Genomic DNA, 56730 nt, shown 5'->3' with positions numbered 1-56730 from the left:
GACCCTGCACCCGAAAATCCACGGCGGCATCCTCGGCCGTCGCGGCATCGACGATGACATCATGAGCGAGCACGGCATCCGCCCGATCGACCTGGTCGCGGTCAACCTCTACCCGTTCGAAGCCACCATCAGCAAGCCGGGCTGCGACCTGCCGACCGCCATCGAGAACATCGACATCGGCGGGCCGACCATGGTCCGCTCGGCGGCCAAGAACCACAAGGACGTCGCCATCGTGGTCAATGCCGGCGACTACGCCCAGGTCCTGGAAAACCTCAAGGCCGGCGGCCTGACCTACGCCCAGCGTTTCGACCTGATGCTCAAGGCCTTCGAACACACCGCCGCCTACGACGGCATGATCGCCAACTACATGGGCACCGTGAACCAGGCCGCCGAAGTACTGAGCACCGAAGGTCGTAGCGAATTCCCGCGCACTTTCAACAGCCAGTTCATCAAGGCCCAGGAAATGCGCTACGGCGAGAACCCGCACCAGAGCGCGGCGTTCTACGTGGAAGCCAGACCGGCCGAAGTCGGCATTGCCACCGCGACCCAGCTGCAAGGCAAGGAACTGTCGTACAACAACGTGGCCGATACCGACGCCGCGCTGGAATGCGTGAAGAGCTTCGTCAAGCCTGCGTGCGTCATCGTCAAGCACGCCAACCCGTGCGGCGTGGCCGTGAGCCCGGACGCCGAGGGCGGTATCCGCCAGGCCTACGAACTGGCCTACGCCACCGACAGCGAATCGGCCTTCGGCGGCATCATCGCCTTCAACCGCGAACTGGATGCCGAAACCGCCAAGGCCATCGTCGAGCGTCAGTTCGTCGAGGTGATCATCGCCCCGTCCGTCAGTGCAGAAGCCCGCGCCATCGTCGCCGCCAAGGCCAACGTGCGCCTGCTGGCCTGCGGCCAGTGGGATACCAACCGTGCCCCGGCCTGGGACTACAAGCGCGTCAACGGCGGCCTGCTGGTACAGAGCCGCGATATCGGCATGATCGGCAGCGAAGACCTGAAGGTCGTGACCCGGCGCGCACCGACCGAGCAGGAAATCCACGACCTGATCTTCGCCTGGAAGGTCGCCAAGTACGTCAAGTCGAACGCCATCGTCTACGCCAAGAACCGCCAGACCATCGGTGTCGGCGCCGGCCAGATGAGCCGCGTCAACTCCGCCCGCATTGCTGCAATCAAGGCCGAGCATGCTGGCCTGCAGGTACAGGGTTCGGTCATGGCCTCGGACGCGTTCTTCCCGTTCCGCGACGGCCTCGACAACGCGGCCAAGGTCGGTATCACCGCGGTGATCCAACCGGGCGGTTCGATGCGTGACAATGAAGTGATCGCGGCTGCCGATGAAGCCGGTATCGCGATGGTATTCACCGGCATGCGCCACTTCCGTCACTAATACGACGACGGCCGCACTGAAGCCGGCATCTGCTGCGTTGGAGCCAACCTCGATGATGCTCATTGCCAAAAGGCAACTCCGCTCATCGAGGCCGACTCCGCCTTGCATCTACCGACTTCATTGCGACCTCCTACAGCGTCAAGCGCTTTAGGTTTCAATAGAATTCAGCGTCATCGAGGTTTTTGAAATGAATGTTTTGATCATCGGCAGCGGTGGCCGTGAACACGCCCTGGCCTGGAAAGTGGCACAGGACCCGCGCGTCGAGAAAGTCTTCGTCGCCCCGGGCAACGCCGGCACCGCCATCGAAGCCAAGTGCGAGAACGTCGCCATCGACGTCTTGGCCCTTGAGCAGTTGGCCGACTTCGCCGCGAAAAACGTCTCCCTGACCATCGTCGGCCCGGAAGTGCCGCTGGTGGCCGGTGTCGTCGATCTGTTCCGTGCCCGCGGCCTGGACTGCTTCGGCCCGACTGCCGGTGCCGCCCAGCTGGAAGGTTCCAAGGCGTTCACCAAGGACTTCCTGGCCCGCCACAAGATCCCGACCGCCGATTACCAGAACTTCACCGAGATCGAGCCGGCCCTGGCCTATCTGCGTGAGAAAGGCGCGCCGATCGTGATCAAGGCCGATGGCCTGGCCGCCGGCAAAGGCGTGATCGTCGCCATGACCCTGGGCGAAGCCGAAGACGCCGTCCGCGACATGCTCGCCGGCAACGCCTTCGGCGAAGCCGGTTCGCGGGTGGTGATCGAAGAATTCCTCGATGGCGAAGAAGCCAGCTTCATTGTCATGGTCGACGGCAAGAACGTCCTGCCCATGGCCACCAGCCAGGACCACAAGCGCGTCGGCGACGGCGACAGCGGCCCGAACACCGGCGGCATGGGCGCCTACTCCCCGGCCCCGGTGGTCACCGCCGAGGTGCACCAGCGCGTCATGGACCTGGTGATCTGGCCGACCGTGCGCGGCATGGCCGAGGAAGGCAACGTCTACACCGGCTTCCTGTACGCCGGGCTGATGATCGACAAGGCCGGCAATCCGAAAGTCATCGAGTTCAACTGCCGCTTCGGCGATCCGGAAACCCAACCGGTCATGCTGCGCCTGCAATCGAGCCTGGTGCTGCTGGTCGAGGCCGCGCTGGCCCAGGCCCTGGACAAGGTTGAAGCACAGTGGGACCCGCGTCCGAGCCTGGGCATCGTCCTGGCCGCCGGCGGTTACCCGGGCGATTACGCCAAGGGCGCAGCGATCAACGGCCTGGAAGAGGCCGCTGGTCTGGAAGGCAAGGTCTTCCACGCCGGTACCGCGTTGAAGGATGGCCAGGTCGTGACCTCCGGTGGCCGGGTGCTCTGCGCCACGGCGCTGGGCAACAGTGTCGACGCGGCACAACAGCAGGCTTACCGGTTGGCAGCTAAAATCAATTGGGAAGGCTGCTTCTACCGCAGCGATATCGGCTATCGTGCAATTGCACGCGAACGCGCAGAAAGCCAGGAATAAGCTATCCGATCGGATAGGCAAGGGCGTCAAGCCCTTGCCGTATTATTCCCGCCCCGCGCATAGTTATGACTCAGGCATCAACCTACGAAGGGATTTCGCCGTGCGCTGGCTCAGGATTGCCATAAGTTTCACCGTCAGCCTGCTGACCCTGCTTTGCCTCGCATCGGCCGCCCACGCCTCGCAAGGCAGTGGCTGGGCGATATTGTTCGACGATCAGGCCGACCTGCAACTCAGCGATATCCGCTCCTCGCGTTACATCAACCAATTCAGCCCCGTCGAACTCGACCGCCTGACCGCTGCCGAGCCCGATGGCGCACTGTGGCTGCGCTTCCGTCTGCAGCCGGGCAAACACGAACAGTTGCTGCGGGTCTTCGCCCCTGACCTCGCACGCCTGGACCTGTACACCCTCGACGGCGACACGCTGATCGACCAGGTCCGCAGCGGCAATGACCTGTCGAAAGCCGAACGGCCGTTGCCCAGCAGCGATTTCATGCTGCCCCTGACACAAAGCACCAACCCCCTCGATATCTACCTCAGATTGGTTTCGAAGCACGAACTGCGACCGCATATCACCCTCGAATCGGCGGTGACAAGCGCCGCCGACCAGGGCCAGACACTACTTTACGGCCTGCTGTTCGGCTGCCTGTCGATGCTGATCCTGCACAACCTGACCCGCTTCGCCTACACCCGCTCGCGCAGCAGCCTGTGGCTGGCCTCCTGTGAAGCCCTGCTGCTGCTCAGCGCCCTGTTCCTGCTGAACCTGGCCGGGCCGTGGCTGCCCGACTGGCACGGCGCGCAGACGCCCGGCGCTTACCTGGCCCTGTTGCTCACCGCGCCCTGCGGCCTGATGTTCACCTACAGCTTCTTCTCGCCCCTGGGCCCGCACCCGCTGAACAAGCTGTTGCTGGGCGATATCCTGGTGATCTGCCTGGGCGGGCTGTTGTTGCTGTTCGTCGACACCCTGCCGCTGAACGTGATGACCTACGGCCTGGTCGGGCTGGCGAGCCTGAGTATCCTGCTGGTCGCCGCCTATCACTGGCAGAAGGGCTATCGCCCGGCGCGACTGTTCGTCGTCGCGATGGTCATCTTCAATATCGGCACCCTGGTCATCCTGCCCGCCCTCCTGGGCCTGACCCTGGTGCCGCCGCAAGGCCTGATCGTCGCCCTGCTGATCTTCATCTGCATCAGCGGCCTGTTGATGAGCATCGCCCTCGGCGAACGTCGCCGCAGCATCACCGAAGACCAGTTCAGCGTCAGCCGCGACCTGGCCGCGAGCAATGCCGAAATCGCCGCCAAGGCCGAGTTCCTGGCGAAGATCAGCCACGAAATCCGCACCCCGATGAACGGCGTGCTGGGTATGACCGAACTGCTGCTGGGCACCCCGCTGTCGGTCAAACAGCGTGACTACGTGCAGACCATCCACAGCGCCGGCAACGAACTGCTGACGCTGATCAACGAGATTCTCGACATCTCCAAGCTGGAGTCCGGGCAGATCGAGCTCGACGATGTGCAATTCGACCTCAATGCCCTGATCGAAGACTGCCTGAGTATTTTCCGCGCCAAGGCCGAACAGCAGAACGTCGAACTGATCAGTTTTATCCAGCCGCAGGTCCCGCGGGTGATCAGCGGCGACCCGACGCGCCTGCGCCAGGCCCTGCTCAGCCTGCTGGAAAACGCCCTGAAAAAGACCGACGAGGGCGAAATCCTCATCGTTGTCGCCCTCGACGAACGCAGCGGCCAGCCGCGCCTGCGCATTGCGGTGCAGGACAGCGGCATGCCGATGGATGACGAAGAGCGTGACGCCCTGCTCCACGCCGAGTTGCAGAGCAAGAACTTCCTGGCCGCGACCCGCCTGGGCGGCCATCTGGGCCTGGTGATCGCCCGTCAACTGATCCTGCTGATGCACGGCGAGTTCGGCATCAAGAACAGCCCCAACCAGGGCAGTACCCTGTGGCTGACACTGCCGCTGGACCCGCTGCACCTGGAGCACCCGACCTCCGACCTCGACGGCCCGCTCAAGGGTGCCCGGGTCCTGGTGGTCGACGACAACGACACCTGCCGCAAGGTCCTGGTGCAGCAATGCAGCGCCTGGGGCCTGAATGTCAGCGCCGTGCCTTCGGGCAAGGAGGCCCTGGCCCTGTTGCGCACCAAGGCGCACCTGCGTGACTACTTCGACGTGGTCCTGCTCGACCAGAACATGCCTGGCATGACCGGCATGCAACTGGCGGCGAAGATCAAGGAAGACCCGAGCCTCAACCACGACATCCTGCTGATCATGCTCACCGGCATCAGCAACGCGCCGAGCAAGATCATCGCGCGCAACGCCGGGATCAAGCGCATCCTCGCCAAGCCGGTGGCCGGCTACACCCTCAAGACCACCCTGGCGGACGAACTGACCCAACGCAGCAAAGGCCCGGCCGCGGTACCCACCCCGAGCACGCCCGCCGTGGCGCCCGTCACGGTGCCGAGCGATTTCCGCATCCTCGTGGCCGAAGACAACAGCATCTCCACCAAGGTGATTCGTGGCATGCTGGGCAAGCTCAACCTGCAGCCCGACACTGCCAGCAACGGCGAAGAAGCCTTGCGCGCGATGAAAGCCCAGCGCTACGACCTGGTGCTGATGGACTGCGAGATGCCGATCCTCGACGGCTTCTCCGCGACCCAGCAACTGCGGGCCTGGGAAGTCGGCAACCAGCGCGTGCGCACGCCGGTGGTGGCGCTGACCGCGCACATCCTCAGCGAGCACAAGGAGCGGGCCCGCCAGGCCGGCATGGACGGCCATATGGCCAAGCCCGTGGAACTCTCGCAGCTACGCGAGCTGGTGGAACACTGGGTCGCCCAGCGCGACAGCCAGCAAGTCCAGGCACCCACCACCTCCTGAGCCGACAGACCGCGCAGCGCCTGATAGACTGCGTGCGCCCTCCTCCGTTCGAGCTCAAGCCATGCTCCACGTGTTGTTCAGCGTTTACCTGAAGATGCTGGTGCTCTACAGCCCGTTCTTCGTCCTGTCCTGCTTTATCAGCCTGACCCGTGGCTACTCCAGCAAGGAGCGCCGTCGCCTGGCCTGGAAAGTGGCGCTCGCCACCCTGGTCTCCAGCGTGCTGTTGTATCTGTTCGGCAGAGTGATCTTCAGCGTGTTCGGCATCACCGTGGATGCCTTCCGCATTGGCGCGGGGAGCGTGCTGTTCATCTCGGCGCTGGGCATGGCCCAGGGCAAGTCGGCCGTACAGACCGACAACGTGCAGCAGGACGTGACCATCGTCCCGCTGACCATACCGTTGACCGTCGGCCCCGGCACCATCGGCGCCCTGCTGGTCATGGGCGTGAGCCAACCCCATTGGGACGACAAGCTCACCGCGATTGTCAGTATCGCCCTGGCGAGCTTTACCGTCGGCGTGGTGCTGTACCTGTCGAACCGGATCGAACGGATCCTCGGCGACCAGGGCCTGCAGATCGTCAGTCGCCTGATGGGGCTGTTCGTCTGTGCCCTGGCGGCGCAGATCATCTTTACCGGGGTGCGCGGCTATCTGGTGCCGTGAAATCAGGGTTCGATGCGGTCGCCCTTGAGTCCCCGGAGCAATCCTTCGCCGTCCAATGCGGCGACGACGCTTTGCTCCTCGACAGCGTAGACACCTCGTGCCGCCCGCCACACCAGCTTCTTCTCCTGCAGGGCCACGAGCGCCTGCTGTACCCCGGGGATATCGGCTTTCGCCACATCAGGCGTGATACCGGCAGCCCGTAGCGCAACACCGTAAAGCGCCACGGTCTGGCTCTCGAAAGGAGCATAGTCCGCTCCCGCAGCCGCCATCACCCGCAGCACCGCGGATTGAATGGGGGTGAGACTGTGCACCACACGCATCAACTCCTGGTTCATGCCCCGTGCCTGAATGAGCACTTCCTCGGCAAAGCGCGCAGGTCCGGTCTCATCGGTCAGGTCGAATTCGTACTGTAAAACCCCTGCCGCCGCCGCAAGCACCTCAGGACGGCTTGAAGCCTGCCTGAACAACTCGAGAACCGCCTCGGGCGCAAGTGCGAAGGGCAACGCCACATTGGCACAGAACCATTGGATGTAATCGGCACCCAAGGGTGGAAAATTGATCAGGGGAGCGCCAAAGAAGGCCTGATCCTTGCTGTTGCGCAGCATCGCCAGCTTGTCACTGTTGGATCCGGTACAGACCACGCGCAAGCCAAAATGCCGGCTGCTGTTGAGCTCGTCGCGGGCAGCCTTGAGGGCAAACATCGTCGCCACGCCGGCCTCGGTGGTGATCGCATGCTGGGCTTCATCGATAATCAGAACGATCATCTTGCGCGTCTCATCCGAGAGTGCGGCCAATGCGGCGCTCAAGGAAATATCCTTGCCCAGGCCGATGCGATCAAGATCGAACGACAGCCCTCCAACCTTGAGCTTGTCCATTCCGGCCCCTTTGGCCAAACGCTGGATAACCCCTTCATTTTTTGCCAGCTCGCCGCGAATGGCACTGAGGATGACGGTGCCCGGATCGGCCGACATGTTTTCCCAGAGGTCGGCGTACACCACCAGCGTCCCGGCCGCTTCCAGCGCCGGGCGCAAGTCTTCACGCATGAAGGTGGACTTGCCGGTGCGGCGAGGCGCGGCAAAAAACAGACCGGAGCTGGCAGCGCTACCGATAGCCGTGCTGAGGATATTTCTGGTGTAGGCCTGCGCTTGTTTTTCACGGTGGAAAAACGGTTGATGGGAGGACATGGCAGGCTCCTTTATAGTCAATTATAGATGATTATAGTCAATTATAGATGATTATAGAGAAGCCGCTTTATAGCCCATTATAGAGAATTATAGATACCGTCCTTTCCGAGGCCTCAGCGCCTCAGGAACCAGGTTTTTCACCATACCAGCGTGGTGTGTAGACCCACTCGCCCCCTTCGGCACGCGGGAATACGCAGGTCGTTGACGAACCGATGATGACCAGGGTGCGCATGTCCACCTGCTCCGGCGTCAGCTCACCCAGGGTGGTCACCCGCAGGGTCTGTCCCGGCCGGCCGATATCCCGTCCCAGTACCACCGGAGTCTGCGCCGTGCGGTGTTGGGCAACGATTTCCAGCGCACGCCCCAACTGCCAGGGACGGGAACGCGAGATCGGGTTGTAGAACGCCAGGGCCAGGTCGGCCTGGGCCGCAAGGTCGAGGCGCTTCTCGATGATGCTCCACGGCTTGAGGTTGTCCGACAGCGACATCACGCAGAAGTCGTGCCCCAGGGGCGCACCGGCCTGGGCCGCCGTGGCGAGGGAAGCGGAAACGCCGGGGAGGATTTCCAGATCGACGCTGTGCCAGTTCGGATCAGTGGATTCGTGCAAGGCTTCAAGCACCGCCGCCGCCATGGCGAACACGCCCGGATCGCCGGACGACACCACCACCACCGAACGGCCCTGGGCCGCCAGCTCGAAGGCATGCCGGGCGCGTTGCATTTCCTCGCGGTTGTCGGTGCAGTGCAGCACCTGGTCGGCACGAAACGGGCCGGCCATGCGCACGTAGGTTTCATAACCCAGCACATCGTTGGCTCGGGCCAGTTCGGCTTTCACCGCCGGCACCATCAGCTCGGCAGCGCCGGGGCCGAGGCCGATCACCGCCAGGCGCCCACGGGGACGGCCGATATGTTCAGGTTCCAGCGGCTGGCTGGCGACCGCGATCGCCAGGTCTTCGCCGGCACAGATCGGCGGCAGCAACTGCGGGATCGCCTGTTGTGCCATTTGCGCCACGGAACCGGCCGAGGCGACAAAGCGCAATGGCACGCCAAGCTCCGCAGCCGCGCTGCGCAGAGTGGGGCTGGCCATCTCGCTGTCAGCCGCCACCAGGCAGGCCAGCGACTGCCAGGCGATATTCGCCCCGTGCAAGGCGTCACGCACCGCTCCGGCCAACTCCGGCACGGCGGCCGTGACCGCCACCAGGACACTGCGCGGATAGATCAGCAACTCGTTGGCCACCGGCGCACGCTCGGCGCTGCCGACATGAATCGACAGGCGCGCCTGCCGGTCTTCCGGTAAATGCGCCTGCGCCAGCCAGGGGGCCGCCCCTTCGATGCGCACGTTTTCGCCGGCCAGCAAGTCCGAGACAAAACGCTTGCCCAGTTCCAGGTCGCCCAACGCGTAACCACTGGGTGGATTCAGTAGGCAGGTACCGAAACGCAACTCGCCGCTGGTGGTGATGGCCGCCGCGACGCCCAGGCCCGCCGCCATTTCCCGGGCCATGACATTCACCCCGCCCAACCCGCCCAGCAGCGGTACCACCGCGCTACCGTCCTCGGCCACGGCCAGCACCGGCGGTTCGGCGCCTTTTTCCAGGAGCACCGGGGCCAGCGTACGGATCACGATACCGGCGGCGCACAAGGCAATGATCGGCGTGTCCTGCTGGTAGAGCTGACGCAGCGTCGCGCCAAACTCGTGATACAGCCGGTCCGCGCCGTCGACCCGCTCCGCCAGGCCGTAGACCAGCGCATCCGGATAGATCTGTTGCAGCCTGCGGGCCGTCGCGAGACTGCCATTGCCGAGGATGACAATGGCCGGTTGCGGGCGACTCATCCCTGCCACCGTTCGCCGGGCACGATGATCAGCGAGAAGTATGGCGAGGACATCGGCTCGACCTCATCGAGCGCGACGATCTTCTGGTTGACCATGGTCGCCCGCTCCACATACAGCGCGCGGCCGGCCAGGCCCAGCTCTTCGAGGACCTGGCGCACCTTGTGGAAGTTGCGTCCCAGTTTCATGATCACCGCCGCATCGGCATCGGCCAGGCGCCGTTTGAGTTCGTCATGGGGCAGCACGCCGGACAGCACCGACAGACTCTGGTTGCGGTACACCAGCGGCACACCGAGCACCGAAGCGCCACCGAGCATCGAGCACACCCCGGGAATCACCTCGGCGTCATAGCGCTCGGCCAGGCGGTCGTGCAGGTACATGTAGGAACCGTAGAAGAACGGATCACCTTCGCAGATCACCGCCACATCGCGGCCGGCATCCAGGTGCGCGGCCACTTCCAGGCCGGCCTCGTCGTAGAAGTCGCTGATCACCTGTTCATAGGACAGCGGTGCGGGCAAGGCTTCGGTGGTCACCGGGTAGACCAGCGGCAACAGGGTCTGGGCCTGCTGCAGGTGCGCTTCGATGATGCCGAAGGCATTGCCCTTCTTGCCCTTGGCCACGAAGTACGCCACCACGGGGGATTCGCGCAGCAGACGCAGCGCCTTCACGGTGATCAGTTCCGGATCACCCGGCCCCACGCCGAGGCCGATCAGACGTCCAGGCTGCTGCATCATTCGACCTCCGTGGCGAGGGCATTGACGGCGGCGGCGGCCATGGCGCTGCCGCCCAGGCGGCCTTGCATGATCACGAACGGCACGCCCCGGCTGTCGGCGGCAAGCATCGCCTTGGATTCGGCGGCACCGACGAAGCCCACCGGGAAACCGAGGATCAGTGCCGGCTTCGGCGCACCCGCATCAAGCATTTCCAACAGGTAGAACAGAGCGGTCGGGGCATTGCCGATCACCACCACGCTGCCTTCCAGATGCGGCCGCCATAGTTCCAGGGCCACCGCCGAACGGGTGTTGCCCTGCTCCCGCGCCAGCTCAGGCACTCGCTCGTCACGCAGGGTGCAGATCACCGGGTTGTTCGCCGGCAGGCGTGCACGAGTGATGCCTTCGGAGACCATCCGCGCGTCACACAGAATCGGCGCGCCAGCGGCCAGGGCATCGCGTCCGGCCTTGCCGGCACCCGGCGAAAACTGCAGGCCGTCGATGGCATCGACCATGCCGCAGGCGTGGATGACTCGCACGGCGAGTTTTTCGAGGTCGGCGGGAATACGCGCCAGGTTCGCTTCCGCGCGAATGATCGCGAAGGAATTGCGATAGATCTCCTGACCATCGCGGATGTAATCAATCATCGGTACTGCTCCGTGAGCGGGCTTCGAGCAACGCGCCCGCCGCATCAATAGTAAGGTTGCGCGCGTGCAGCAGGCCGAAGCCGGGCTGGGCCGCATCGCGTAAATAGAGGTCGTAATGGCCGGGCGAAACCGCCAGCAGCGTGCTCGGCGCCACATGGGCCGCGGCACAGGAGCGGCCACAACCGGACAGGTGCACGCCCTGGGCCCGTCCCGGCAGTAAAGTCGCCAGCAGCCGGGCATCGGCCTTGGTGTCGGCCAGGCCCTTGGCGCAGCCGCCGGCCCCGGTGCAGGCGATGATCCGCGCCAGCGCCTGCCCGGCGTCGCAGAGCAGGCCGAGTTGGTGCAGCCGGGCGCTGACGCGCGCCGCGTCCTGCCGGCGGATATTGGGTAGCAGCAGGCTTTGCCAGGGCGTCAGGCGCAGGCTGCCATCGCCCTGCTGCAGCGCCACCCGAGCCACACCGTCGAGCATGGCCGCATCGAGGCGTCCCAAGGGGAACACCGCGCCGATATGCACCAGGTCCGGCTGCCGCTGTGGATAAGTACCGATATGCCGCAGGCCCGTGGCGCCGGATCGTTGCCAGTGCGGGACGGGCGTCAGCGCAACATCGAGCCGCGCGGACAACTGCGCCAGGAACGACTCGACCGGCACCTCGGCCAGCAAATGGCGCATGCGCGTCTGCTCCGGCCGGGCCAGGTCGAGGAACAGTTCCAGCACCGCCACCACCAACCCGTGACCGTGCTCCAGAGGCACTGCGGCCAAAGCGGTGTCATGGGCCGGGCAACCGGCGAGACCGAATGCCAGGTACGGCCGGTCCTCGATCAACAGCGCCGACAGCCATAGGTCATGGGGATGTTCGAGCATCGCCAGGGCTTCACCGCCGTCGAGTTGCAGCGCGAACTTGGCTGACAATTCATGCAAGCGCATGTGGCCCTGCAGCGTGGCGAGGATCTGCGCGGCGAGGGGGCGCGTATCGATCAGCATCTGCGCGTCGATACCGGCACTCGGGCTGAGCATCAGGTTGCGCACATCATCAGCGCCGGAAGTCTGCGCCAGAGTGGAAATCCGCCCCCCTGTGGAGATCGGCACTCCTGTGGGAGCGGGCTTGCCCGCGAATAGGCCCTCAAGACCGCCAGAAGCTTCGCGGGCAAGCCCGGCTCCCACAGCTTGCGCGGTATCCGTTGCCTCGGCGTCGGGCCCGAGACCGGCCGCCAGCAGGGTGGCGATCAAGTCCGCATGCTGCTCGCCGATCCCGCGAATCTGCAAGTTGGCCCGATTGGTCGCCTCGATCACCCCACCGGCGTAACGTCCGGCGGCCTCGGCAACCGCCTGGGCCTGAACGGCGCTGATAACGCCCCCGGCCAGCTTGATCCGACAGATACCGCCATCCAGTGCCGGGACGATGCGCAACAACCCCGGACAGGCCGAGGGGCGGATGGCATTGGCAAGCGGGTGTTCGTTCAAGGGGCAACCGACAGTAAGGGAAAGGCGTTTCGCCGTCGAAGGCGCGGTATTATGCCTGCTTTGTCCGAAGGCATGAAAAGACTGCCCGTCGGAACAGCTGCGTTTTGAGGATTTTAGATGACGCCTTGGCTGACAGTAGTGGGAATCGGTGAAGACGGCTTCAGTGGCCTGGGTAAAAATGCCCGGCGCGCACTGCTGGGCGCTTCGCGGATATTCGGCGGGCAACGGCAGCTCGACCTGCTGCCGGTATGCATCCGGGCCGAACGCCAGGCCTGGCCAAGTCCGTTTTCCCTCGACCCGGTGCTGGCCCTGCGTGGCACACCGGTCTGCGTGCTGGCGAGCGGTGACCCGATGCTGTTCGGCGTCGGTGCCAGCCTGTCGCGCCAGGTGAGCGGCGAGGAAATGCGGGTGCTGCCCGCTCCCTCTGCCTATTCACTGGCCGCCGCCCGCCTGGGCTGGGCCCTGCAGGACGTGGTGTGCCTGTCGGTGGTGGCGCGGCCGGTCGCGGCCCTGACTGCACAGCTGCACTCGGGCGTGCGCCTGCTGGTCCTGAGCAATGACGGGCAAAGTCCCGCCGCGATCGTCGCCCTGCTCCGCGAGCGGGGTTTCGGGCCGAGCCGTATCAGCGTGCTGGAACACCTTGGCGGTCCACTGGAACGGCGTGTCGACGGAGTGGCCGACACCTGGCAGGAACCCTCCATCGCCAAGCTCAACCTGGTTGCCATCGACTGCCTGGCCGACCCGACGACGCCGCGCCTGTCGCGGATCGGCGGGCTGCCGGACTCGGCTTTCCGCCACGACGGCCAGTTGACCAAGCGCGACGTCCGCGCCATCACCCTGGCCCGCCTCGCCCCGGTGCCAGGCGAACTGCTGTGGGATGTCGGCGCCGGCAGCGGCTCCATCGGCATCGAATGGATGCGCACCCACCCGAGTTGCCGGGCCATTGCCATCGAGACGGACGAGGGTCGCCAGCAACTGATCGAACACAACCGCGATGCCCTCGGCGTACCCGGCCTGCGCCTGGCGCGCGGCAGCGCTCCCGAGGCCCTGGCGGAGCTGGAGCCACCGGACGCGATCTTTATCGGCGGCGGCGTGACCCGCCCCGGCGTGCTGGACACCTGCTGGGCCCGGCTCAAGCCCGGTGGACGCCTGGTGGCCAATGCCGTGACCCTGCAAAGCGAAATGCTCCTGATGAACTGGCGGCAAACCCATGGCGGCGAACTGACCCGTATCCATATCGCCCAGGCCCAACCCCTGGGCGACTTCGATACCTGGCGCCAGGCGCTGCCGATCACCCTGCTCGATGCGGTCAAGCCTTGAGCCGCATGGACAAACAAAGATCCCTTGTGGGAGCTGGCTTGCCAGCGATGACGTCCGCCAGTCAGCAGCGACAGGTGATCCCTGATGCGTGACGAAACCGCCGAACAACCCGCGCCCCTGCGCAGCGGCCTGACCACCGGCAGCTGTGCCACCGCCACCTCGCTGGCGGCGGCGCGGCTGCTGCTGACCGGTATCCGCCACGATGCCGTGCAAATCATCCTGCCCAAGGGCAAGCAGGTCGAGATGCGCCTGGAGTTCTGCCGCCTGCACGAAGACGGCGCCGAAGCCGGGACCCTCAAGGATGCCGGCGACGATCCGGATGTCACCCACGGTGCCCTGCTGTATTCGCGGGTGCGCCTGATCGCCGAGCCCGGCGTGCGGTTTCACGCGGGCACCGGCGTCGGCACCGTGACGCGCCCCGGCCTGGTACTACCGGTGGGCGAACCGGCGATCAACCCGGTGCCGCGCAAGATGATCAGCGACCATCTGCTGCAACTGGCGACCGAGCACGCTTATGCCGGCGGGTTCTCGGTGACTGTCAATGTCGAGGGCGGCGAGGCACTGGCCCTGAAGACCATGAACCCGCGCCTGGGCATTCTCGGCGGGCTGTCGATCCTCGGCACCAGCGGCATTGTCCGGCCGTTCTCCTGCGCGGCCTACATCGCCTCGATCCACCAGGGTATCGACGTCGCCAAGACCAACGGCTACCTGCATATCGCCGCCTGCACCGGCAACGCCAGCGAAGACACCATGCGCCGCGTGTACAACCTGCCGGAGATCGCCCTGATCGAAATGGGCGACTTCGTCGGCGCCGTGCTCAAGCACGTGCGCAAAGTGCCTGTGGATAAATTGAGCCTGTGCGGCGGCTTCGGCAAGATCAGCAAGCTGGCGGCCGGACACATGGACCTGCACAGCCGGCATTCGAGCATCGACCTGCCGCAACTCGCCGAATGGGCCGCGGCGGTAGGTGCCGACGACACCTTGCAGGCCGCCATCCGCCAGGCCAATACCAGCCAGCAGGCGCTCGCCATGGCCAGCGCGGCGGGAATCGCCCTCGGCGACGCGGTCTGCCAGCACGCGCTGGATTTTGCCCGCAGCGTGGTGCCGGCACAGGTACAGGTCGAAGTCTTCGCCATCGATCGCCAGGGTGGTGTCGTTGGCCATGCGGGAACTTTCCAATGAAGATATTGCTGCTGGGTGGCGTGACCGAAGCCCTGGCGATTGCCCGTACGCTGGGGCCGGAACATATCTACAGCCTGGCGGGAGTCGGCCGGGTGCCCGGCGACCTGCGCTGCCAGGTGCGGGTCGGCGGTTATGGCGGGGCCGAGGGACTGGCGCGTTTTATCCACGAAGCAGGCATCGATCTGTTGCTGGACGCCACCCATCCCTATGCCGCACAGATCAGCCGCAATGCGGTCGCCGCGGCAGCTATCAGCGGCATTGCCTGCTGGGCATTGCGTCGCCCGGCCTGGGTGGCCGAGCCGGGGGACGACTGGCGGGAAGTCGCGGACTGGGCCGAACTGGTCGACGCCCTGGAACCGTTCAAGCGACCGCTGTTCACCCTTGGTCGCGAGCCGCTGCAGCACCTGGATGAAATCCCCGCCGGACAGTTCTGGACCCTGCGGGCACTCGACGAGTATCCCGGCAACCCGCGCTGCGAAGTGATCGGCGCCCGCGGCCCGTTCCATCTGGAGGATGAGCGAGCGCTGTTCGAGCGTCGCGCCATCGATGTGCTGATCAGCAAGAACAGCGGCAGCAGCGCGACCGAACCCAAGCTGCAAGTGGCCCGCGAACGCTCGCTACCGGTACTGATCCTCAAGCGCCCCGTACTGCCGGACGCGACACGCGAGTTCCGCACGCTTGGGGAAACACTTGCGGCGTTGGCAATTGCCCTTCAATAAGACGAGTCATCAGTTCGCCCGCGAAACCCTTTGCGTCCAGCCATCACGCCAGGGACTGCTACGCTTCCCCGTAAGCATTCACAGGACACGTCCTGTAAGGCCTTGCGACCTTTCACCGCAGCGCCTGCTTTTACTTATGAAGGACGTTCAGGCTAAATAACCCATCGTTTTGAAACATCTGACGGAACCCTTCCATGTCCCGACAACGGCTCGCAGTAGCTACCTGGATCGCCTGCTGCGCAGTGCTGTTCAATCTGCTCGCCATGCCGATTTCCGGGGTCATGGCGTCATCACCGGATCGCTCCGCTTCCGAACAACTGCTCTGGGGCAGTTTCTGCTCGGCCAGCGGCACCAAGCTCGTCGCCATCGCCATCGGCAAGCTGGAGCAGAACACGCCGCCGAACGACGATCACTCGACGATGCAGCACTGCTGGTGCTGCTCCGGCTCCGCACCGCTGGTGGCATTACCCGGGCATATCCCCCAGTTGGCAGTCGCCGGGCCGCAAAGCAGTCCCGGCCATTTCATGCCCCCTGTCGACTCCCCGACACCTCGCCAGCAGTGGCCCTCACTCAATCCCCGCGCCTCTCCAGACGTCTGATTCGCACTCGTCCCCTTTTGCGTTTCGAATCGTTATGGAGAACACCCATGCTCAAGAATGCCCTGCTCCTGGCCGCGTTGCTGCTGCCCGTCGGTTTTGCCGATGCCCATGAATTCAGCGTCGGTCAGTTGCAGATCAACCATCCGTGGTCCCAGGAACTGCCGCCCAACGCCCCTACCGTGGCCGCCTATTTCATCATCCATAACCAGGGCCCGACGGCTGACCGCCTGACGGGCGTCGACACCCCCATCGCCGAAAAGGCCGAACTGCATGAACACGTGATGCAGGGCGACCTGATGAAGATGCAACAGGTACCGGGCGTCGACGTGCCGGCCAAGGGCGAGGTGAGGTTCGCCCCCATGGCCTACCATGTGATGTTGCTCGACCTCAAGGACCGCAGCCCGCTCCGGGACGGCAAGCACTTCCCGTTGACTCTGCATTTCGAAAAGGCCGGCGACGTCACGGTCGAAGTCTCGGTACAGAAGCAGGCCCCCGACGCTGCTTCCGACATGTCACCTATGCACGCTCAATAACCACCCGATCGGTTGAACGCCATGCGCGCGTCCCGTCCCAGGTCCAACCACTCCCGTGCCCAGGCCCGTGGCAGCTGGTTGAGCCTGTTCGCCATGTTGATGATCTTTATCGGTCCGCTGATTTCCCAGGCGATGCCGATGGATCATCACGCCATGTCGATGACGATGGACATGGCAATGCCCATGGACATGCCGGGGCATGACACCGCGCAAGCAGGGCAGGACGCTGGCGAGCATCAGCAGAACGGTGCCGAGCATCATGCGCTCTGGGAAAAATGCGGTTACTGCAGCCTGCTGTTCAGTTGCCCGGCCCTGCCCCAGAGCCTGAGCTTCGCCGCCCTCGACGGACCTCGACCGACCTCCCTGCCCATCCCCCTTCCGCGCCTGGGCCATGCCCGGCAGACCACCTTCCCAGGCGCCCGTAGCCGCGCCCCGCCCACCGTCCTTCAAGCCAGGACCAACCTCTCACCCGGCCAGCCTGCGCTGTAAGAAACAGCCGTAGCGCGGTGGCCGTGTTGTATTCGCTTGAATGATGGAACGCTTATGTCCACTGCAAAAACTCGCCTGCGCGCTGCCCGGGCGACACCCCCTTTTGTACTGAACGAACCTCGCGGCCGTTTGCGCCAGGCCGGCGTGCTCGTGTGCGGAGCACTCCTGGCGCCGGGTGTGTTCGCCGCCGAGATGCCCGACGATCACGAACACCCGCCCCGGGAAATCAGTCCAACGGTGATTACCGGGGTCGCCCCCAGCTCGCCACTGACGATCGTCACCAACCCCAAGGACCCGCGCCAGCCCGTACCGGCCAGCGACGGCGGCGACTATCTCAAGACCATTCCCGGCTTCGCCCTGGTGCGCAATGGCGGCACCAACGGCGACCCGGTGCTGCGCGGAATGTTCGGCTCACGCCTGAATATCCTCAGCAACGGCGGCATGATGCTCGGCGCCTGCCCCGGGCGGATGGACGCGCCCACCTCCTATATCTCGCCGGAAACCTACGACAAGCTGACCGTGATCAAGGGCCCGCAAACCGTACTCTGGGGTCCGGGCGCCTCCGCCGGGACCATCCTCTTCGACCGCGAGCCGGAGCAGTTCGGCGAACTCGGCACACGAGTCAATGCCAGTGTCCTCGCGGGCTCCAACGGCCGCTTCGACAAAGTTCTGGATGCCGCGGCCGGCGGGCCCCTCGGCTACGTCCGGGTGATCGGCAACCAGGCCCATTCCGACGACTACAGGGAGGGTCACAACGACACCGTGCCCTCGCGCTACGACAAGTGGAACGGCGATGTCGCACTCGGCTGGACCCCGGACGCCGACACCCTGCTGGAGCTCACCGCCGGCAAGGGCGACGGTGAAGCCCGTTACGCCGGACGGGGCATGGACGGTTCGCAGTTCAAGCGCGAAAGCCTCGGCCTGCGCTTCGAGAAGTCGAACCTCGGCGGGGTGCTCGACAAGCTCGAGGCCCAGGTCTACTACAACTACGCCGATCATGTGATGGACAACTACAGCCTGCGGCAACCCTCCGGCACCGGGATGATGGCCGGGCCCATGGCTTCCAATGTCGATCGCCGGACTCTCGGTGCGCGGCTCAAGGCCACCTGGCTCTGGGCCGACTGGCAGTTGATCGGCGGTGTCGATGCCCAGACCAACGAGCACCGCGAACGCAGCAGCATGGGGATCGACACCTACAAGGCACTGCCACGGACCAAGGACGCCGAGTTCCACAACTACGGGGTTTTCGGCGAACTGACCTGGTACGCCGCCGAGCGTGACCGCCTGATCAGCGGGGCTCGCCTGGACCGGGCTTCAGCCAGGGACTTGCGCCAGACCAGCGGTTCCGGCATGGGCACCCGGCCGAACCCGACGGCCGGCGACACTCGCGCCGATACCCTGCCCAGCGGTTTCATGCGTTATGAACACGACCTCGCCGACAGCCCGACGACACTCTATGCCGGACTCGGCCACGCGGAGCGTTTCCCGGACTACTGGGAGCTGTTCTCGCCCGATAGCGGCCCCAGCGGTTCGGTCAATGCCTTTGCCGCGATCAAGCCGGAGAAGACCACGCAACTGGACTTCGGCCTGCAATACAAGACCGCCGAGCTGGAAGCCTGGGCCTCGGGCTACGTCGGCCAGGTACGTGACTTCATCCTGTTCAACTACCAGCCCGGCATGATGGGCATGACCTCACAGGCGCAGAACGTCGATGCGCGGATCATGGGGGGTGAACTCGGGGCGGCTTACCAGCTGACCTCGAACTGGAAGGCCGACGCGACCCTGGCCTATGCGTGGGGCAAGAACACCAGCGACGGCAAGGCCCTGCCACAGATGCCGCCGCTGGACAGTCGCATCGGCCTGACCTACAGCCAGGATGACTGGAGTGCCGGAGCCTTGTGGCGAGTGGTCGCGGCGCAGAACCGCATCGACCAGGACAAGGGCAACGTGGTCGGCAAGGATTTCTCGAAAAGTGCCGGCTTCAGCGTGTTCTCCCTCAACGGCGCATACCGGGTCAACCAGCACCTGAAGCTCAGTGCCGGCGTCGACAACCTGTTCAATAAAGCCTACGCCGAACACCTGAACCTGGCGGGCAACGCCGGGTTCGGCTACCCGGCCAATGACCCGCGAGCCATCAACGAACCGGGCCGGACCTTCTGGAGCAAGGTGGACATGAGTTTCTAGAGACAACTGCCTCAGCCTGTAGGAGCCGGCTTGCCGGCGATGGCGGCCGGACAGGCGCCACACGGCTCGCGGGCCTTATCGCCGGCAAGCCGGCTCCTACAGGGACCAATGCCAATAATTAAAAACTTGCGGAGCGCTTCTGATGAGCCAACCAAAGATTTCCTTCTACAACCTCGCCTGGCGCTGGCATTTCTACGCCGGGCTGTTCGTCGCCCCGTTCATGATCCTGTTGGCCCTGACCGGGATCATCTACCTGTTCAAGCCCCAGCTCGATCCGCTGATGTACGGCAATCTGCTGAAGGTCGAGCCCGGTCATCAACTGATCAGTGCCGATGAACAATCGCAACGGGTCCAGGCCGCCTACCCACAGGGCCGGATCAAGCAGTACCTGCCACCGGTCGACGCCGGGCACAGTGCACAGTTCGTGGTGATCCAGGACGCCCGGGAACTCAATGTGTTCATCGATCCCTATCGCGGCAATGTGCTCGGCGACCAGGACGCCAAGCGCAACCTGCAAGCCATCGCCCGTGCCCTGCATGGCGAGTTGATGATCGGTACGATCGGCGACCGCCTGGTGGAACTGGCCGCCGGCTGGGGCGTGATGCTGGTGGTGTCCGGGGTCTATCTCTGGTGGCCGCGCAACCGCTCTGCGGCCGGTGTGCTCTGGCCGCGCCTGAGCAGCCGTGGCCGGTTGCTGTGGCGCGACCTGCATGCGGTCACCGGCTTCTGGGGCGCGGCGCTGCTACTGTTCATGCTGCTCAGTGGCATGACCTGGACCGGTTTCTGGGGCAAGCAATATGCCGAGGTCTGGAACAAGTTCCCGGACGCGATGTGGAACAGCGTGCCCAAGTCCGACATCGAAGCCCGCAGCCTGAATACCGCCGCCCGCCAGACCGTACCCTGGGCGATGGAAAACACGCCGATGCCGATGTCCGGTGATCACGCCGAGCATATGAACCACGGCGCGGCTCCCGCCGGGCCGGCCGCGCCGACCATCACCCTGCAACAGGTGGTCGAGATCGCTCGGGCGCGCCGTATCGAACCCGGCTACAGCATTACCCCGCCGAGCACCGCCGAAGGCGTGTTCACCATTGCCGTGTTCGCCGACGACCCGCGTAACGACGCCACCCTGCATGTCGACCAGTACACCGGCACGGTCCTCGCCGACGTGCGCTGGCAGCAGTACGGCAATGTCGCCCGGGCCACGGAGATGGGGGTGATGCTGCACGAAGGCAAACTCTTCGGGCCGCTCAACCAACTGGCGATCCTGCTGGTCTGCCTGATGATCCTGCTGAGTTCCATCAGTGGCGTGGTCATGTGGTGGAAGCGTCGCCCGCAAGGCGGCCTCGGCGTTCCGCCGCTGCGACACGATCTGCCGAAATGGAAAAGCGCGATGCTGATCATGCTCGCCCTGGCGATCCTGTTCCCGCTGGTGGGCGCCTCGCTGATCGTGGTCTGGGTGTTCGACAAACTATTGCTGTCGCGCCTGAACCGCCAACATGAATCGGCCTCACCTTCATCCTGAAAGCGTTGAGATGCGCGAAATAGAGGGCTCTATAAACTTTCGGAAGCATCGTCTTGCAAACCCATATTGTTATAGTATAACAATATCGCGAGATACCCGACCCGCAGCCATCCGCTGCGGGTCCCTCTGAAGATAAGCGACTTACAGCCCCGATGAACAAGTACCTTGTGTCCGGCCTCTGCCTGCTGGCGTTCAACCATGCCCAGGCGGATACCACGCTGACCCTGCCCACCGGCACCATTACCGCGCCTGCCGTCGATAGCGACGAGGTCGATCTGAAAACGCCGACCACGGCCGGTTCACGGCTGGGCCTGACGGCGCTTGAGACACCCGCCAGCACGGAAAGCCTCACCGGGGAACGTATTCGCGAACGCGGCGACAGCACCGTGCAGGACGCGGTGTCGCGCAGCACCGGCCTGAGCCGTACCGGCACGCCCGGCGATGGCGGCACCTCGTTGCAGGCCCGCGGCTTCACCGGACAGAACTCGGTAATGCAGTTGTATGACGGCACCCGCCTGTATGCAGGCGCTGGCACGGTGACCTTCCCGGTGGATGCCTGGTCGGTCGAGCGCGTCGATGTCCTGCGCGGCCCGGCGTCAGTCCTTTACGGCGAAGGCGCCACCGGAGCGGTGATCAACACTATCCCGAAAAAGCCGTTCTCGGGCGAAATCGAAAACCATGTACGCCTCGGCTACGGCTCCTACGATAGCCAGCAGCAGGCCCTGGACAGCGGCGGTTCGCTGACCGACAACCTGAGCTATCGCGTCAATATCAACCGCCTGGCCAGCAACGGCTGGGTCGACCGGGGCGAGTCGAGCAGCAACTTCTTCAGCGGCGCCCTGCGCTGGCAGGCCAACGATGACCTGGTATTCACCCTGTCCACCGACTATGGCGACCAGCAACCCACGGATTACTTCGGCTCGCCGCTGATCAACGGCAGCTACCAGAAAAGCCTGCGGTACAAGAACTACAACGTCAGCAACGACAAGCTGCACTACAACGACCAATGGACCCGCCTGCGCACCGACTGGCAGATCTCCGACGCCATCAGTTCCAGCAACGAACTGTATTACCTCAAGGCCCAGCGCCGCTGGCAGAACGCCGAGAACTACAACTTCGACCCGGCGACGCAGACCCTGTCGCGCGCCAGCTATATCGGCATCAAGCACGAGGAGGAGCAGACCGGCGACCGCCAGACCTTCACCTTCAAGCACAGCCTGTTCGGGCTCGACAGCCAGACGCTGACCGGCCTGGACATCAACCGTATCCGCTTCAAGCTCAACAGCAACGCCGGCTTCGATGACCTGCCCGGCAGCCCGCCACTGGACCTGAACCACCCGCAACCCGGCCAGTTCGAAAGTGCCGATGCCTACCAGCCGCAGTTCGCCACGACCACCCGGCAGTTCTCGCTGTTCGCCGAAAACCGCACCCAACTCAGCGAACGCTGGTCGTTGGTCACCGGTGTACGCCGCGACTATGTGCACATCGAAAATGACAACCAGATCACCGACACCCGCAGCGACAAGAGCCTGACCGGCAACAACTGGAAAGTCGGCCTGGTGTTCGCCCTGAGCGAAGACACCTCGCTCTATGGCCAGTACGCCACCAGCACCGAAGGCGTCGACGGCCTGGTGACCCTGGGGCCGAACGCGCAGAACTTTGACCTGTCCACGGCCAGGCAGTCGGAAGTGGGCCTCAAGCAGATGTTCTGGGACCAGCGCGGCGAGTGGACCCTGGCGGCCTATCACATCGTCAAGAAGAAGCTGCTGACCACCGACCCGAGCAACTCGCAGAACCAGTTGCAGGTGGGCCAGCAGTCGTCCGACGGCCTGGAAGCCAGCCTCGACCTGAAACTGGCCCATGACTGGCAATTGCAGGCCAACGCCTCGGTTGTCCGGGCGCGATACGATGACTTCGACCAGTCGGCCGGCGGCACGGTCGTCTCCTACAAAGGCAACCGGCCTACCGATGTGCCTCGGCGTACCGCCAACCTCTGGCTGAGCAAGGCGATCACCGATGAGGTGAAAGCCGGCGCCGGCGTGCGTTATGTCGACGCGCGCTATGCCGACCTCGCCAACACCGCCGAATTGCCGAGCTACACCGTGGTCGATGCCAACGTGTCGTGGAAAGCCTTGCGCAACACCACCCTGGGTCTGCAACTGAATAATCTGTTCGACCGCCAGTACGCGCAAAGCCAATACAATAGCGGCCAACAATGGATCATGGGGCAGCCACGCTCGTTCTTCGTGACCGCGGACTACACCTTTTGACAGGGGCAAGATCGTTCCCACGCTCCAGCGTGGGAACGCCGCCATGGACGCTTTGCGTCCGCTCTTGTGACGCAGAGCGTCACGGTATGCATTCCCACGCAGAGCGTGGGAATGATCAACGACAGACAGGAATGGAATGACCTCGCTGACCCTCGCCAACCTGGCCTGGACACCCCTGGGCCAGAACCACTGCCATCACCAGTTCCAGCTGCGTGACGCCAACCTGCGGGTGGCGGCGGGCGAGTTCGTCGGCCTGATCGGCCCCAACGGCAGCGGCAAGACCAGCCTGCTCAAGTGCGCCTATCGCTTCAGCCAGCCGGAGAGCGGCGAGGTTCTGCTCGAACACCAGAACGTCTGGAAACAGTCGCCCCGCTGGTGCGCCCGGCGCATCGCGGTGGTGCTCCAGGAGTTCCCCGATGCCTTTGGCCTGACCGTCGACGAAGTGGTCGCCATGGGCCGCACCCCCCACAAGAAACTGTTCGACGGCGACAGCGGCTTCGACCGCCGGCTGATTCGCCAATGCCTGGAGTCTGTAGGCCTGCTGGGCTTCGAAGAGCATGAGTTCGCCACCCTGTCCGGCGGTGAAAAACAAAGGGTGATCCTCGCCCGCGCCTTGGCCCAGCAGCCGCAACTGCTGATCCTCGACGAACCGACCAACCACCTCGACCCGCGCTACCAACTGGAGTTGCTGACCCTGGTCAAGCGCCTGCGGATCGGCACCCTGGCGAGCATTCACGACCTCAACCTGGCGGCGGCCTTCTGCGACCGGCTGTATGTGATCGACCACGGTCGCATCGTCGCCAGCGGCACGCCCGCGGACGTGCTGACGGCGAATCTGCTGCGCGCCGTGTTCGGCGTCGAGGCCCTGATCGACAGCCACCCCCTCTCCGGCTACCCACGAATCACCTGGATAACCCAACCATGAAGTTACTGCGTCTGGCGCTTTGCCTCGGTTCACTGTTCGCTTCCATGACCGCCCTGGCCGAGTCCACCCACTACCCCTTGACGATCCAGAGCTGCAACCGCGAAGTGACCTTCAAGGAGGCGCCGAAACACGCGGTCAGCCACGACATCAACATGACCCAGATGATGCTCGCCCTGGGCCTCAAGTCGCGGATGGCCGGCTACAGCGGCATCAGCGGCTGGAAAGCGGTGACCCCGGAAATGGCGCGGATCCTCGACGGCCTGCCGGAACTGGCGGCCAAGTACCCGTCCGTGGAAACCCTGCTCAACGCCAACGTCGACTTCTTCTTCGCCGGCTGGGACTACGGCATGCGCATCGGTGGCGACCTCACGCCGCAGACCCTGGCGCCGCTGGGTATCAATGTCTATGAGTTGACCGAGTCCTGTGCCTTCGTGATGAAGCGCCCGGGCGCCAGCCTCGACGACACCTATAACGACCTGCGCAACCTGGGCCGGATCTTCGATGTCCAGGACCGCGCCGAAGCCCTGATCGGCCAGATGCAGGCCAGGGTCGCGGCGGTGCAGAAGAACCTGCCCGCCGAACGTCCACGGGTCTTCCTCTACGACAGCGGCGAAGACCGCGCCATGACCTCCGGCCGCCTGGCCATGCCCCAGGCGCTGATCGAGGCCGCGGGCGGGCGCAATGTGCTGGACGATGTCGACGCCAGCTGGACCCGGGTCAACTGGGAAACCGTGGTCGAGAAGAACCCGCAGGTGATTGTCATCGTCGACTACAGCGAAGTCACCGCCGAGCAGAAACAGCACTTCCTGGAAACCAACCCGGCCTTGCAGTCGGTGGACGCGATTCGCAACAAGCGCTTTATCGTCATCCCCTATGTCGAGGCGACGCCGGGGATCGACAACGTCAAGGCCATCGAAACCCTGGCCAAGGGTTTCCACCCACAATGATGAGCCGCCGCTACCCCCTGCTGCTGGTCGCGCTCGGTGCACTGTTGCTGGTGTCCTGCGTGGTGTCGCTGGGCTTCGGCCCGGCGCGGGTGCCGGTGGACGTGGTGTGGCGGATCCTGCTGTACAAGTTGCTGGGCACCGGGACGGTCGACTGGAGTGCCGGGCAGGAACATATCGTCTGGCTGATCCGCATCCCGCGCATGCTGCTCGGTGCCCTGGTCGGCGCCGGGCTGGCCTTGATCGGCGCGGTGCTGCAAGCCGTCACCCGCAACCCGCTGGCCGACCCGCATCTGCTGGGCGTGACCTCGGGCGCCACCCTCGGCGCGGTGATCGTGGTGCTGCATGTCGGTGAAATCATCGGCCTGCTGACCTTGCCCATCGCCGCCTTTATCGGCGCCCTGGGCAGCATGCTGGCGGTGCTCGCCATTGCCAGTCGCAAAGGCCGGCTGGACAGCGACCGCCTGCTGCTGTGCGGCGTGGCGGTGTCCTTCGTGATGATGGCAATCGCCAATCTGCTGCTGTTTCTCGGCGACCACCGGGCCAGCTCCGCCGTGCTGTTCTGGATGCTCGGCGGGCTGGGCCTGGCGCGCTGGGAACTGCTGCCGATTCCCACGGTGATCGTGCTGCTGGGGCTGGTCCTGCTGCTCGGCATGGCCCGCTCGCTGAATGCGCTGATGGCCGGCGAGCAGACCGCCGCGACCCTCGGTCTGAACGCACGCACTGTGCGCTTGCGGGTCTTCCTGATCACCTCGCTGATGACCGGCGTGCTGGTCGCCATCAGCGGCTCCATCGGGTTTGTCGGCTTGATGGTGCCGCACATTGCGCGGCGCCTGGTCGGTGCCGAGCATCGCCGCCTGCTGCCGGTGTCGGCACTGCTGGGCAGCGTGTTCCTGGTCTGGGTCGATGTCGCGGCACGAACCCTGATCGCCCCGGAGGACTTGCCGATCGGCGTGGCGACGGCGGCCATTGGCGGGTTGTTCTTCATCGGCTTGATGCGCCGTCGCTAAAAGCTTCGCGGGCAAGCCCGCTCCCACAGTGTTCGACTGCCGCGGATATTGCGCTGAAGGTCGCAAGGTCCTCTTCGTGGCGGTGCGGCGTCCCGACAAGCCCACTGCCAAGGCCATCGGCACCAATCTGGCGCTCGCCGCGCACCGCAACGCCGATGTCGCCCCCGCCTGGTGCAACTGTTCAGACCACACCCCCGCAAAAGCGACCTGTCAGGGCCTTTCCCCGACTAGGCACACCCCTTGCAAAAGCCCCTTCAGCGTCTGCATCTGCCAACCAAAAAAAACTTTGAGAATCTGGAGATCGCACCATGAAGCGTCGTAGCTTGATCAAGGCTTTCACACTGACGGCATCCATTGCCGCCATGGGCATGACCTGGACCGTCCAGGCCGCCGAAACCATCAAGGTCGGGATCCTGCACTCGTTGTCCGGCACCATGGCGATCTCCGAAACCTCGCTGAAAGACATGGCCTTGATGACCATCGACGAGATCAACGCCAAGGGCGGCGTCAACGGCAAGATGCTCGAACCGGTGGTGGTCGACCCGGCCTCCAACTGGCCGTTGTTCGCCGAGAAAGGTCGCCAGTTGCTGACCCAGGACAAGGTCGCGGTGGTGTTCGGTTGCTGGACCTCGGTATCGCGCAAATCGGTGCTGCCGGTGTTCGAGGAACTCAACGGGCTGCTGTTCTACCCGGTGCAGTACGAAGGCGAAGAAATGTCGCCGAACGTGTTCTACACCGGTGCCGCGCCGAACCAGCAGGCGATCCCGGCCGTGGAATACCTGATGAGCGAAGACGGTGGCGGCGCCAAGCGCTTCTTCCTGCTCGGCACCGACTACGTCTACCCGCGCACCACCAACAAGATCCTGCGTTCGTTCCTGCACTCCAAGGGCGTAGCGGATAAAGACATCGAAGAGGTCTACACCCCGTTCGGCCATGCCGACTACCAGACCATCGTCGCCAATATCAAGAAGTTCTCAGCCGGCGGCAAGACCGCGGTGATCTCCACCGTCAACGGCGACTCCAACGTGCCGTTCTACAAGGAACTGGCGAACCAGGGCCTGAAAGCCACCGACGTGCCGGTAGTGGCGTTCTCCGTGGGCGAGGAAGAACTGCGCGGTATCGACACCAAGCCGCTGGTGGGCAACCTCGCGGCCTGGAACTACTTCGAATCGGTGGATAACCCGACGAACAAGAAATTCGTCGCCGACTGGAAAGCCTACGCCAAGAAGAAAAACCTCCCGGGTGCCGACAAGGCCGTGACCAACGACCCGATGGAAGCCACCTATGTCGGTATCCACATGTGGGCCCAGGCGGTCGAGAAAGCCAAGTCCACCGATGTCGACAAGGTCCGTGAAGCCCTGGCCGGCCAGACCTTCGCCGCCCCGTCGGGCTACACCCTGACCATGGACAAGACCAACCACCACCTGCACAAGCCGGTGATGATCGGCGAGATCCAGCCGGACGGTCAGTTCAACGTGGTCTGGCAGACCGAGGGGCCGATCCGTGCCCAGCCGTGGAGCCCGTTTATCCCGGGCAACGACAAGAAGCCGGACTATGCGGTGAAGAGCAACTGAGTGGAGGAATTGGCCCGCCGAAAGCGGGCTGATTACCCAATCCATGTGATGACCTCAACCTTGTGGCGAGGGGGCTTGCCCCCGCTGGGGCGCGAAGCGGCCCTGAAACCAGAGAGCTCGGTGTTTCAGATAACCCGAGATGTCCGGTTTTACGACTGCCGCGCAGCCGAGCGCGGGCAAGCCCGCTCGCCACAGGAACCGGATCGTTTCAAGTTCGTCGTTTCCTTGTGCAAGGCCACCGATATGCCCACTGCCCTGTATCGCCTGATTCTTGCCCTGGCCGTCGTGCTGCCGATGGCCGCCCACGCCAGTGACGCCAGCGACTTCGTCGCGGCCAATCCCATGCAACAGGCCAAGCTCCTGGAAAGCTGGGCCGCCCAACCCGATCCCGCGCGCGTCGAACTGATCAACAGCCTGCAACAGGGCGAGATCAGCATCGACGGCGCAGCCCCACAACCGGTGCGCCTGAACAACCGCCTGCGCGGTCTGATCGATACCGCGGTCGCCGCCCAGCAACTGCTCGCCGCCGACGCCAGGGTGCGCCTGGGCGCCGCCCGGCAACTGCAGAAAAGCGCCAAACCCGCGCAGCTGAATTTCCTCGACCGGCAACTGGCCGGCGAAACCGATGCCGATGTCCATGCGGCCCTGAGCCTGGCCCTGGCCAACCTGCAACTGGTGGACAGCGACCCGGCCGTGCGCCTGGCCGCCGTCCGCCTGCTCGGCGAAACCGGCGATCCCCTGGCCCGGACCCGCCTCGAAGGCCTGCTCGCCCCCGGTGTCGAAAGCGATGCCGGCGTGCATACCGCCGCCGAAACCAGCCTGGCCCAGGTCAAGCGCAAGCTGATGGTCGGCGAGATCCTCGGCCAGGCCTTCAGCGGCATGTCCCTCGGTTCGATCCTGTTACTGGCGGCCCTCGGCCTGGCGATCACCTTCGGCTTGTTGGGCGTCATCAATATGGCCCACGGCGAAATGCTGATGCTCGGTGCCTACGCCACCTACGTGGTGCAGTTGCTGTTCCAGCGCTTCGCGCCGCAAGCCATCGACTACTATCCGCTGGTGGCCCTGCCGGTGGCGTTCTTCGTCACCGCTGCCATCGGCATGGCCCTGGAACGCACGGTGATCCGCCACCTCTACGGTCGCCCCCTGGAGACCCTGCTCGCCACCTGGGGCATCAGCCTGATGCTGATCCAGCTGGTGCGCCTGGTGTTCGGCGCGCAGAACGTCGAAGTCGCCAACCCGGCCTGGCTGTCCGGCGGCATCCAGGTCCTGCCTAACCTCGTCCTGCCCTACAGCCGCATCGTCATCATCGCCTTCGCCCTGTTCGTGGTGGTGCTGACCTGGCTGCTGCTGAACAAGACACGCCTGGGCCTGAACGTGCGGGCCGTGACCCAGAACCGCAACATGGCCGCCTGCTGCGGCGTGCCCACCGGCCGTGTCGACATGCTCGCCTTCGGCCTCGGCTCCGGTATCGCCGGCCTCGGCGGCGTGGCCTTGAGCCAGATCGGCAACGTCGGCCCGGACCTGGGCCAGAGCTACATCATCGACTCGTTCCTGGTGGTGGTCCTCGGCGGCGTCGGCCAGTTGGCGGGCAGCGTCATGGCCGCGTTCGGCCTGGGGATCGCCAACAAGATCCTGGAACCGCAGATCGGCGCCGTACTGGGCAAGATCCTCATCCTCGCGCTGATCATTCTGTTTATCCAGAAACGTCCGCAAGGGCTCTTCGCACTGAAAGGACGGGTGATCGACTGATGAACCAGCCCCTGATATTGACCGCGAGCCAGAAAGCCGGGCCGAAGGTGACCCTTGCCGTCGGCGCCGTGGTGCTGCTGTTGCTGCTGGCGTTGCCACTGCTCTCGCTGCTGGCACCGGAAAACCCGCTGCAGGTCTCGGCCTATACCCTGACCCTGGTGGGCAAGATTCTCTGCTACGCCATTGTCGCCCTGGCCCTGGACCTGGTCTGGGGCTATGCCGGCCTGCTGTCCCTGGGCCATGGCCTGTTCTTCGCCCTGGGCGGCTACGCCATGGGCATGTACCTGATGCGCGAAGCGTCCGGCGATGAACTGCCGGCGTTCATGACCTTCCTGTCGTGGACCGAACTGCCCTGGTACTGGACCGGCACCAGCCACTTCCTCTGGGCTCTGTGCCTGGTAGTGCTGGCGCCGGGGCTGCTGGCCCTGGTCTTCGGCTTCTTCGCCTTCCGTTCGCGGATCAAGGGCGTGTATTTCTCGATCATGACCCAGGCCCTGACCTTCGCCGGCATGCTGTTGTTCTTCCGCAACGAAACCGGTTTCGGCGGCAACAACGGCTTTACCAACTTCCGCAGCATCCTCGGTTTCGGCATCACCGAACCTGGCACTCGCGCCGTCCTGTTTCTTGCCACCGTGCTGCTCCTGGTCGCCAGCCTGTACTGCGGCTGGCGGCTGGCCCGGAGCAAGTTCGGCCGGGTGTTGACCGCCCTGCGCGACGCGGAAAACCGCCTGATGTTCTGCGGCTACGATCCACGTGGCTTCAAGCTCTTCGTCTGGGTCCTGAGCGCGGTGCTGTGCGGCCTGGCCGGGGCTCTGTATGTGCCGCAGGTGGGGATCATCAACCCCAGCGAAATGTCGCCGACCAACTCCATCGAAGCCGCCGTATGGGTCGCCCTCGGCGGGCGTGGCACGCTGATCGGACCGCTGCTCGGCGCCGGTGTGGTCAATGGCATGAAGAGCTGGTTCACCGTGGCCTTTCCGGAATACTGGCTGTTCTTCCTCGGTGCGCTGTTTATCGTCGTGACCCTGTACCTGCCCAAGGGCGTGATCGGCCTGTTGAAGAAAAGGGGCGAGCAATGAGAATCACACCAACGGCGGAGTTCATGCTGGAACCTATCCTGGAACCTAATAAGGATTCCGGCAGCAGTCGCGACGCCATCGGCCTCGGCCAGGCCGCCGGCACGGGCCTGAACACCCGCCACGGGACCATCCTGACCCTGGAAGATATCAGCGTCAGCTTCGACGGTTTCAAGGCGTTGAACGACCTCAACCTGTATATCGGCGTCGGCGAGCTGCGCTGCATCATCGGCCCCAACGGCGCGGGCAAGACCACCCTGATGGACGTGATCACCGGCAAGACCCGGCCCAGCCACGGCAAGGCCTGGTTCGGCGAGACCCTCGACCTGACGCAGATGAGCGAAGTGCAGATCGCCCAGGCCGGGATCGGCCGCAAGTTCCAGAAGCCCACGGTGTTCGAAGCTCTCAGTGTGTTCGAAAACCTTGAGCTGGCGCAGAAGACCGACAAGTCGGTGTGGGCCAGCCTGCGTGCTCGCCTGAGCGGCGAGCAGAAGGACGGCATTGCCCGGGTCCTGGAAACCATCCGCCTGACAGCCGCGGTCAATCGCCCGGCGGGCCTGTTGTCCCATGGCCAGAAGCAGTTCCTGGAGATCGGCATGCTGTTGATGCAGGACCCGCAACTGCTGCTGCTCGACGAGCCGGTGGCGGGCATGACCGATGCCGAGACCGAGTTCACCGCCGAACTGTTCAAGACCCTCGCCGGCAAGCACTCGCTGATGGTGGTGGAACACGACATGGGGTTTGTCGGCGCGATTGCCGACCATGTGACCGTGTTGCACCAGGGCAGCGTGCTGGCCGAAGGATCGCTGGAACAGGTGCAGGAAAACGAGCGGGTGATCGAGGTCTACCTCGGGAGATGAAGACACCGCTCACGATGGCGGCGAATGTGGCATCGCCATCGCCGGCAAGCCGGCTCCCACAAGGGCAATGATTGTGCCCACCTGTAGGAGCCGGCTTGCCGGCGATGGGGCCCTTGAGATCGCCAAAAGCTTCGCGGGCAAGCCCGGCTCCCACGGGTTACGTGTATATCCGATCAGAATTTGCGACAGTTGATGAGAGCCTGACCATGCTGCAAGTCGACAAGCTGCACCAGTACTACGGCGGTAGCCACATCCTGCGGGGCCTGTCGTTCGACGTGAAGGTCGGCGAAGTCACCTGCCTGCTCGGCCGCAACGGCGTGGGCAAGACCACCCTGCTCAAGTGCCTGATGGGCCTGCTGCCGGCCAAGGAAGGTGTCGTGCAGTGGGAAGGCAAGCCCATCACCCAGTTCAAGCCGCACCAGCGGGTGCATGCCGGCATCGCCTACGTCCCCCAGGGTCGGGAAATCTTCGGCCGGCTGACGGTGGAGGAAAACCTGCTGATGGGCCTGTCGCGCTTCCCGGGTTCGCAAGCCAGGGAAGTCCCGGCGTTTATCTACGAACTGTTCCCGGTCCTGCTGCAGATGAAGCAACGCCGTGGCGGCGACCTGTCCGGCGGCCAGCAGCAACAGCTTGCTATCGGAAGGGCCCTGGCCAGCCGCCCGCGCCTGCTGATCCTCGACGAACCCACCGAAGGCATCCAACCCTCGGTGATCAAGGAGATCGGCGCGGTGATCAAGAAGCTCGCGGCCCGCGGCGACATGGCCATCCTGCTGGTGGAGCAATTCTATGATTTTGCCGCCGAACTGGCCGATCAGTACCTGGTGATGTCCCGGGGCGAGATCGTCCAGCAGGGTCGCGGAGAAAATATGGAAGCCGAGGGTGTACGCGGCCTGGTTACGATCTAACCTGTAGCGTCCTGACGATAATCGGAACTCATGAACCTGCCCGCCTCTACCGCCCTGTTCACCCCCAGCTGGCACGCCGAGCTGGAGCTCGGCTACGCCCGTTTCGGCGCCACCACGCGCCCGGTCCAGCGCCGCCACAACGGCCCGCTGCGGGTGCAGAAACACCTGTATGCCGAAGGCCCGGAGGTCTGCCAGCACATCATCGTCCACCCGCCGGGCGGGATTGCCGGCGGTGATCGCCTGGATATCCGCGCCAGCGTCGAACGCGATGCCTGGGCGCAACTGACCAGCCCCGGCGCCGCCAAGTGGTACCGCGCCAGCGGTCCGGCCAGCCAGACGCTGACCCTCAAGGTCGCCGCCGGGGCCACCCTGGAATGGCTGCCCCAGGAAACCATCGTCTTCAGCGCGGCCCAGGCCGAACTCGACACCCGCATCGACCTGGAAGGCGACGCGCGGTTGTTCTACTGGGATATGGTCGCTCTCGGCCGCCCGGCCAGCGGCGAACGCTTCGACCTCGGGCATTTCCAGTCGCACCTCGATGTCCGCCGCGACGGCCTGCCGCTGTGGCACGAGCGCCAGCGTATCCAGGGCAACGACGGCCTGCTGGACTCGCCGATCGGGCTCGACGGCCAGCCGGTGTTCGCTACCCTGCTGGTCACCGGTGAAATCGACAGCGAGTTGCTGGAGCGCTGTCGCAATCTGCCCACAGCGGTGCGCGGCGACCTCAGCCAGCTCCCCGGCCTGCTGGTGGCCCGCTGCCTGGCCGGCCAGGCTCTGCATGCGCGGGCCTGGCTGATAGAACTGTGGCGACTGCTGCGTCCGGCGCTGCTGGGCCGTGAGGCGGTGCCGCCAAGGATCTGGAACACATGATTTGTTCTTCACCGCTCACCCTCGATTTCCTGCTTTTCCACCGCCTGCCAACGGACTTGTGAACCATGGACCTGACCCCACGCGAAAAAGACAAACTGCTGATTTTCACCGCTGGTCTGGTTGCCGAACGGCGCCTGGCCCGCGGGGTGAAACTGAACTATCCGGAAGCCATGGCCTATATCTCGGCCGCCCTGCTCGAAGGCGCCCGTGACGGCCAGACCGTGGCGGACCTGATGCACTACGGCACCACCCTGCTCAGCCGGGAACAAGTGATGGAAGGTATCCCGGAGATGATTCCGGAGATCCAGGTGGAAGCGACCTTCCCCGACGGCACCAAGCTGGTCACCGTCCATCAACCGATTGCCTGAGGCCCCGCATGTCCTACGTTATCCGCGACGCCCAGCATGCCGACCTGCCGGCCATTCGCGACATCTACAACGATGCGGTGCGGAACACCACCGCGATCTGGAACGAACAACCGGTGGACCTGGGCAATCGCCAGGCCTGGTTCAGCGCCCGCCAGGCCCAGGCCTATCCGATCCTGGTGATCGTCGACGCCATGGACAACGTGCTCGGCTATGCCTCCTACGGCGACTGGCGGCCCTTCGAGGGCTTCCGCCACACCGTCGAGCACTCGGTGTATGTGCGCAACGACCAGCGCGGCAACGGCCTGGGTCCGCAATTGATGGCGGCGCTGATCGAGCGCGCCAGGGACGGCGGCAAGCACATCATGGTCGCCGCGATCGAAAGCGGTAACGCCGCCTCCGTTCGCCTGCACGAGCGTCTGGGCTTCGCAAGCACCGGGCAAATGTCCCAGGTGGGCGTCAAGTTCGGCCGCTGGCTCGACCTGACCTTCATGCAACTCTGCCTGAATCCGGGCGCGGAACCGCCCGCCGCCACCAAGGAGTGATCCACCGATGAGTGCCGCCCAACTGCGTCGCGTCAATAACGAAAGCTTTGCGCACTACCGCCAGGGTTTGATCGATCTATTGCTCGATGCCGTGGGGCATGGCGCTTCCGTGGGGTTCATGGCCGACCTCGACGCCCGGCAGGCCCGCGCCTACTTCGACAGCGTCCAGGTCGCCCTGCAGGACGGCAGCCTGCTGCTCTGGGTGGTGGTGCGCGACGAGCAGGTGCAGGCCAGCGTGCAACTGGGCCTGTGCCAGAAGCCCAACGGCCTGAACCGCGCCGAAGTACAGAAACTGCTGGTGTTCAGCGAGGCGCGCCGCCATGGCCTCGGCCAGCAGTTGATGCAGGCCGTGGAACAGGCGGCACGCGACCACAAGCGCGGCCTGCTGTACCTCGATACCCAGGCTGGCTCCGACGCCGAGGCGTTCTACAGCGCCCTGGGCTACACCCGCGTCGGCGAACTGCCGAACTACTGCATGACACCGGACGGTCGCCACCAGGCGACCACCCTTTACTACAAGACACTGGGGTTACCTGCATGATTCCTGGCGAATACCAGATCCAGCCCGGCGAGATCGAGCTCAACGCCGGTCGTCGCACCCTGCGCCTGAGCGTGGCGAACAGCGGCGATCGACCGATCCAGGTCGGCTCTCACTACCATTTTTTCGAAACCAACGACGCCCTCGACTTCGACCGTGCCGCCAGCCGCGGCATGCGCCTGAACATCCCGGCCGGCACCGCCGTGCGCTTCGAGCCGGGCCAGGCCCGCGAAGTGGAACTGGTGGACCTGGCCGGATTGCGCCGGGTGTTCGGCTTTGCCGGACGCGTCATGGGCGACCTGGACAAGGAACCAGCATGAAGATTTCCAGACAAGCCTACGCCGACATGTTCGGCCCCACGGTCGGCGACAAGGTACGCCTGGCCGATACCGACCTGTGGATCGAAGTGGAAAAGGACTTCACCACCTACGGCGAAGAAGTGAAGTTCGGCGGCGGCAAGGTCATCCGTGACGGCATGGGCCAGGGCCAGTTGCTCGCCGCCGAAGTGGTCGACACGCTGATCACCAACGCCCTGATCATCGACCACTGGGGCATCGTCAAGGCCGATGTCGGCCTCAAGGACGGACGCATCGCCGCCATCGGCAAGGCCGGCAACCCGGACATCCAGCCCGACGTGACCATCGCCATCGGTGCCAGCACCGAAGTCATCGCCGGTGAAGGCATGATCCTCACCGCCGGCGGTATCGACACCCATATCCACTTCATCTGCCCGCAGCAGATCGAAGAGGCGCTGATGAGCGGCGTCACCACCATGATCGGCGGCGGCACCGGGCCGGCCACCGGCACCAACGCCACCACCTGCACCTCCGGCCCCTGGCACCTGGCACGCATGCTCCAGGCCGCCGATGCCTTCCCGATGAACATCGGCCTCACCGGCAAGGGCAACGCCAGCCTGCCGGAGCCGCTGATCGAACAGGTCAAGGCCGGCGCCATCGGCCTCAAGCTCCACGAAGACTGGGGCACCACCCCCGCGTCCATCGACAACTGCCTGAGCGTGGCCGACCAGTACGATGTGCAGGTGGCGATCCACACCGACACCCTCAACGAGTCAGGCTTTGTCGAAACCACCCTCGGCGCGTTCAAGGGCCGCACCATCCACACCTACCACACCGAAGGTGCGGGCGGCGGCCATGCGCCGGATATCATCAAGGCCTGCGGCTTCGCCAATGTGCTGCCGAGCTCGACCAACCCGACCCGGCCCTTCACCCGCAACACCATCGACGAACACCTGGATATGCTGATGGTCTGCCATCACCTCGACCCGAGCATCGCCGAGGACGTGGCCTTCGCCGAAAGCCGCATCCGCCGGGAAACCATTGCCGCCGAGGACATCCTCCACGACCTCGGCGCGTTCTCGATGATCAGCTCCGACAGCCAGGCCATGGGCCGGGTCGGCGAAGTCATCACCCGTACCTGGCAAACCGCCGACAAGATGCACAAGCAGCGCGGGCCGCTGCCGGGCGATGGCGAGGGCAACAGCAACTTCCGGGTCAAGCGTTATATCGCCAAGTACACCATCAACCCGGCGATCACCCACGGCATCAGCCACGAAGTGGGCTCCATCGAGATCGGTAAATGGGCCGACCTGGTGCTCTGGCGCCCGGCCTTCTTCGGCGTCAAGCCGACCCTGATCCTCAAGGGCGGGGCGATTGCCGCCAGCCTCATGGGCGATGCCAATGCCTCGATCCCGACGCCGCAACCGGTTCACTATCGGCCGATGTTCGCCAGTTATGGTGGCTCGCTGCACGCCACCAGCCTGACCTTTATCAGCCAGGCAGCCCAGGAGGCGGGCCTGCCCGAGAGCCTGGGATTGAAGAAAAGGATCGCCGTGGTCAAGGGCTGTCGTACGGTGAGCAAGACCGACCTGATCCACAACGACTACCTGCCCACTATCGATGTCGACCCGCAGACCTACCAGGTCAAGGCCGATGGCGTGCTGCTCTGGTGCGAGCCGGCGCAGGTGCTGCCGATGGCGCAGAGGTATTTCCTCTTCTAGTCGCAGGCAGCGCCGCAATTAGGGGCTAAGATGCAACACGTCCAGCCCCTTTTGCGCTGTTCATCAAGGTATCGGTCATGCACCTGTCTGACTTTATCGTGCAGCATGTTGACGCCATCGTCGATGACTGGGAGCAGTTTGCCAAAACCCTGACGCCCGCGGCGGACAGCATGGGCCGGGTCGCCCTGCGCGATCACGCCAAGTCGATCCTGCTGGCGGCCGCACGGGACATGGAGACCGCCCAGAGCGCCAGCCAGCAGGTCGCCAAGGCCAAGGGCGAAGGCCCGGAGAACAGCCCCAGCCTCGATATCGCCGCCGCCAGCCACGGCGAATTGCGGCATAACGACGGTTTCGACCTGGTGCAGATGACCTCGGAGTTCCGTCATCTGCGCGCCTGCGTGATCCGCCGTTGGGTCAACAGCCTGTCCTCGCCGGACCTGTCCTACTTCCAGGACATGATCCGCTTCAACGAAGCCATCGACGAAGCCCTGGCCGAATCCACCGCCGCCTATGCCGAGCAGGTCAACCGCTCGCGGGATATCTTCCTGGCCATTCTCGGCCACGATCTGCGCGCGCCGCTGCAGGCGGTGAGCATGTCCACGGAAATGCTGGTGCGCAAGACGCAGCTCAATGAAACGGCCATGGGCTATGTGAAGAACATCAAGAGCAGCGCCCGTCATATGGGCGCGATGGTCAACGACCTGCTGGAGTTCGTGCGCAGCCGCCTGGGCAGCCAGTTGCCGATAGATCCGGCGCCCATGGACCTGGTGAGCGCGGCAAAAGCCGCACTCAACGAAGCCTGGGCCGGACAGCCGGAGTGTCGTCCGAGCCTCAAGGTCGAAGGCGATGTACATGGGGTCTGGGATCGGAGCCGGATCGAACAGATGCTGCAGAACCTGATCGGCAATGCCCTGCAGCACGGCGCCAGCCGGCGCAAGGTGACCCTGACCCTGATCGGCGGCGAAGACAGTGTCAGCCTGTCCATGCACAACTTCGGCACGCCGATTCCGGCCGAGGCCCTGGCGACGATCTTCGATCCGCTGGTACGCAACGCCGCCGAGGAACTCGGACAATCGGGGGCCTCGACCAGCCTGGGCCTGGGCTTGTTTATCGTCAAGGAAGTGGTGACGGCCCACCAGGGCAGCATCGAGGTCAGTTCCAGCGAGGAAGAAGGCACGCGGTTCAGGGTCCTGCTGCCGCGTGTGTCGCGCGCCGAATCCTGAGCGCCCGCCCGGCTATTCGTCGACCAGCCGCTCCAGGCGCTGGCGGAGCATGCGGTTTTCCGCCCGCAGCTCGCGGACCTCGCCCAGCAGCTCCAGGGCCAGGGCCACGCCTTCCCATTCCAGTTCGAGGTCCTGGCGCAGCTTGGCGGCGCGCCGGGCGATGACCAGTTCATGGTCGAGAAAGCGCCAGGCCTCCGGTGAGCGGCCCTGGGGTTCGAGGATGCCGTGTTCGACGATTTCGATCACGTAGGCGACCGGCAGTTCGGACGCCTCGCAGAAGGCTTGCATATCCAGTTGAACGCTCAGGGCTGGGCTCATGATCAGCTACTCCATTGCTCTCTCGGGTCGAATGCGGCCTTCTTCGCCAGTTCCTGCCACAACGCCTTCACGGCATCGTCGCTCTGCTTGGGCATGACCGCCTTGAGTTGCACGAACAGATAACCGCGCTGCCCGGCCTTGTTCAGCAGGCCATGGCCCTTGGCGCGCATGCGCTGGCCGTTCTGGCTGCCCGCCGGGACCTTGAGGTTGATCTTGCCGGTCAGGGTCGGCACCGCCACTTCGGTACCCAGCGCCAGCTCCCACGGTGCCAGCGGCAGGGTGATGATCAGGTCCTCACCTTCGACATCGAATTTCGGGTGAGGTGCGAAACGAATGGTCAGGTACAAGTCGCCGTTGGCCCCACCACCGAGCCCCGGCGCGCCCTGGCCCTTGAGGCGGATACGCTCGCCGTCGGCCACGCCCGCCGGAATCTTCACGTTCAGGCTCTTGCTGGTGTTGCTCACATGCTGGCCGGCCGCGTTGTACTGCGGCACCTGGAAGGTGACCTTCTTCGACTCGTTGGTCAGGCTCTCTTCCAGGAAGATCGGTAGTTCCATTTCCACGTCTTGTCCTCGACGACCGGCGCTGCGGCCCGATTGTCCGCTACTGAAACCGGCACCGCGCGAGCCGAAGATCGAACTGAAGAAGTCCGAGAAGTCACCGCCACCGGCACCTGCGCCACCAAAGCCCGCGCCCGCGCCACGTCCCTGCCAGCCCGGAGGGCCCTGGAACGGCTGGCCATGCTGGCCGTATTTGCGCAGATCGTCGTATTCGGCGCGCTTGTCGGCACTTTTCAGCGCTTCATAGGCTTCGGAGGCGTCCTTGAACTTGGCCTCGGCGTCCTTTTCCTTGCTGACATCCGGGTGGTACTTGCGCGCCAGCTTGCGGTACGCGGCCTTGATGGCCTTGTCGTCCGCCGTCGGCTCAACACCCAGGATCTTGTAATAATCTTTGAAGTCCATCTAAGGATCACCCTGCGTTATCGATTTCGCGCCGCCCGGCAGCCTGCAGCATGCGCTTTTCAGCGCGGCAAGGATTGACCGTTCTCAAGACTGTGACTGGGCGGTACGTCAGAAGTTTATCGGCCGTGCCGGCGATTTCTTGTCATCGCCGTTACACAAGTCGAACCAATGATTGCAAGTTTGGGGGTGATGGCCCGCCTTTCAAGTCGCCAAGGCACGATTTAGCGGATAGTCGGCCTTCGATTCCGCGCCCGACTGGCATACACTGCGCGGCCGTTTTTTAACCGGAACCCGAAAGACATGAAAAACGTATCTCCAGCCCGTGCCTGCGGTATCGACTTCGGCACGTCCAACTCCACTGTCGGCTGGCTGCGCCCTGGCATGGAAACGCTTATCGCGCTGGAGGACGACAAGATCACCCTGCCTTCGGTGGTCTTTTTCAATATCGAGGAACGTCGCCCGGTCTACGGCCGGCTGGCGCTGCACGAGTACCTGGAAGGCTACGAAGGTCGCCTGATGCGCTCGCTCAAGAGCCTGCTGGGGTCCAAGCTGATCAAGCACGATACCAGCGTGCTGGGCACCGCCCTGCCATTCAAGGACCTGCTCGGACTGTTTATCGGCCAGCTGAAAAGCCGCCTGGAAGCGACCGCCGGTCGTGAGTTCGAACAGGTGGTGCTGGGCCGCCCGGTGTTTTTCGTCGACGAGGACCCGGTCGCCGACCAGGAAGCCGAAGACACCCTGGTGGAGGTGGCGAAGAAGATCGGTTTCAAGGAGGTATCCTTCCAGTACGAACCGATTGCGGCGGCCTTCGACTACGAGTCGACCATCGAGCGCGAAGAGCTGGTATTGATCGTCGACATCGGCGGCGGTACCTCCGACTTCTCGCTGGTGCGCCTGTCACCGGAGCGCCGTGGCCTGGATAACCGCCACGACGATATCCTCGCCACCGGCGGCGTGCATGTCGGCGGGACCGACTTCGACAAGCAGTTGAGCCTGCAGGGCGTGATGCCGCTGTTCGGCTATGGCAGCCGGATGAAAAGCGGCGCCTACATGCCCACCAGCCACCATATGAACCTGGCGACCTGGCACACCATCAACGCGGTGTACTCGCAAAAGTCCCAGCTGGCCCTGGGCAGCATGCGCTACGACATCGAGGACACCGGCGGCATCGACCGCCTGTTCAAGCTGATCGAGCAGCGCGCCGGGCACTGGCTGGCGATGGAAGTGGAAGAAACCAAGATCCAGCTGACCCACGCCGAAAGCCGCCATGTGCCGCTGGACCGCATCGAACCGGAGCTGAGCGTGGAATTGAGCCGGGCGTTGTTCGAGTCCGCCATCGACAATCAGTTGGAACGTATTCGCAACAGCGTCACCCGCTTGCTCGACGATGCCGGGGTGAGCGTCGAACAGGTCGACACGGTGTTCTTCACCGGTGGTTCGAGCGGGATTCCGGCACTGCGCCAGAGCGTCTCGGCGATGCTGCCGAACGCGCGGCATGTGGAAGGGAATATCTTCGGCAGCATCGGCAGTGGCCTGGCGATCGATGCGCGCAAGCGTTACGGCTGATCACTCCGTGTGGGAGCGGGCTTGCCCGCGAAGAGGGCCTTCAGGCCGCCAAAAGCTTCGCGGGCAAGCCCGCTCCCACAGGCGCCCCTCCCGCCTCTGGCCCAAGTGCGGACTCAGACCAGCTCCGCCAGCCTCAACTCGCTCTTGAGATACGCATAGTAGATCGGCCCCGCCACCACGCCCGGCAGGCCGAACGCGGCCTCGAACACCAGCATTGCCATGAGCAACTCCCACGACTTGGCACTGATCTGCCCACCGACGATCCGCGCGTTGAGGAAGTATTCCAGCTTGTGGATGAACATCAGGTAGCCCAGCGCCGCCGCCGCGACCCAGATCGACAGCGACAGGCCGACGATGGTGATCAGGGTGTTGGACATCAGGTTGCCGATCACCGGCAACAGCCCCAGCAGGAAAGTCAGCACGATCAGGGTCTTGGTCAGCGGCAGCTTGATCCCGAAGAGCGGCAGGATCACCGCCAGGAAGATCGCGGTGAAGAAGGTGTTGAGCGCGGAAATCTTGATCTGCGCGAAGACGATATTGCGAAACGCCTGGACCAGCAGGCGCAGGCGGTCGAACAAGGCAGCGGCGAGGGGCTTGCGCTGGCTGGCGTCCGACACGTGCTGCAAGGCCACGATCGCCCCCAGCACCATGCCGATCAGCAGGGTCACGAACATGTGGGCCGCGTCCTTGCCCACCAGTTGCAACTCGCTCAGGTGCTTGCTCAACCATTCTCCGATAGCCACCTGGAACTCCGCGGCACTGGCTGGCAGGTAGGCATCGATAAACGGCGGCAATTGCCCCCGTGCCTTGTCCACCACCACCATGAACTTGCCCAGCGACGCCCCGGGATTTTCCGCCTCATGCAGCAAAAAGCTGATAGCGCCGGCAAAAATCAGGCTCAGCACGCTGACGATCAACGTGCCCAGCAAAGCCACCGCCAGCCAACGCGCGCGCCGCCCGGAAATCAGGTGCTCGAGCTTGGGCGTGAGCATATTGACCAGCTCGAACACCAGCAGGCCGGCCAGCAGGCTCGGCAGCAACTTCAACGGCAATACCAGCAGCAACCCACCGAAAACGATGATCAAACTGGCCAAGACTACGTAACGCTGGGAAAACGCTGACATACAGCCTCAAAACAAAATGCAGCTAAAGGATAGGCAGTCTGCCAGCGTTCCACCGGCAGGACTAGGGGGACTTGGACGCCTCGGCAAACGAGGGGAACAAGTTATCGACCAGCGTCACCGGGATACGCTGACCAGCCTGGGTAACGTCATAAACCTGCTGCTGGCACTCATCGCCGTCATGGACAAAGCTGAACTCCACCAGATAGACCTTCTGCTTCTGCGGCACAAAGGTGCTGCCAAGGGGGCCGCAGCCATGGGAAGTAGGCACCGTCGGGTTGGCGACCTGCTTTTGCTCCCACTTGTTCCGCGCGTAATTGAACGTGTGCTCCGTCGTGTATTCACTGATATAGCCCGGTGCCGGCTTGCGGCCATCAACCTGCGAATCGCCCCGCACCTCAAACCGCTGGTCGGGATCGGCCTGCAACTCGTGCCGGGTACGACGCCAGTCCCACTTCGAGGGTCTGACCAGAGTTCCCAGCTGTTTCAGGTCCTGTCGCGGATCGCTCCCGCTCCTGACCAGGAACTGCACCGGATTGAAGGTATCCCCGGCAACCTGCAGGATGACTTTCGCATGCTCGGCATCCACCACCAACGGCTTGTCTTCAGGCCGGGACGGGAAGCGAAAATCCGGCAGCCAACGCTGGAACTGCGCGCCGCTGCAACCACACAGGGACAGGACGAGGAGCAGCAAGACGACTTTCTTCACGACACATCCCTATGTTGAGCACTGGGCGCTCCGGGGAAGGGGCATCGCCTTATCCGAGGTGCGTAATAACCAAACGCCACTATCGCGCCAGATCATAACCAAAGGGACAACATGAGGTGCAGGGATTTCGCGAGCCGACAGAAAATACCCGAAGGCCTCCAGACGCCAGCGTAGAGGCCTTGCCGGGCAGGGCTACTTGTTCTTGAGGCAGGTGCTCATGAAGGCTTTGCGTTCGTCGCCCTTGAGCGCCTTGGTGGTCGCATCGGCATTGCAGGTTTTCATCTTGTCCTGCTGGGTGGCGGGCTTGGCGGCTTTCAGGCAGTTGCTCATGAAGGCCTTGCGTTCATCGCCCTTGAGCGCCTTGGTGGTGGCATCGGCGTTGCAGGACTTCATCTTGTCCTGCTGGGCCTGTTGCGCGGCGGTGGCGGCAAAACCCTGGGAGCACAGCAGCAGACCTACCAACAACAAAGGAATACGCAGCATCTTCATGGAGTTTTCTCCTTGTTACCGCGCCGATGGGCACGGCCTCTGAAGGAGTGTAGACAAACACTGTTACACCTCCAGCCGCAGGTGCCCTAGGCTGATCTCGACTGCCGGCGGTATTGCTCCGGCGAACAACCGGCCTGGCGCTGGAACATGGCGATAAAGGCCGAGGCGGTGCTGTAGCCCATGTCGAAGGCGATCTCCTGCACACTGCGCGGCCCTTCCAGGGCCTGGATCGACCAGACAAAACGCAGACGCTGGCGCCACTCGCCGAAACTCACCCCCAGTTCGCGGACAAACAGCCGCGCCAGGGTTCGCTCGCTGACATGCAGGCTCGCCGCCCATTGCCCCAGCGAGCGATTGTCCGCCGGATCGTTCTGCAGGCCTTCGAGTACCGAGAGCAATCCCGGCTCGTCGGAATACGGCAGGTAGCGGCTGTGGACCTTGGCCAGGTGCAACTGGTCCACCAGCACCTGGGCCAGCCGCACATCGGCCGGCTCGCTGGGGATCTTCACGTCGCGGCGGGCGAAATCGCTGAGAATCGCCTTGAGGATATCGCTGATCGCCAGGGTGCTCGCCACCTCGGGCATGCCGTGACAGTGCTCCTCGGCCAGGTAGACCGAGCGGTAGACGATGGCCTGGGCGTTGTAGGCGCTGTGCTCGGTGTTGGGCGGAATCCACAGGGCATAACGCGAGGGCGACATGAAACGCTGGCCGGCCACTTCGTACTGGATAACGCCATGGGATACGTAGTCGAGCGAGCCCCAGGAATGCCGATGGGAGGCGGCATGGCTGCCGGGACCGAATTCTGCATAACGAAAGTACACCGGCGCCGGCAGATCGGGGAAACGGGGGATCTCGATGGGGATCTTGCGCATGCTGTCCGGATTCCGACGCTGATTGACCGGATCGAAGTATAGGCTTTGATCCGGACAGGTGGATAATTCCCGCTCACTACTGCTCTGGTTGTCACCCCATGCAATACGCGTTTCCCCTGCTCGCCATTTTCATCTGGGCCGGCAATACCGTCGTCAACAAGATGGCCGTCGGCTCGATATTCCCGGCCGAGATCGGTTTCTACCGCTGGCTGCTCGCCGCGCTACTGTTCACGCCGTTCATGCTTCGTCCGGTCATCGCCAACTGGGGGGCGATCCGCCCGCATGTCGGCAAGATCGCTGTCCTCGGTGTCCTCGGCATGGCGGTTTACCAGAGCCTGGCCTACTACGCCGCGACCCTGACCACGGCGACCAACATGGGCATCATCCTCTCGCTGATGCCATTGATGTCCCTGGCCCTGGCGATCGTCAGCCTCGGCCAGCGCCTGACCGCCGGAGCCCTGACCGGCGCGGTGCTGTCCTTCGCCGGCGTGCTGGTGGTGGTCTCGTCCGGCAACCTCGGTTCCTTGCTGACCCACGGCGTGAACCTGGGCGATGCGATGATGCTGATCGCGACCCTGGCCTACGCGATCTACAGCACCCTGCTGAAGAAGTGGCAATTGCGCCTGCCGCCGTTGCAGTTGCTGTACCTGCAGATCCTGGTGGCCGTGGTGGTACTGTTCCCGCTGTTCTGGTTTTCGCCCAAGGTCGGGCCAAACCTGCACAACGCCGGCCTGGTGCTGTACGCCTGCCTGCTGGCGTCGATGCTCGCCCCGCTGATGTGGATGAGCGCGGTGGGCAAGCTGGGGCCGAGCCGCACGGTGCTGTTTTTCAACCTGCTGCCGATCCTCACCGCCCTGATCGCCGCCGCGGTGCTGCATGAGCAACTGGCCCTGTTCCATCTGCTGGGAGGCGCACTGACCCTGGGTGGGGTGATCCTCTCCGAGCGCTGGACCACACCACTGGGCAAGGCCCGCTGATGTCCTCGCGGGGCGCTACAACCCCGCCGCCTTCAGGCGCCGGGCATGCTCGACAAACAGGCGGATCGGCGCGGCGCCCTTGCCCACCAGGCCCAATGACTGGTTGACGATATCGAAATGATCGAGGGGATAGTCATCGCCGATCACCGTCCCCAGGTGCGAGCTGTAGCGTCCGACCATGCCATCGCACTGCCCGGCTTCGCGGATAAAGGTCCTGGCGAACAGGCGGCAACTGCGATTCGTGCCGTCGAACAGATTGCGCCCACGATCGGTGATGCCCGGCTGCAAGGTGCCGGACCAGGAGTAATAACGCACGCCATTGACCCGCTCGGCCCCCTGTCCGCCCCAACGGTCCGGCAAGCCTTGCGGATACTGCCGGTTGAACAGTGCCACGCCCTCGCCGGTCAACGACTGATGGGACGCGGCCAGGTCCATCGGCAGGCTCGGCCCGCGGTAGCCGGTCTCCAGCCAGCCCATGATCCGCGCGACGATACAGAGCACCAAGGTCAGTAAACGCCCGCGCACGCTGGTCGGCGGATAGTGACGCTGGAAATGGTCGGCCAGTTCCGAACCCTGGTTGGGCCCGGCTACCGAGGTCACCGAGGCCACCCATTCCGGACGCTTGGCCGCCGCATAACGTGCCGTCAACGCCCCCTGGCTGTGACCGATCAGGTTGACCTTGTCGGCCCCGGTTTCGCGGCGGATCTGCTCGATCCGCAACAGCAACTGCTCGCCCCGCACCTCGTTGCAATGCAGCGGCGATACCTGCACCGGACTCACCGTCGCCCCGCCCTCGCGCAACGCCTCGACGATGCCATACCAGTAGGGGAACAGCAGCAGCCGGACAAACCCGAGCATGCCCGGCACCAGCACCAGCGGATAACGCGTGGCGAGTTCTTGCGACATCAACGACCATCCATGACGGGAAGGAATAGAGCCTAGCCGCAATGCATCGGCCAGGTGCAAAAGCATCGACACTGAAGATGACAACACGGCGACACGACGCTTATTTCAACCCCACCACGCCGACCACGATCAGGCCGACCGACACCAGCTTGATCGCCGTCAGGCTTTCCCCCAGCAACAGATAGCCGAGCAGCACGGTGCCCAATGAACCGATGGCGGTCCAGATCGGATAAGCGATGCTGACCGGCAACGCCCGCAGCGCCAGGGTCAGGAAGCAGATCCCACCCACCGCGGCGAGCACGGTGACAACCGAGGGCCAGAGCCGGGTGAAACCCTCGGCGTATTTCATGCCCAGCGCAAAGGTGACTTCGAAGGCTGCGGCAATCAGCAGATGGATCCAGGGCATGGCCATCCCTCAAAACCTCCGTGCCAGCTCCCGCAGGCGCTGCTCCGCATCAGCCAGGGCGGCCTGGAACGACGCCCCGCCAGACTCTTCGCCTTCGACGGCGACGACCGTGACCGCCTCGATCCCGATGAACCCCAGCACCGTACGCAGCAACGGCTCGGCGTGGTTCATCGCCTCCAGCGGCCCTCCCGGCCCCATGCCGTGTCCGCCACGACTGCTGATGATCAACGCCTTCTTGCCCTGCACTCGCGGGTGATACTGGGCGACGCCATTGTCGACGCTGAAGTCGAAGGTCCGCCCGGCCCGCACGATCTGGTCCAGCCAGGCCTTGAGCCCGCTGGGGATACTGAAGTTGTGCATCGGCGTGGCGATCACCAACAGATCGTTGAGCAGCAACTCGCCCACCAGTTCATCACTGAACGCCAGGTCCACCTGCATCACTTGCGGGCGTTCGGCGGGCTGTGGATAAAACGCCGCCGCGATAAAGGCTTCGCTGACCGGCGGAATCAACGCGCGCCCGGTCTCGCGACGCGTCAGGCGTGCCTGTGGATGCGCCTCGCCATAGGCGCTGAGAAACACTTCGGCCAGGCGCCGCGACTGTGAACGCCCACCCCGTGGACTGGCTTCGACAACAAGAATCTTGCTCATCTGTTTCCCCTTTACCGAACAGCCTGGGCCCGCTCAGAATAAGCGTGCCCTACAGGACAGAAGCTAGAGGCAACGCGTCATCGGAACAAATGAGCAATAGTCACTCAGGATGAGTTCAATTCATCCATGGAGCCGAACATGTTCGCCAACCTGCCACTCACCGCGCTGCGCGCCTTCGAGTCCGCCGCGCGCCAGCGCAGTTTCAAGGCCGCCGCCGAAGAACTGGTGGTGACGCCAACCGCCGTGTCCCATCAGATCCGCTCGCTGGAAGGCTGGCTCGGCGTGCCGCTGTTCGAGCGCCTGCCGCGCCAGGTGCGCCTGACCGATGCGGGCGAGCGACTGTTCCGCAGCCTGCATGGCGCGCTGCTGGAGATTGCCCAGAGCGTCGATACCCTGCGCCCGCAACGCAGCGGCACCAGCCTGACGATTTCCACCACCCCAGCTTTTGCCGCCCTCTGGCTGGTGCCGCGCCTGGGGCGTTTCTATGCCAGTCACCCGAGCATCAGCCTGCGGCTCGACACCCACTGCGAAGTCCACGACCTGCACCAGGACGCCAGCATCGACATGGTGATCCGCTACAGCCTCGACGACTGGCCGAACCTGTACGGTCAATGCCTGTTCGACGAGTGCTTCAGGGTCTACGGGGCTCCGGCCCAGGTGGCCCTGGCGGCGCAATACCAGCCGACCTTGATCAGCGTCCACTGGCACAACTCCAAGCTCTACGCCCGGGGCTGGGAAGCCTGGTGCGAATTGGCGGGGGAACGCTGGATGCAAGGGCAACCGGTCATTCGCGAATACGATGAAGAGCATTACGCCCTGCAAGCGGCGATTGGCGGACAGGGCCTGGTGCTGGCCAGTTCGATCCTGGTCTCGGAAAGCGTCGCCAGCGGCTTGTTGCAGGCTTATCGCCCGGACATCCGAGTCGACGGTGCCGGCTACAGCGCTCTCTGCGTGCCAGGGCGCGAAAGGCATCCGCCGGTGCGGGCGTTTTTCCAGTGGTTGGCGCAAGAGGCCCGGGCATCCGGGCATCGACCGATCCGCCCCCTCGCCGCCGAAGAGACAATCGGATAAAACTTTTCCCGTCGCCCGAGACTCACAACCAGGTAGCGATCTCGCCAGCAGAGCGAGGCGCCTAACCGGATCAGTCAGGAGATCGAGATGAGCGACATGCATTTGTCCGATGTAACCACCCTTCGCGAACGCGCCCGCAAGAACGTCGAAAACGGTGCGGTCACCGAAGGCTACAGCGCAGACCGCGACGAGATCCTGCGGCTGCTCAATGAATCACTGGCCACCGAGCTGGTCTGCACCCTGCGCTATAAACGCCATCACTTCATGGCGACCGGCCTCAAGGCCAGCGTCGCCGCCGACGAGTTTCTCGAGCACGCCAACCAGGAAATGGCCCACGCCGACCGCCTGGCCGAACGCATCGTGCAACTGGGCGGCGAGCCGGAGTTCAATCCGGACCTGTTGTCACAGCATTCCCATGCCCAGTACGTGGCCGGCAAGACCCTCAAGGAAATGGTCTACGAAGACCTGGTGGCCGAGCGTATCGCGGTGGACAGCTACCGCGAGATCATCCAGTTCATCGGCGACCAGGACCCGACCACGCGACGGATCTTCGAGGACATCCTCGCCGAGGAAGAAGAACATGCCGATGACATGGCGGATATCCTGAAAGACCTCTGAGTCCAGGAACTATCTGGCCCTTGTGGAAGCATGGGGGCACCTGTGGAAGCATGAGGCCAAGTGTGGAAGCCTGGGGACACACCTGTGGGAGCGGGCTTGCCCGCGAAGAAGATGTCGCGGTGTACCTGATACAGCGCGGCGCTCTCAAGATTCGCGGGCAAGCCCGCTCCCACACAAGCCCACTCCTACCTTAAGCCCACTCCCACATGGCCCGCTCCCACACCCCTCCCACAATCCGACCCTGCAACGCTTAGCAGGCCGAGACCGGCCTTCAATTGCTGACGGTCTTGGGCGCCTTGCCCGACTTCATCTGCTCCAGCAACGGCGCGCACTGGTTCGGCACATCGCCACTCGGCGCCACCAACGCCAGCAGCCCCGCCGCCGGCCCGGCGATCACGCCCAGGGCCACCATGCCGGCACCGCGCAGCAACAGTGGCACCGCCTGTACACCGGCATCGGGCTTGATGAACTTGCCGCGCACATACAAGGGCGAACGCAGGGACAACAGACGGAAGCCCTTGGATTCGGGACTGATCTTCAGGTCCAATTGCTCGTTGGCGAAATTCGCCGTGCCATCGATATAGATGATCGCGTTCTCGGTATCGAAGACAAACAGCCGGGTCGTCGCCAGGCCGCTCTTGATCCCCAGGTCGGCGGCCGCACAGTTGATCTTCACTTCCTTGTCGCCAAAGATCTTGCCGACCACGTAGTTGCCGACATTGAGCCCGGCGATCTCCATCAGGCCACGACTGATCGCGCCATCGTTGACCAGCATCTTCAGGTCGCCATTGGACGTGCCCAGCAACCTGGCCACCGAGTTGCCGGTGCCGCTGATATCGGCATCGCCATTGAGCTCGCCGAAACTGGTCTTCATCGGCTCGAAGGTCGGGAACAACTGCTTGAGCTTGAAGTTGCGCGCGGTCAACCTGGCCCGGCCCTGCATCGGTGTCGTGCGGCCATTGAGACGGATCTGCGCATCGAGCTTGCCGCCCGCCACGCCGAAACGCAGGGGCTCCAGGCTCAGTTCGCCATCAGTGAGCACCAGGTGGGTGTAGAGATCGGTGAAGGGCAACTCCGCGCTGTGGACGATGCGCTTACCGGTGAACTCCACATCGGCGTCCATATCGCGCCAGCGCTCGGTGCGGAACTCTTCCACCGGCAGGACCTTGTCCGCGGGCTGCTTGCTTTCACCGCCACGGGCTTTCTGCTTGGCATTGGAGTCCGCGCCGATCAGCGGCGCCAGGTCGGTCATCAGCAACTGGTTGGACACCAGCACGCCGCTGAGCTTGGGCCTCGGCTGACTGGCGACATAGGCCAGGTCGCCGTGAATGTCGCTGGTGCCGATCTTGCCGTTGAATTTCTCGTAGGTGAAGGTCGCCCCATTCGGCTCATGCAGCCGGGCAATCAGGTGGCCGTCGGTTTCATAGGCCGGCGAGTCAGGCAAGGTCACCCCGGTCAGCGGGTAGAGGTTGCCCAGGCTGCTGCCGGCCAGCGTCAGGCGCAGGTCCAGGGCGCCCAGGTTGCGCGGATCGGTCAGGGTGCCCGCAACGGCGATGCGGGTATCGGCGATCTTCACGTCAGCCTGCACCGGAAAAGGCTTCGCCGCATCCTGCAATGCCAGCAGGCCGCCGACCTTGCCGGTGCCGGCGAGGTTCTGGCCGTGGTACTGGCCTTTTACCTTGAGCGCGAACGCATAGTCCTGCGGCGCGGCGCCCTTTTCCAGGGCCTTCTTGGCCGCGCTGTCACCGACGATATCGCTGAACGGAACGGGCTTGCCCAAGGGATCGATCAGCAGGTCGAGCCGGGTCTTCAGGCTTTGATCATCCAGGGTCACATGCCCCTTGTCGAAGCCGATGGCACCGATGTCCACCACCCAGTCGGACGGCTGCTCGTTCGGATCCTTGGGATCGAACTGGAACGTCCAGTTGGCGCGACCATCGGCCAGGCGTTCGAGGCTGGCATTCGGCTCGGTGAGGTCGATTCTCGGAATCACCACCTGTTGCGCCAGCAGCGGCAACGGCGCAAGCCGCAACTCGACACGCTTGAGTTCAACCATCCGCGGGGTCTTCGACCAGTCCGGGTTGCCCAGGGTAAGGTCCTCGGCAATCACATGGGGCCAGGGCAACCAGGCCCGCCAGCCGCCCTCGTCGGGCTCGCGCTGCCAGCGCACCGCCAGGTTGCCATTGATGGCGAACGGCCGATGGAGGATCTCGGAGACCTTGGCATTGATCGGTGGCTTGACCCGGTTCCAATCGAAGAACGCGATGATCGCCACCAGCACCACCAACAGCAGGACAAGGCTGGCACTGGTCCAGACGAGAATTTTTTTAGTGCGCGTCATTGCACGGGGGCTCCTGATCACAACGGCCTGATGACAACTGAACGTCCAAAAAAGCGACGCGCAATACCTTTACGACTGACAAACAACCGCCAAGGTTTAATGAAAAAAGCCATTGGTCGGCAAATCCGGAAGCACCGGAGCTGACCGACCAGCCAGTTTTTCGTTCCATGAACGCCCCCTCATGGCGCGACCGTGGGTAGAAAATACCCAATACGGAGCACGGGTAACGCTCTGAAAGCGTTGATCTAGAGGGGTTTGGGTAGAACAATCAATTCCGTTGATTATTACCATTGTGCTTATGAACTTTTATATCGATTTTGCAAGAGTAGCATTGGCTCCGTACCCACTTTATCGCCCTCCCACGGAGCAACCGATCATGAAACGCCAATTACTGCTTAGCCTCACCCTTGCCGTCCTTGCTGCCAACGCCTATGCCTTGCCAGCCCGCGAACAAGCCGCACCACAAGCTCAAGCCAGCCACGCCACTGTCAGCCAGTCGCTGAACACCCTGGCTGCCGATGGTTCGGATCGCACTCCACAAGGCCAGACTCAAGCTGCCGACGACACCTCTGACCGTGCCCCACAAATCCGCTCCCTGGCTTCCGACGGTACCGAGCGCACTCCACAAGGTCAGACCCTGGCTGCCGATGGTAGCGACCGCACCCCACAAGGCCAGACCTTGGCTGAAGGTGGTAACGATCGCCTGAAAGACAAAGGCCTGATTACCGAAGGCGGCTCCGATCGCCTGGTCGAACGTCACCAGTCCTTGAGCTGAGGCCATGCTGGCCTGGAACAAAGCCCGATCCCCTGGATCGGGCTTTGACGTTTCTGCAGCACTGTTTCATCGCACCACCCACTTGTAGCACCGCCGCGTTCGACGCCGGCAAAGCTGATTTGCTAGAGTGCCCCGCTCTTGTCCTCCAGAAAAACGCCCCTCCCGATGCTGCCCCGTGCCGAACAGAAACAACAGACCCGACATGCCCTGATGGACGCCGCGCGCCATCTGATGGAGGGCGGGCGTGGGTTTGGCAGCCTCAGCCTGCGGGAAGTGGCGAAAACCGCCGGCATCGTGCCGACCGGCTTCTACCGGCATTTCGACGATATGGACCAGCTCGGCCTGGCGCTGGTCAGCGAAGTCGGCCAGACCTTCCGGGAAACCATCCGGCTGGTCCGGCACAACGAGTTCGTCATGGGCGGCATCATCGATGCCTCGGTGAGGATCTTCCTCGATGTCGTGGCGATGAACCGTTCGCAGTTCCTGTTTCTCGCCCGCGAGCAGTACGGCGGCTCATTGCGGGTGCGCCAGGCCATCGGCATCCTGCGCGAACATATCAGCTCGGACCTGGCCGCCGACCTGACCTTCATGCCCAAGCTGCAGCACCTGGACGCCGCCGGACTGGCGGTAATGGCCGACCTGATCGTCAAGAGCGTGTTCGCCACCCTGCCGGAAATCATCGACCCGCCGCTCGAACCCCTGCCCGAGCACCTGGCGCCGCAAGCCAAGATCACCCAGCAATTGCGCTTCATCTTTATCGGTTTGAAACACTGGCAGGGACTCGGCAGCACCGAGTGACAGCCCACCGCACGCCTGATCGTTCCCACGCTCCGCGCTCATCGTTCTACACAAATCCCACTGAATAAATGCAGTCCATTGTGGCGAGCGGGCTTGCCCGCGCTCGGCTGCGAAGCAGCCGTAAACCCAGACGCTGCGTTCTGTCTGATACAGCGCGATCACTGGTTTAAGGGCCGCTTCGCGCCCCAGCGCGGGCAAGCCCGCTCGCCACAGGACCGTGGCCGGTTTTTCGATCACTCCTGTGCTCCGAACTCAGCGTTTTAACCCCGCTTTCCGGGCTCCTCAGGACTTGTGTAGAACGATGAGCGCTCCGCGTGGTAACGCAGCCCGTGACGCTCCGCGCCACAAAGCGGACGCGGAGCGCCCGGTGAGGCATTCCCACGCGGAGCGTGGGAACGATCGGCCTCAGCGAGCGCACCATGAAGACGCAGCAAAACCACTTACGCACCATCTTGAAACATCCAGAAACACCGCTACGCTCCTTTTTCAGGCGCCCCGTGCTTTCTGACAGGGCTTTCCTACGTTTCGCCCGATTGGCAAGCCCCTTGCTCTAGCTCAAGCATTGCTCATTGCTGGAAGCCTCCCGATGCTGGTGATTCATAGAAGAATCGAACCTCAACCCACCTGGGCCGCCGAGCTGCACCTGAACTTCGAAGCCCGCAGCAAAAGTCGCCTGCGCTGCTTCAGCGCCGAGGGTGAAGACGTCGGACTGTTCCTCGAACGCGGTCAGCCACCGCTGTACGACGGTGAATGCCTGCAAGCCGAAGACGGCCGTATCGTGCGGGTTTGCGCCCGTCCCGAACAACTGCTGCATGTCACCTGCAGCAATGCCTTCGAACTGACCCGCGCGGCCTATCACCTGGGTAACCGCCATGTCGCCCTGCAAGTCGGCGACGGCTGGCTGCGCCTGCTCGACGACTATGTGCTCAAGGCCATGCTCGAACAGCTCGGCGCCCGCACCGAAACCCTCGAAGCACCGTTCCAACCGGAACACGGCGCCTATGGCGGCGGCCATCACCACTCCCGGCATGGCGACGAGGACTTCAACTACCCGCCGCGCCTGCACCAGTTTGGTGTTCGCACATGAACCCGGCCTGGGCGCTGCTGCGCCTGGCCAGCCCGCAATTACCGATTGGCGGCTACAGCTATTCCCAGGGGCTGGAAATGGCCGTGGAGCAGGCGCGGGTGACCGATCCGGCCAGCGCCCGGCGCTGGATCAGCGATCAACTGCTGCTCAATCTCGCCCGTTTCGAAGCGCCGTTGCTGCTCGCCCACTGCCACGCGGCGGCCGATGCCGACTGGGCCGCGCTGCAACAACTGGGCGAAGAACACCGCGCCAGCCGCGAGACCCGCGAGCTGTACCAGGAGAGCCGGCAAATGGGCTACTCCCTGCAACAGCTGCTCAATGGCCTGCCGGAACTCGATGACGCCGCCCGCGACTTTCTCGCCCGGCAAGCCGAACCGCATCTGGCCCTGGGCTGGGCGCTGGCCGCCCGGGCCTGGGGGATCAGCCCCAAGGACGCGCTGGCCGCCTGGCTCTGGAGCTGGCTGGAAAACCAGTTGGCCGTGCTGATGAAGACCCTGCCCCTGGGCCAGCAGGCCGCCCAGCGCCTGACCAGCGAATTGCTGCCGCTGCTGCAACAGGCGCAGCAATCGGCCAGCGCCCAAGATCCGCGACAAATCGGCAGTGCCGCCTTCGGCCTGTCCCTGGCGTGCATGGCCCATGAGCGCCAGTACAGCCGCCTGTTTCGTTCCTAGGAGAGAAAAATGAACGTACAACCTTTGCGTGTCGGTATCGGTGGCCCCGTCGGCTCCGGCAAGACCGCCCTGACCCTGGCCCTGTGCCTGGCCCTGCGCGACCGCTACAACCTGGCGGTGGTCACCAACGACATCTACACCCGCGAGGACGCCGACTTCCTGGTGCGCAACGAAGCCCTGGCGCCGGAGCGGATCATCGGCGTGGAAACCGGCGGCTGCCCTCACACGGCGATCCGCGAGGATGCCTCGATCAACCTTGAGGCCGTGGACCAGTTGAACCGACGTTTTCCCGGCCTCGACCTGATCCTGGTGGAGTCCGGCGGCGACAACCTGTCGGCGACCTTCAGTCCGGAGCTCTCCGACCTGACCATCTACGTGATCGATGTATCGGCGGGCGACAAGCTGCCGCGCAAGGGCGGCCCGGGGATCTGCAAGTCCGACCTGCTGGTGATCAACAAGATCGACCTCGCGCCACTGGTCGGCGCCTCCCTGGAAATGATGGATGGCGACACCCGGCGGATGCGCGGCGACAAGCCGTTCGTGTTCAGCAACCAGAAAACCGGACTTGGCCTGGAGGCCATCGTGGCCTTTATCGAGCGTCAGGGTTTGCTGACCGCGGCGTGATCAATCAACAACAAGGAATCCGTACATGACATTCAAGAAGCTTTTCGGCGCCCTCGCCCTTCTGCTCACCCCGGCCCTGGCCTTCGCCCATCCCGGACACGGCGACAGCGGCCTGCTCGCCGGCGTCGAGCACCCGATCGGCGGCATCGACCATTTGCTGGCCATGCTGGCGGTCGGTCTCTGGGCCGCGCAGCAGCAAGGCGCGGCGCGCTGGGCGCTGCCGTGCACCTTTGTCGGCACCATGCTGCTCGGCGGGGTGTTCGGCTTCGAAGGCCTGCAACTGCCAGCGCTGGAAAGCGGTATCGCCGCGTCGGTACTGGCCCTGGGCCTGGCCGTGGCGCTGGTGGTACGGCCACCGTTGAGCCTGGCTATCGGCGCAACCGCGCTGTTCGCCCTGTTCCATGGCGTCGCCCATGGCCTGGAACTGCCGGAGATGTCGAGCCCCTGGGCCTACGCCGCCGGTTTCGTGATGGCGACAGCGACCCTGCATGCACTGGGTTATGCCGTGGTACGGGTACTGCCGCAGGCTGCGGCGCCCCTGGTGCGCCTGGCCGGGGCAGCTTCGGCGGCGACCGGGGTCTGGTTGCTGGCGGGCTGAATGTTGTAGCGCCTGAACCGGCCCTTTCGCGGGCAAGCCCGGCTCCCACAGATGAGCGCTTCTGCGCCAGGTATCGTCATGAGGGAGCGGGCTTGCCAGCGATGAGGCCCTTGAGCCTTGCGGTGACTCCGCCGTCGCCATCGCCGGCAACTGCCTGTTACCATGTCGCGCAAACGCCCTTGCCCTGACGACGCCAGCCGATGCCCGATGTTTCCAGCTCTGCCTCCCAGCCTGAATTGACCGCCCTGTTCACCGCGCTGCAACAGCACTTGCGTCAGGTGATCGTGCCCCTGTGGCAGGGCCCTGGCTGGAATGCCGAGCTGGCCTTGCCCTATGAGGCCCTGGACGCCGGCCATCGCCCGCTGCCCCCGCAGCGTTATCGCGCGATGGCCTGCGCCCGCCAGCTGTATCTGTTCTCCAGCCTGATCGGCGACAGCGCCTTTGCCGATGCGGCCGGTCGCGCCGCAGCGCTGTTCCGTTCGCTGCAACGGCATTTCCACGATGCCGAGCATGGCGGCTGGTTCTACAGCGTCGACCCGCAGGGCAAGCCGCTGGACACGCGCAAGGATCTCTACACCCACGCCTTCATCCTCTTCGCCTGCGCCCATTACTGGGCCAAGGTCCGCGAACCCTTGGTGGAATCGGTGCTCGATGCCGCCCTGGAAGTGATCGCCGTGCGCTTCGCCAATGGCGACGGCCTGTATGAAGCCAGCCTGGATCGCGACTGGTCGCCCCTGGGCAGCGGGCCGTTGCAGAACCCCTTGATGCACCTGGCCGAAGCCTTTCTGGCCACCCTGTCGGTGCGCGAAGATGCCGATACGCAAAGCGCGCTGCTGACCCTGGCGGCCGGCATGCAGCAACGTTTTATCGACCGTCATCACGGCGTGATGCTGGAGAAACCGCTGGGGGCTGTGGATAACTGGTTCGAGCCGGGCCATCAGTTCGAATGGCTGTTCCTGCTGGAGTCGTCTCCCCTGCTGCGCGGTACGGCGCTGCATGGCTCACTGGATCGCGCGTTCGCGTTCGCCGAGCAATCGGGGGTCGATCCGCAAAGCGGCGCGGTCAGCGGCATGCTCGCGGTTGACGGCACCCTGCGCGACGGCACACAGCGGATCTGGGCCCAGGCCGAATACCTGCGGGCGTTGACCTTGCGTGTGGATAACCGGGCACGCCTGCAGCGCCAGCTCCAGGCCCTGCAACAGCACTTCATGCACCCGGGCGGCTGGCACGAATGCCTGGACGCGACAGGCGTGGTCAGCCGCGAGGACATGCCGTCGACCACGCCTTACCATCTGGCGACCTGCCTGTACGGCCTGGCCGACTATCTGCGCTGACCGGCCCTCTCTGTAGGAGCTGGCTTGCCAGCGATGAGGCCAGTGAGACCGCCAAAAGCTTCGCGGGCAAGCCCGCACCCACAGGGTCCGGGTTAACACCGGATATCGGCTACAGCCGAAGACTTGTGGGAGCTGGCTTGCCAGCGATGAGGCCCTCAAGCCATTCGCCGCCCG

The 56730-nt window shown here is 64.2% G+C and carries 54 protein-coding genes (1 of these 54 only partly in view); 39 read left to right on the top strand and 15 right to left on the bottom strand.

The window, feature by feature from the left end; genetic code table 11:
* The 4 genes from purH to tspR form a co-directional block, all read left to right on the top strand.
* Window positions 1-1393: the 3' portion of a bifunctional phosphoribosylaminoimidazolecarboxamide formyltransferase/IMP cyclohydrolase gene (purH, locus tag HX851_RS38380; protein ID WP_177064597.1), read on the top strand. 215 nt of this gene lie to the left of the window's left edge; the window shows 1393 of its 1608 coding nt (coding positions 216-1608); its start codon lies beyond the left edge, outside the window; its stop codon occupies window positions 1391-1393.
* Window positions 1394-1580: 187 nt separating this feature from the next.
* The gene (gene purD, locus HX851_RS38375; protein ID WP_177064595.1) at window positions 1581-2876 is read left to right on the top strand and encodes a phosphoribosylamine--glycine ligase; all 1296 of its coding nucleotides are present in this window, start codon (window positions 1581-1583) and stop codon (window positions 2874-2876) included.
* 100 nt (window positions 2877-2976) lie between these two features.
* Complete coding sequence (locus tag HX851_RS38370) at window positions 2977-5757, top strand: hybrid sensor histidine kinase/response regulator (protein ID WP_177064593.1); 2781 nt, start codon at window positions 2977-2979, stop codon at window positions 5755-5757.
* 61 nt (window positions 5758-5818) lie between these two features.
* Window positions 5819-6415, top strand: coding sequence for a MarC family protein (tspR, locus tag HX851_RS38365; protein WP_017125639.1), 597 nt, complete (start codon window positions 5819-5821; stop codon window positions 6413-6415).
* A gap of 2 nt (window positions 6416-6417) precedes the next feature.
* Here tspR and HX851_RS38360 read toward each other — a convergent pair whose 3' ends face one another.
* The 5 genes from HX851_RS38360 to cobG all read right to left on the bottom strand — a co-directional run bounded on the left by HX851_RS38360 (window position 6418) and on the right by cobG (window position 12243).
* Entirely contained in the window at window positions 6418-7599 is a 1182-nt protein-coding gene (locus tag HX851_RS38360; protein WP_177064591.1) for an ATP-binding protein, read from the bottom strand.
* Between the two features lie 121 nt (window positions 7600-7720).
* Window positions 7721-9427 (bottom strand): precorrin-3B C(17)-methyltransferase, encoded by a 1707-nt coding sequence (gene cobJ, locus HX851_RS38355; protein ID WP_177064589.1) that lies wholly within the window; start codon window positions 9425-9427, stop codon window positions 7721-7723.
* Window positions 9424-10158: a precorrin-2 C(20)-methyltransferase gene (locus HX851_RS38350; RefSeq protein ID WP_177064587.1), complete on the bottom strand. Its 735-nt coding sequence runs from the start codon at window positions 10156-10158 to the stop codon at window positions 9424-9426. Before HX851_RS38350 ends, cobJ begins: the two co-directional genes overlap by 4 nt.
* The gene (locus HX851_RS38345) at window positions 10155-10781 is read right to left on the bottom strand and encodes a precorrin-8X methylmutase (RefSeq protein ID WP_177064585.1); all 627 of its coding nucleotides are present in this window, start codon (window positions 10779-10781) and stop codon (window positions 10155-10157) included. The genes HX851_RS38350 and HX851_RS38345 overlap by 4 nt, the downstream gene beginning before the upstream one ends.
* Complete coding sequence (cobG, locus tag HX851_RS38340) at window positions 10774-12243, bottom strand: precorrin-3B synthase (RefSeq protein ID WP_177064583.1); 1470 nt, start codon at window positions 12241-12243, stop codon at window positions 10774-10776. The genes HX851_RS38345 and cobG overlap by 8 nt, the downstream gene beginning before the upstream one ends.
* Window positions 12244-12360: 117 nt before the next feature.
* Between cobG and cbiE the strand changes: the two genes are divergently transcribed.
* The 24 genes from cbiE (at window position 12361) to HX851_RS38220 (ending at window position 37665) form a co-directional block, all read left to right on the top strand.
* Entirely contained in the window at window positions 12361-13563 is a 1203-nt protein-coding gene (cbiE, locus tag HX851_RS38335) for a precorrin-6y C5,15-methyltransferase (decarboxylating) subunit CbiE (protein WP_177064581.1), read from the top strand.
* Between the two features lie 84 nt (window positions 13564-13647).
* Window positions 13648-14745 carry a cobalt-precorrin-5B (C(1))-methyltransferase gene (locus tag HX851_RS38330; RefSeq protein ID WP_177064579.1) on the top strand — a complete coding sequence of 366 codons (1098 nt, stop codon included), beginning with the start codon at window positions 13648-13650 and terminating at the stop codon, window positions 14743-14745.
* The gene (locus tag HX851_RS38325) at window positions 14742-15464 is read left to right on the top strand and encodes a cobalt-precorrin-6A reductase (RefSeq protein WP_177064577.1); all 723 of its coding nucleotides are present in this window, start codon (window positions 14742-14744) and stop codon (window positions 15462-15464) included. The genes HX851_RS38330 and HX851_RS38325 overlap by 4 nt, the downstream gene beginning before the upstream one ends.
* A 194-nt stretch (window positions 15465-15658) precedes the next feature.
* The gene (locus HX851_RS38320; RefSeq protein ID WP_177064575.1) at window positions 15659-16063 is read left to right on the top strand and encodes a DUF2946 domain-containing protein; all 405 of its coding nucleotides are present in this window, start codon (window positions 15659-15661) and stop codon (window positions 16061-16063) included.
* Window positions 16064-16110: 47 nt separating this feature from the next.
* Complete coding sequence (locus HX851_RS38315; RefSeq protein WP_177064573.1) at window positions 16111-16596, top strand: copper chaperone PCu(A)C; 486 nt, start codon at window positions 16111-16113, stop codon at window positions 16594-16596.
* Between the two features lie 21 nt (window positions 16597-16617).
* Window positions 16618-17085: a DUF2946 domain-containing protein gene (locus HX851_RS38310; RefSeq protein ID WP_177064571.1), complete on the top strand. Its 468-nt coding sequence runs from the start codon at window positions 16618-16620 to the stop codon at window positions 17083-17085.
* Window positions 17086-17139: 54 nt separating this feature from the next.
* Complete coding sequence (locus HX851_RS38305) at window positions 17140-19269, top strand: TonB-dependent copper receptor (protein WP_177064569.1); 2130 nt, start codon at window positions 17140-17142, stop codon at window positions 19267-19269.
* A gap of 142 nt (window positions 19270-19411) precedes the next feature.
* Window positions 19412-20794: a PepSY-associated TM helix domain-containing protein gene (locus HX851_RS38300; RefSeq protein WP_177064567.1), complete on the top strand. Its 1383-nt coding sequence runs from the start codon at window positions 19412-19414 to the stop codon at window positions 20792-20794.
* Between the two features lie 152 nt (window positions 20795-20946).
* The gene (locus HX851_RS38295; protein WP_177064565.1) at window positions 20947-23064 is read left to right on the top strand and encodes a TonB-dependent receptor; all 2118 of its coding nucleotides are present in this window, start codon (window positions 20947-20949) and stop codon (window positions 23062-23064) included.
* A 136-nt stretch (window positions 23065-23200) separates the two neighbouring features.
* Window positions 23201-23989 carry an ABC transporter ATP-binding protein gene (locus HX851_RS38290; protein ID WP_177064563.1) on the top strand — a complete coding sequence of 263 codons (789 nt, stop codon included), beginning with the start codon at window positions 23201-23203 and terminating at the stop codon, window positions 23987-23989.
* Window positions 23986-24936 carry an ABC transporter substrate-binding protein gene (locus HX851_RS38285; protein ID WP_177062631.1) on the top strand — a complete coding sequence of 317 codons (951 nt, stop codon included), beginning with the start codon at window positions 23986-23988 and terminating at the stop codon, window positions 24934-24936. The genes HX851_RS38290 and HX851_RS38285 overlap by 4 nt, the downstream gene beginning before the upstream one ends.
* Window positions 24933-25943 carry a FecCD family ABC transporter permease gene (locus tag HX851_RS38280; protein ID WP_177064561.1) on the top strand — a complete coding sequence of 337 codons (1011 nt, stop codon included), beginning with the start codon at window positions 24933-24935 and terminating at the stop codon, window positions 25941-25943. Before HX851_RS38285 ends, HX851_RS38280 begins: the two co-directional genes overlap by 4 nt.
* 308 nt (window positions 25944-26251) lie before the next feature.
* Window positions 26252-27517, top strand: a complete 1266-nt coding sequence (gene urtA / locus HX851_RS38275) for an urea ABC transporter substrate-binding protein (protein ID WP_017125657.1) — start codon at window positions 26252-26254, stop codon at window positions 27515-27517.
* A 243-nt stretch (window positions 27518-27760) separates the two neighbouring features.
* Window positions 27761-29266, top strand: a complete 1506-nt coding sequence (gene urtB / locus HX851_RS38270) for an urea ABC transporter permease subunit UrtB (RefSeq protein WP_177062633.1) — start codon at window positions 27761-27763, stop codon at window positions 29264-29266.
* On the top strand, window positions 29266-30345 hold the full coding sequence (gene urtC, locus HX851_RS38265; RefSeq protein ID WP_177064559.1) for an urea ABC transporter permease subunit UrtC: 1080 nt from the start codon (window positions 29266-29268) through the stop codon (window positions 30343-30345). Before urtB ends, urtC begins: the two co-directional genes overlap by 1 nt.
* A complete protein-coding gene (gene urtD, locus HX851_RS38260) occupies window positions 30342-31202 on the top strand; it encodes an urea ABC transporter ATP-binding protein UrtD (RefSeq protein ID WP_177062636.1) in 861 nt (286 codons plus the stop codon). The genes urtC and urtD overlap by 4 nt, the downstream gene beginning before the upstream one ends.
* A 206-nt stretch (window positions 31203-31408) precedes the next feature.
* Window positions 31409-32107, top strand: a complete 699-nt coding sequence (gene urtE, locus HX851_RS38255) for an urea ABC transporter ATP-binding subunit UrtE (protein WP_103033009.1) — start codon at window positions 31409-31411, stop codon at window positions 32105-32107.
* Window positions 32108-32137: 30 nt separating this feature from the next.
* A complete protein-coding gene (locus HX851_RS38250; protein WP_177064557.1) occupies window positions 32138-32977 on the top strand; it encodes an urease accessory protein UreD in 840 nt (279 codons plus the stop codon).
* A 65-nt stretch (window positions 32978-33042) separates the two neighbouring features.
* Entirely contained in the window at window positions 33043-33345 is a 303-nt protein-coding gene (gene ureA, locus HX851_RS38245; protein ID WP_177062639.1) for an urease subunit gamma, read from the top strand.
* 8 nt (window positions 33346-33353) lie between these two features.
* A complete protein-coding gene (locus HX851_RS38240) occupies window positions 33354-33887 on the top strand; it encodes a GNAT family N-acetyltransferase (RefSeq protein ID WP_177064555.1) in 534 nt (177 codons plus the stop codon).
* Window positions 33888-33894: 7 nt separating this feature from the next.
* The gene (locus tag HX851_RS38235) at window positions 33895-34428 is read left to right on the top strand and encodes a GNAT family N-acetyltransferase (RefSeq protein WP_177064553.1); all 534 of its coding nucleotides are present in this window, start codon (window positions 33895-33897) and stop codon (window positions 34426-34428) included.
* A complete protein-coding gene (locus HX851_RS38230; RefSeq protein ID WP_177062642.1) occupies window positions 34425-34745 on the top strand; it encodes an urease subunit beta in 321 nt (106 codons plus the stop codon). The genes HX851_RS38235 and HX851_RS38230 overlap by 4 nt, the downstream gene beginning before the upstream one ends.
* Complete coding sequence (gene ureC / locus HX851_RS38225; RefSeq protein WP_177062644.1) at window positions 34742-36442, top strand: urease subunit alpha; 1701 nt, start codon at window positions 34742-34744, stop codon at window positions 36440-36442. Before HX851_RS38230 ends, ureC begins: the two co-directional genes overlap by 4 nt.
* 77 nt (window positions 36443-36519) lie before the next feature.
* A complete protein-coding gene (locus tag HX851_RS38220; RefSeq protein WP_177062646.1) occupies window positions 36520-37665 on the top strand; it encodes a sensor histidine kinase in 1146 nt (381 codons plus the stop codon).
* Window positions 37666-37677: 12 nt separating this feature from the next.
* On the opposite strand, the gene HX851_RS38215 is transcribed toward HX851_RS38220, so the two are convergent.
* Both HX851_RS38215 and HX851_RS38210 read right to left on the bottom strand, forming a co-directional pair.
* Window positions 37678-37983, bottom strand: a complete 306-nt coding sequence (locus tag HX851_RS38215) for a chaperone modulator CbpM (protein WP_177062648.1) — start codon at window positions 37981-37983, stop codon at window positions 37678-37680.
* A 2-nt stretch (window positions 37984-37985) separates the two neighbouring features.
* Window positions 37986-38945 carry a DnaJ C-terminal domain-containing protein gene (locus HX851_RS38210; protein WP_177062650.1) on the bottom strand — a complete coding sequence of 320 codons (960 nt, stop codon included), beginning with the start codon at window positions 38943-38945 and terminating at the stop codon, window positions 37986-37988.
* Between the two features lie 300 nt (window positions 38946-39245).
* On the opposite strand from HX851_RS38210, the gene HX851_RS38205 reads away from it, so the two are divergent.
* A complete protein-coding gene (locus HX851_RS38205; RefSeq protein WP_177064551.1) occupies window positions 39246-40511 on the top strand; it encodes an Hsp70 family protein in 1266 nt (421 codons plus the stop codon).
* 113 nt (window positions 40512-40624) lie between these two features.
* Here the strand turns inward: HX851_RS38205 and HX851_RS38200 are convergent, their stop codons facing one another.
* The 4 genes from HX851_RS38200 to HX851_RS38185 form a co-directional block, all read right to left on the bottom strand.
* Entirely contained in the window at window positions 40625-41635 is a 1011-nt protein-coding gene (locus HX851_RS38200; RefSeq protein ID WP_177062653.1) for an AI-2E family transporter, read from the bottom strand.
* Between the two features lie 61 nt (window positions 41636-41696).
* Window positions 41697-42341, bottom strand: coding sequence for a hypothetical protein (locus tag HX851_RS38195; RefSeq protein WP_177064549.1), 645 nt, complete (start codon window positions 42339-42341; stop codon window positions 41697-41699).
* Window positions 42342-42533: 192 nt separating this feature from the next.
* Window positions 42534-42830: a PsiF family protein gene (locus HX851_RS38190; RefSeq protein ID WP_177062655.1), complete on the bottom strand. Its 297-nt coding sequence runs from the start codon at window positions 42828-42830 to the stop codon at window positions 42534-42536.
* A gap of 86 nt (window positions 42831-42916) precedes the next feature.
* Window positions 42917-43702: an AraC family transcriptional regulator gene (locus HX851_RS38185; RefSeq protein WP_177062656.1), complete on the bottom strand. Its 786-nt coding sequence runs from the start codon at window positions 43700-43702 to the stop codon at window positions 42917-42919.
* A gap of 98 nt (window positions 43703-43800) precedes the next feature.
* Here HX851_RS38185 and HX851_RS38180 point away from each other — a divergent pair, with 98 nt between their 5' ends.
* Complete coding sequence (locus HX851_RS38180) at window positions 43801-44679, top strand: DMT family transporter (protein ID WP_177062657.1); 879 nt, start codon at window positions 43801-43803, stop codon at window positions 44677-44679.
* Window positions 44680-44694: 15 nt separating this feature from the next.
* On the opposite strand, the gene HX851_RS38175 is transcribed toward HX851_RS38180, so the two are convergent.
* From HX851_RS38175 to HX851_RS38165, 3 genes are all read right to left on the bottom strand, one after another.
* Window positions 44695-45585 carry an esterase/lipase family protein gene (locus HX851_RS38175; protein WP_177064547.1) on the bottom strand — a complete coding sequence of 297 codons (891 nt, stop codon included), beginning with the start codon at window positions 45583-45585 and terminating at the stop codon, window positions 44695-44697.
* 100 nt (window positions 45586-45685) lie between these two features.
* The gene (locus tag HX851_RS38170; protein ID WP_177062676.1) at window positions 45686-45991 is read right to left on the bottom strand and encodes a DMT family transporter; all 306 of its coding nucleotides are present in this window, start codon (window positions 45989-45991) and stop codon (window positions 45686-45688) included.
* A 9-nt stretch (window positions 45992-46000) separates the two neighbouring features.
* On the bottom strand, window positions 46001-46639 hold the full coding sequence (locus HX851_RS38165) for an FMN-dependent NADH-azoreductase (protein ID WP_177064545.1): 639 nt from the start codon (window positions 46637-46639) through the stop codon (window positions 46001-46003).
* A 126-nt stretch (window positions 46640-46765) separates the two neighbouring features.
* Between HX851_RS38165 and HX851_RS38160 the strand changes: the two genes are divergently transcribed.
* Both HX851_RS38160 and HX851_RS38155 read left to right on the top strand, forming a co-directional pair.
* Entirely contained in the window at window positions 46766-47710 is a 945-nt protein-coding gene (locus HX851_RS38160; RefSeq protein ID WP_177064543.1) for a LysR substrate-binding domain-containing protein, read from the top strand.
* An 87-nt stretch (window positions 47711-47797) separates the two neighbouring features.
* Entirely contained in the window at window positions 47798-48328 is a 531-nt protein-coding gene (locus tag HX851_RS38155; RefSeq protein ID WP_177064541.1) for a ferritin-like domain-containing protein, read from the top strand.
* Window positions 48329-48599: 271 nt separating this feature from the next.
* Here HX851_RS38155 and HX851_RS38150 read toward each other — a convergent pair whose 3' ends face one another.
* The gene (locus HX851_RS38150) at window positions 48600-50669 is read right to left on the bottom strand and encodes an AsmA family protein (protein ID WP_177062664.1); all 2070 of its coding nucleotides are present in this window, start codon (window positions 50667-50669) and stop codon (window positions 48600-48602) included.
* Window positions 50670-51045: 376 nt separating this feature from the next.
* On the opposite strand from HX851_RS38150, the gene HX851_RS38145 reads away from it, so the two are divergent.
* From HX851_RS38145 to HX851_RS38115, 7 genes are all read left to right on the top strand, one after another.
* The gene (locus tag HX851_RS38145) at window positions 51046-51444 is read left to right on the top strand and encodes a hypothetical protein (protein WP_177065291.1); all 399 of its coding nucleotides are present in this window, start codon (window positions 51046-51048) and stop codon (window positions 51442-51444) included.
* A gap of 165 nt (window positions 51445-51609) precedes the next feature.
* Window positions 51610-52242: a TetR family transcriptional regulator gene (locus HX851_RS38140; RefSeq protein ID WP_177062666.1), complete on the top strand. Its 633-nt coding sequence runs from the start codon at window positions 51610-51612 to the stop codon at window positions 52240-52242.
* A gap of 586 nt (window positions 52243-52828) precedes the next feature.
* On the top strand, window positions 52829-53329 hold the full coding sequence (gene ureE / locus HX851_RS38135) for an urease accessory protein UreE (RefSeq protein ID WP_177064539.1): 501 nt from the start codon (window positions 52829-52831) through the stop codon (window positions 53327-53329).
* Entirely contained in the window at window positions 53326-54000 is a 675-nt protein-coding gene (locus HX851_RS38130; RefSeq protein WP_177062668.1) for an urease accessory protein UreF, read from the top strand. Before ureE ends, HX851_RS38130 begins: the two co-directional genes overlap by 4 nt.
* 9 nt (window positions 54001-54009) lie before the next feature.
* Window positions 54010-54624, top strand: coding sequence for an urease accessory protein UreG (ureG, locus tag HX851_RS38125; RefSeq protein ID WP_177064537.1), 615 nt, complete (start codon window positions 54010-54012; stop codon window positions 54622-54624).
* A 25-nt stretch (window positions 54625-54649) separates the two neighbouring features.
* On the top strand, window positions 54650-55222 hold the full coding sequence (locus HX851_RS38120; protein WP_177064535.1) for a HupE/UreJ family protein: 573 nt from the start codon (window positions 54650-54652) through the stop codon (window positions 55220-55222).
* Window positions 55223-55422: 200 nt separating this feature from the next.
* On the top strand, window positions 55423-56556 hold the full coding sequence (locus HX851_RS38115) for an AGE family epimerase/isomerase (protein WP_177064533.1): 1134 nt from the start codon (window positions 55423-55425) through the stop codon (window positions 56554-56556).
* The last annotated feature ends 174 nt before the right edge of the window (window positions 56557-56730 follow it).

Origin of the sequence: Pseudomonas gingeri (assembly GCF_013385635.1) — a bacterium.
Lineage (GTDB): Bacteria > Pseudomonadota > Gammaproteobacteria > Pseudomonadales > Pseudomonadaceae > Aquipseudomonas > Aquipseudomonas gingeri_A.
This window is presented reverse-complemented; position numbering and strand designations above follow the sequence as displayed.

Excerpts from the sequence above, each read along its gene's own strand:
- HX851_RS38160 (WP_177064543.1), top strand. The coding sequence starts at position 46,766 with ATGGAGCCGAACATGTTCGCCAACCTGCCACTCACCGCGCTGCGCGCC.
- HX851_RS38250 (WP_177064557.1), top strand. The coding sequence starts at position 32,138 with ATGAACCTGCCCGCCTCTACCGCCCTGTTCACCCCCAGCTGGCACGCC.
- ureA (WP_177062639.1), top strand. The coding sequence starts at position 33,043 with ATGGACCTGACCCCACGCGAAAAAGACAAACTGCTGATTTTCACCGCT.
- HX851_RS38220 (WP_177062646.1), top strand. The coding sequence starts at position 36,520 with ATGCACCTGTCTGACTTTATCGTGCAGCATGTTGACGCCATCGTCGAT.
- HX851_RS38325 (WP_177064577.1), top strand. The coding sequence starts at position 14,742 with ATGAAGATATTGCTGCTGGGTGGCGTGACCGAAGCCCTGGCGATTGCC.
- HX851_RS38295 (WP_177064565.1), top strand. The coding sequence starts at position 20,947 with ATGAACAAGTACCTTGTGTCCGGCCTCTGCCTGCTGGCGTTCAACCAT.
- HX851_RS38180 (WP_177062657.1), top strand. The coding sequence starts at position 43,801 with ATGCAATACGCGTTTCCCCTGCTCGCCATTTTCATCTGGGCCGGCAAT.
- HX851_RS38315 (WP_177064573.1), top strand. The coding sequence starts at position 16,111 with ATGCTCAAGAATGCCCTGCTCCTGGCCGCGTTGCTGCTGCCCGTCGGT.
- urtA (WP_017125657.1), top strand. The coding sequence starts at position 26,252 with ATGAAGCGTCGTAGCTTGATCAAGGCTTTCACACTGACGGCATCCATT.
- HX851_RS38230 (WP_177062642.1), top strand. The coding sequence starts at position 34,425 with ATGATTCCTGGCGAATACCAGATCCAGCCCGGCGAGATCGAGCTCAAC.
- HX851_RS38150 (WP_177062664.1), bottom strand. The coding sequence starts at position 50,669 with ATGACGCGCACTAAAAAAATTCTCGTCTGGACCAGTGCCAGCCTTGTC.
- HX851_RS38320 (WP_177064575.1), top strand. The coding sequence starts at position 15,659 with ATGTCCCGACAACGGCTCGCAGTAGCTACCTGGATCGCCTGCTGCGCA.
- HX851_RS38310 (WP_177064571.1), top strand. The coding sequence starts at position 16,618 with ATGCGCGCGTCCCGTCCCAGGTCCAACCACTCCCGTGCCCAGGCCCGT.
- HX851_RS38145 (WP_177065291.1), top strand. The coding sequence starts at position 51,046 with ATGAAACGCCAATTACTGCTTAGCCTCACCCTTGCCGTCCTTGCTGCC.
- ureC (WP_177062644.1), top strand. The coding sequence starts at position 34,742 with ATGAAGATTTCCAGACAAGCCTACGCCGACATGTTCGGCCCCACGGTC.
- cobJ (WP_177064589.1), bottom strand. The coding sequence starts at position 9,427 with ATGAGTCGCCCGCAACCGGCCATTGTCATCCTCGGCAATGGCAGTCTC.
- HX851_RS38155 (WP_177064541.1), top strand. The coding sequence starts at position 47,798 with ATGAGCGACATGCATTTGTCCGATGTAACCACCCTTCGCGAACGCGCC.
- HX851_RS38175 (WP_177064547.1), bottom strand. The coding sequence starts at position 45,585 with ATGTCGCAAGAACTCGCCACGCGTTATCCGCTGGTGCTGGTGCCGGGC.
- ureE (WP_177064539.1), top strand. The coding sequence starts at position 52,829 with ATGCTGGTGATTCATAGAAGAATCGAACCTCAACCCACCTGGGCCGCC.
- HX851_RS38140 (WP_177062666.1), top strand. The coding sequence starts at position 51,610 with ATGCTGCCCCGTGCCGAACAGAAACAACAGACCCGACATGCCCTGATG.
- HX851_RS38200 (WP_177062653.1), bottom strand. The coding sequence starts at position 41,635 with ATGTCAGCGTTTTCCCAGCGTTACGTAGTCTTGGCCAGTTTGATCATC.
- HX851_RS38120 (WP_177064535.1), top strand. The coding sequence starts at position 54,650 with ATGACATTCAAGAAGCTTTTCGGCGCCCTCGCCCTTCTGCTCACCCCG.
- urtC (WP_177064559.1), top strand. The coding sequence starts at position 29,266 with ATGAACCAGCCCCTGATATTGACCGCGAGCCAGAAAGCCGGGCCGAAG.
- HX851_RS38190 (WP_177062655.1), bottom strand. The coding sequence starts at position 42,830 with ATGAAGATGCTGCGTATTCCTTTGTTGTTGGTAGGTCTGCTGCTGTGC.
- HX851_RS38205 (WP_177064551.1), top strand. The coding sequence starts at position 39,246 with ATGAAAAACGTATCTCCAGCCCGTGCCTGCGGTATCGACTTCGGCACG.
- HX851_RS38115 (WP_177064533.1), top strand. The coding sequence starts at position 55,423 with ATGCCCGATGTTTCCAGCTCTGCCTCCCAGCCTGAATTGACCGCCCTG.
- urtB (WP_177062633.1), top strand. The coding sequence starts at position 27,761 with ATGCCCACTGCCCTGTATCGCCTGATTCTTGCCCTGGCCGTCGTGCTG.
- HX851_RS38290 (WP_177064563.1), top strand. The coding sequence starts at position 23,201 with ATGACCTCGCTGACCCTCGCCAACCTGGCCTGGACACCCCTGGGCCAG.
- HX851_RS38130 (WP_177062668.1), top strand. The coding sequence starts at position 53,326 with ATGAACCCGGCCTGGGCGCTGCTGCGCCTGGCCAGCCCGCAATTACCG.
- urtE (WP_103033009.1), top strand. The coding sequence starts at position 31,409 with ATGCTGCAAGTCGACAAGCTGCACCAGTACTACGGCGGTAGCCACATC.
- HX851_RS38185 (WP_177062656.1), bottom strand. The coding sequence starts at position 43,702 with ATGCGCAAGATCCCCATCGAGATCCCCCGTTTCCCCGATCTGCCGGCG.
- HX851_RS38360 (WP_177064591.1), bottom strand. The coding sequence starts at position 7,599 with ATGTCCTCCCATCAACCGTTTTTCCACCGTGAAAAACAAGCGCAGGCC.
- HX851_RS38305 (WP_177064569.1), top strand. The coding sequence starts at position 17,140 with ATGTCCACTGCAAAAACTCGCCTGCGCGCTGCCCGGGCGACACCCCCT.
- ureG (WP_177064537.1), top strand. The coding sequence starts at position 54,010 with ATGAACGTACAACCTTTGCGTGTCGGTATCGGTGGCCCCGTCGGCTCC.
- HX851_RS38330 (WP_177064579.1), top strand. The coding sequence starts at position 13,648 with ATGCGTGACGAAACCGCCGAACAACCCGCGCCCCTGCGCAGCGGCCTG.
- HX851_RS38210 (WP_177062650.1), bottom strand. The coding sequence starts at position 38,945 with ATGGACTTCAAAGATTATTACAAGATCCTGGGTGTTGAGCCGACGGCG.
- HX851_RS38285 (WP_177062631.1), top strand. The coding sequence starts at position 23,986 with ATGAAGTTACTGCGTCTGGCGCTTTGCCTCGGTTCACTGTTCGCTTCC.
- tspR (WP_017125639.1), top strand. The coding sequence starts at position 5,819 with ATGCTCCACGTGTTGTTCAGCGTTTACCTGAAGATGCTGGTGCTCTAC.
- purD (WP_177064595.1), top strand. The coding sequence starts at position 1,581 with ATGAATGTTTTGATCATCGGCAGCGGTGGCCGTGAACACGCCCTGGCC.
- HX851_RS38215 (WP_177062648.1), bottom strand. The coding sequence starts at position 37,983 with ATGAGCCCAGCCCTGAGCGTTCAACTGGATATGCAAGCCTTCTGCGAG.
- cbiE (WP_177064581.1), top strand. The coding sequence starts at position 12,361 with ATGACGCCTTGGCTGACAGTAGTGGGAATCGGTGAAGACGGCTTCAGT.
- HX851_RS38300 (WP_177064567.1), top strand. The coding sequence starts at position 19,412 with ATGAGCCAACCAAAGATTTCCTTCTACAACCTCGCCTGGCGCTGGCAT.
- HX851_RS38170 (WP_177062676.1), bottom strand. The coding sequence starts at position 45,991 with ATGCCCTGGATCCATCTGCTGATTGCCGCAGCCTTCGAAGTCACCTTT.
- urtD (WP_177062636.1), top strand. The coding sequence starts at position 30,342 with ATGAGAATCACACCAACGGCGGAGTTCATGCTGGAACCTATCCTGGAA.
- HX851_RS38165 (WP_177064545.1), bottom strand. The coding sequence starts at position 46,639 with ATGAGCAAGATTCTTGTTGTCGAAGCCAGTCCACGGGGTGGGCGTTCA.
- HX851_RS38235 (WP_177064553.1), top strand. The coding sequence starts at position 33,895 with ATGAGTGCCGCCCAACTGCGTCGCGTCAATAACGAAAGCTTTGCGCAC.
- HX851_RS38280 (WP_177064561.1), top strand. The coding sequence starts at position 24,933 with ATGATGAGCCGCCGCTACCCCCTGCTGCTGGTCGCGCTCGGTGCACTG.
- HX851_RS38350 (WP_177064587.1), bottom strand. The coding sequence starts at position 10,158 with ATGATGCAGCAGCCTGGACGTCTGATCGGCCTCGGCGTGGGGCCGGGT.
- HX851_RS38345 (WP_177064585.1), bottom strand. The coding sequence starts at position 10,781 with ATGATTGATTACATCCGCGATGGTCAGGAGATCTATCGCAATTCCTTC.
- HX851_RS38240 (WP_177064555.1), top strand. The coding sequence starts at position 33,354 with ATGTCCTACGTTATCCGCGACGCCCAGCATGCCGACCTGCCGGCCATT.